This is a genomic window from Verrucomicrobiia bacterium, assembly GCA_019694135.1.
In the GTDB taxonomy this organism is placed as follows: Bacteria; Verrucomicrobiota; Verrucomicrobiia; order JADLBR01; family JAIBCM01; genus JAIBCM01.
In genome coordinates, this window is record JAIBCM010000004.1 from 1 (window position 1) to 55362 (window position 55362).

Annotated in this window: 69 protein-coding genes and 1 other RNA gene (1 of these 70 only partly in view); 58 read left to right on the forward strand and 12 right to left on the reverse strand. The window is 42.4% G+C overall.

The features are described 5' to 3' along the window. A partial coding sequence (locus tag K1X66_06535) for a proprotein convertase P-domain-containing protein (protein ID MBX7158024.1) occupies window positions 1–1036 on the reverse strand: 1036 nt, incomplete at its 3' end. A gap of 126 nt (window positions 1037–1162) precedes the next feature. Between K1X66_06535 and K1X66_06540 the strand changes: the two genes are divergently transcribed. The 6 genes from K1X66_06540 to K1X66_06565 all read left to right on the forward strand — a co-directional run bounded on the left by K1X66_06540 (window position 1163) and on the right by K1X66_06565 (window position 8245). Next, complete coding sequence (locus K1X66_06540) at window positions 1163–1312, forward strand: hypothetical protein (protein ID MBX7158025.1); 150 nt, start codon at window positions 1163–1165, stop codon at window positions 1310–1312. A 10-nt stretch (window positions 1313–1322) separates the two neighbouring features. After that, window positions 1323–4673 carry a maltose alpha-D-glucosyltransferase gene (gene treS, locus K1X66_06545; protein ID MBX7158026.1) on the forward strand — a complete coding sequence of 1117 codons (3351 nt, stop codon included), beginning with the start codon at window positions 1323–1325 and terminating at the stop codon, window positions 4671–4673. Between the two features lie 48 nt (window positions 4674–4721). Beyond that, the gene (locus K1X66_06550) at window positions 4722–6137 is read left to right on the forward strand and encodes a mechanosensitive ion channel family protein (GenBank protein ID MBX7158027.1); all 1416 of its coding nucleotides are present in this window, start codon (window positions 4722–4724) and stop codon (window positions 6135–6137) included. Between the two features lie 106 nt (window positions 6138–6243). Then, on the forward strand, window positions 6244–6720 hold the full coding sequence (locus K1X66_06555) for an SRPBCC domain-containing protein (protein MBX7158028.1): 477 nt from the start codon (window positions 6244–6246) through the stop codon (window positions 6718–6720). 6 nt (window positions 6721–6726) lie between these two features. After that, entirely contained in the window at window positions 6727–7149 is a 423-nt protein-coding gene (locus tag K1X66_06560; GenBank protein MBX7158029.1) for a GFA family protein, read from the forward strand. A gap of 10 nt (window positions 7150–7159) precedes the next feature. Continuing rightward, entirely contained in the window at window positions 7160–8245 is a 1086-nt protein-coding gene (locus K1X66_06565) for a nucleoside 2-deoxyribosyltransferase (protein ID MBX7158030.1), read from the forward strand. 8 nt (window positions 8246–8253) lie between these two features. Here K1X66_06565 and K1X66_06570 read toward each other — a convergent pair whose 3' ends face one another. From K1X66_06570 to K1X66_06580, 3 genes are all read right to left on the reverse strand, one after another. Continuing rightward, window positions 8254–9324, reverse strand: a complete 1071-nt coding sequence (locus K1X66_06570; GenBank protein MBX7158031.1) for a hypothetical protein — start codon at window positions 9322–9324, stop codon at window positions 8254–8256. A 165-nt stretch (window positions 9325–9489) separates the two neighbouring features. Continuing rightward, window positions 9490–9945 carry an SRPBCC family protein gene (locus K1X66_06575; protein ID MBX7158032.1) on the reverse strand — a complete coding sequence of 152 codons (456 nt, stop codon included), beginning with the start codon at window positions 9943–9945 and terminating at the stop codon, window positions 9490–9492. 52 nt (window positions 9946–9997) lie between these two features. Continuing rightward, entirely contained in the window at window positions 9998–10567 is a 570-nt protein-coding gene (locus K1X66_06580) for a hypothetical protein (protein ID MBX7158033.1), read from the reverse strand. A gap of 99 nt (window positions 10568–10666) precedes the next feature. On the opposite strand from K1X66_06580, the gene K1X66_06585 reads away from it, so the two are divergent. Next, a complete protein-coding gene (locus tag K1X66_06585; GenBank protein MBX7158034.1) occupies window positions 10667–11128 on the forward strand; it encodes a DUF5069 domain-containing protein in 462 nt (153 codons plus the stop codon). A 154-nt stretch (window positions 11129–11282) separates the two neighbouring features. Here K1X66_06585 and K1X66_06590 read toward each other — a convergent pair whose 3' ends face one another. After that, window positions 11283–11810, reverse strand: a complete 528-nt coding sequence (locus K1X66_06590) for an antibiotic biosynthesis monooxygenase (GenBank protein ID MBX7158035.1) — start codon at window positions 11808–11810, stop codon at window positions 11283–11285. Window positions 11811–12129: 319 nt separating this feature from the next. Here K1X66_06590 and K1X66_06595 point away from each other — a divergent pair, with 319 nt between their 5' ends. From K1X66_06595 to modB, 3 genes are read left to right on the forward strand one after another with little or no spacing between them, the layout of a single operon-like run. After that, window positions 12130–13161: a helix-turn-helix domain-containing protein gene (locus K1X66_06595; GenBank protein MBX7158036.1), complete on the forward strand. Its 1032-nt coding sequence runs from the start codon at window positions 12130–12132 to the stop codon at window positions 13159–13161. Window positions 13162–13166: 5 nt separating this feature from the next. Next, entirely contained in the window at window positions 13167–13928 is a 762-nt protein-coding gene (gene modA, locus K1X66_06600) for a molybdate ABC transporter substrate-binding protein (GenBank protein MBX7158037.1), read from the forward strand. Between the two features lie 2 nt (window positions 13929–13930). Continuing rightward, on the forward strand, window positions 13931–14605 hold the full coding sequence (modB, locus tag K1X66_06605) for a molybdate ABC transporter permease subunit (protein MBX7158038.1): 675 nt from the start codon (window positions 13931–13933) through the stop codon (window positions 14603–14605). A gap of 11 nt (window positions 14606–14616) precedes the next feature. Here the strand turns inward: modB and K1X66_06610 are convergent, their stop codons facing one another. Continuing rightward, the gene (locus tag K1X66_06610; GenBank protein MBX7158039.1) at window positions 14617–15483 is read right to left on the reverse strand and encodes a pirin family protein; all 867 of its coding nucleotides are present in this window, start codon (window positions 15481–15483) and stop codon (window positions 14617–14619) included. Window positions 15484–15645: 162 nt separating this feature from the next. Between K1X66_06610 and K1X66_06615 the strand changes: the two genes are divergently transcribed. Then, window positions 15646–16263 carry a DUF1579 domain-containing protein gene (locus K1X66_06615; GenBank protein ID MBX7158040.1) on the forward strand — a complete coding sequence of 206 codons (618 nt, stop codon included), beginning with the start codon at window positions 15646–15648 and terminating at the stop codon, window positions 16261–16263. Between the two features lie 127 nt (window positions 16264–16390). Continuing rightward, on the forward strand, window positions 16391–16837 hold the full coding sequence (locus tag K1X66_06620; protein MBX7158041.1) for a GNAT family N-acetyltransferase: 447 nt from the start codon (window positions 16391–16393) through the stop codon (window positions 16835–16837). 138 nt (window positions 16838–16975) lie between these two features. Here the strand turns inward: K1X66_06620 and K1X66_06625 are convergent, their stop codons facing one another. Further along, window positions 16976–18217, reverse strand: a complete 1242-nt coding sequence (locus tag K1X66_06625; GenBank protein ID MBX7158042.1) for an LL-diaminopimelate aminotransferase — start codon at window positions 18215–18217, stop codon at window positions 16976–16978. Window positions 18218–18299: 82 nt separating this feature from the next. Between K1X66_06625 and K1X66_06630 the strand changes: the two genes are divergently transcribed. The 45 genes from K1X66_06630 (at window position 18300) to K1X66_06850 (ending at window position 49395) form a co-directional block, all read left to right on the forward strand. Further along, on the forward strand, window positions 18300–18578 hold the full coding sequence (locus K1X66_06630; GenBank protein ID MBX7158043.1) for a hypothetical protein: 279 nt from the start codon (window positions 18300–18302) through the stop codon (window positions 18576–18578). A 107-nt stretch (window positions 18579–18685) separates the two neighbouring features. After that, window positions 18686–20887, forward strand: a complete 2202-nt coding sequence (locus K1X66_06635; GenBank protein ID MBX7158044.1) for a tetratricopeptide repeat protein — start codon at window positions 18686–18688, stop codon at window positions 20885–20887. Beyond that, entirely contained in the window at window positions 20884–21915 is a 1032-nt protein-coding gene (locus K1X66_06640) for a hypothetical protein (GenBank protein MBX7158045.1), read from the forward strand. Before K1X66_06635 ends, K1X66_06640 begins: the two co-directional genes overlap by 4 nt. 144 nt (window positions 21916–22059) lie before the next feature. Beyond that, a complete protein-coding gene (locus K1X66_06645) occupies window positions 22060–22545 on the forward strand; it encodes a hypothetical protein (protein ID MBX7158046.1) in 486 nt (161 codons plus the stop codon). Between the two features lie 3 nt (window positions 22546–22548). Next, entirely contained in the window at window positions 22549–23043 is a 495-nt protein-coding gene (locus K1X66_06650) for a DUF3592 domain-containing protein (protein ID MBX7158047.1), read from the forward strand. 18 nt (window positions 23044–23061) lie between these two features. Continuing rightward, window positions 23062–23679: a hypothetical protein gene (locus K1X66_06655; GenBank protein MBX7158048.1), complete on the forward strand. Its 618-nt coding sequence runs from the start codon at window positions 23062–23064 to the stop codon at window positions 23677–23679. Continuing rightward, a complete protein-coding gene (locus tag K1X66_06660; protein ID MBX7158049.1) occupies window positions 23676–24242 on the forward strand; it encodes a hypothetical protein in 567 nt (188 codons plus the stop codon). Before K1X66_06655 ends, K1X66_06660 begins: the two co-directional genes overlap by 4 nt. A gap of 6 nt (window positions 24243–24248) precedes the next feature. Beyond that, entirely contained in the window at window positions 24249–24704 is a 456-nt protein-coding gene (locus tag K1X66_06665; protein MBX7158050.1) for a hypothetical protein, read from the forward strand. 64 nt (window positions 24705–24768) lie between these two features. Beyond that, window positions 24769–25545, forward strand: coding sequence for a pantoate--beta-alanine ligase (panC, locus tag K1X66_06670; GenBank protein MBX7158051.1), 777 nt, complete (start codon window positions 24769–24771; stop codon window positions 25543–25545). A 28-nt stretch (window positions 25546–25573) separates the two neighbouring features. Beyond that, window positions 25574–27637, forward strand: coding sequence for a S8 family serine peptidase (locus tag K1X66_06675; protein ID MBX7158052.1), 2064 nt, complete (start codon window positions 25574–25576; stop codon window positions 27635–27637). 164 nt (window positions 27638–27801) lie between these two features. After that, entirely contained in the window at window positions 27802–28230 is a 429-nt protein-coding gene (gene rpsL / locus K1X66_06680) for a 30S ribosomal protein S12 (protein MBX7158053.1), read from the forward strand. An 11-nt stretch (window positions 28231–28241) separates the two neighbouring features. Beyond that, window positions 28242–28718 carry a 30S ribosomal protein S7 gene (gene rpsG, locus K1X66_06685; protein ID MBX7158054.1) on the forward strand — a complete coding sequence of 159 codons (477 nt, stop codon included), beginning with the start codon at window positions 28242–28244 and terminating at the stop codon, window positions 28716–28718. Window positions 28719–28723: 5 nt separating this feature from the next. Continuing rightward, entirely contained in the window at window positions 28724–30898 is a 2175-nt protein-coding gene (gene fusA, locus K1X66_06690; protein MBX7158055.1) for an elongation factor G, read from the forward strand. Window positions 30899–30902: 4 nt separating this feature from the next. After that, entirely contained in the window at window positions 30903–31211 is a 309-nt protein-coding gene (gene rpsJ / locus K1X66_06695) for a 30S ribosomal protein S10 (protein ID MBX7158056.1), read from the forward strand. 13 nt (window positions 31212–31224) lie between these two features. Further along, entirely contained in the window at window positions 31225–31875 is a 651-nt protein-coding gene (rplC, locus tag K1X66_06700; protein ID MBX7158057.1) for a 50S ribosomal protein L3, read from the forward strand. A 6-nt stretch (window positions 31876–31881) separates the two neighbouring features. After that, window positions 31882–32493, forward strand: coding sequence for a 50S ribosomal protein L4 (gene rplD, locus K1X66_06705; protein MBX7158058.1), 612 nt, complete (start codon window positions 31882–31884; stop codon window positions 32491–32493). Between the two features lie 11 nt (window positions 32494–32504). Further along, window positions 32505–32789: a 50S ribosomal protein L23 gene (gene rplW / locus K1X66_06710; protein ID MBX7158059.1), complete on the forward strand. Its 285-nt coding sequence runs from the start codon at window positions 32505–32507 to the stop codon at window positions 32787–32789. A gap of 12 nt (window positions 32790–32801) precedes the next feature. After that, a complete protein-coding gene (gene rplB, locus K1X66_06715; protein ID MBX7158060.1) occupies window positions 32802–33641 on the forward strand; it encodes a 50S ribosomal protein L2 in 840 nt (279 codons plus the stop codon). Window positions 33642–33643: 2 nt separating this feature from the next. Continuing rightward, complete coding sequence (gene rpsS, locus K1X66_06720) at window positions 33644–33925, forward strand: 30S ribosomal protein S19 (protein ID MBX7158061.1); 282 nt, start codon at window positions 33644–33646, stop codon at window positions 33923–33925. A gap of 6 nt (window positions 33926–33931) precedes the next feature. Continuing rightward, window positions 33932–34735 (forward strand): hypothetical protein, encoded by an 804-nt coding sequence (locus K1X66_06725; protein ID MBX7158062.1) that lies wholly within the window; start codon window positions 33932–33934, stop codon window positions 34733–34735. A 1-nt stretch (window position 34736) separates the two neighbouring features. Next, a complete protein-coding gene (rplV, locus tag K1X66_06730) occupies window positions 34737–35201 on the forward strand; it encodes a 50S ribosomal protein L22 (protein ID MBX7158063.1) in 465 nt (154 codons plus the stop codon). A 3-nt stretch (window positions 35202–35204) separates the two neighbouring features. Beyond that, window positions 35205–35849 (forward strand): 30S ribosomal protein S3, encoded by a 645-nt coding sequence (gene rpsC / locus K1X66_06735; protein MBX7158064.1) that lies wholly within the window; start codon window positions 35205–35207, stop codon window positions 35847–35849. A 12-nt stretch (window positions 35850–35861) separates the two neighbouring features. Then, a complete protein-coding gene (gene rplP / locus K1X66_06740) occupies window positions 35862–36281 on the forward strand; it encodes a 50S ribosomal protein L16 (protein ID MBX7158065.1) in 420 nt (139 codons plus the stop codon). An 18-nt stretch (window positions 36282–36299) separates the two neighbouring features. Beyond that, window positions 36300–36575 carry a 50S ribosomal protein L29 gene (gene rpmC, locus K1X66_06745; GenBank protein MBX7158066.1) on the forward strand — a complete coding sequence of 92 codons (276 nt, stop codon included), beginning with the start codon at window positions 36300–36302 and terminating at the stop codon, window positions 36573–36575. Next, window positions 36572–36847: a 30S ribosomal protein S17 gene (rpsQ, locus tag K1X66_06750; GenBank protein ID MBX7158067.1), complete on the forward strand. Its 276-nt coding sequence runs from the start codon at window positions 36572–36574 to the stop codon at window positions 36845–36847. Before rpmC ends, rpsQ begins: the two co-directional genes overlap by 4 nt. A 7-nt stretch (window positions 36848–36854) precedes the next feature. After that, the gene (rplN, locus tag K1X66_06755; GenBank protein ID MBX7158068.1) at window positions 36855–37220 is read left to right on the forward strand and encodes a 50S ribosomal protein L14; all 366 of its coding nucleotides are present in this window, start codon (window positions 36855–36857) and stop codon (window positions 37218–37220) included. A gap of 2 nt (window positions 37221–37222) precedes the next feature. Then, window positions 37223–37489, forward strand: a complete 267-nt coding sequence (gene rplX, locus K1X66_06760) for a 50S ribosomal protein L24 (protein MBX7158069.1) — start codon at window positions 37223–37225, stop codon at window positions 37487–37489. Between the two features lie 33 nt (window positions 37490–37522). After that, complete coding sequence (gene rplE / locus K1X66_06765; GenBank protein MBX7158070.1) at window positions 37523–38080, forward strand: 50S ribosomal protein L5; 558 nt, start codon at window positions 37523–37525, stop codon at window positions 38078–38080. Between the two features lies 1 nt (window position 38081). Then, window positions 38082–38267 carry a type Z 30S ribosomal protein S14 gene (locus K1X66_06770; protein ID MBX7158071.1) on the forward strand — a complete coding sequence of 62 codons (186 nt, stop codon included), beginning with the start codon at window positions 38082–38084 and terminating at the stop codon, window positions 38265–38267. Window positions 38268–38282: 15 nt separating this feature from the next. After that, window positions 38283–38675: a 30S ribosomal protein S8 gene (gene rpsH, locus K1X66_06775; GenBank protein MBX7158072.1), complete on the forward strand. Its 393-nt coding sequence runs from the start codon at window positions 38283–38285 to the stop codon at window positions 38673–38675. A 9-nt stretch (window positions 38676–38684) separates the two neighbouring features. After that, the gene (gene rplF / locus K1X66_06780) at window positions 38685–39251 is read left to right on the forward strand and encodes a 50S ribosomal protein L6 (GenBank protein ID MBX7158073.1); all 567 of its coding nucleotides are present in this window, start codon (window positions 38685–38687) and stop codon (window positions 39249–39251) included. A gap of 5 nt (window positions 39252–39256) precedes the next feature. Continuing rightward, window positions 39257–39622 (forward strand): 50S ribosomal protein L18, encoded by a 366-nt coding sequence (gene rplR / locus K1X66_06785; protein ID MBX7158074.1) that lies wholly within the window; start codon window positions 39257–39259, stop codon window positions 39620–39622. A gap of 4 nt (window positions 39623–39626) precedes the next feature. Then, window positions 39627–40235 (forward strand): 30S ribosomal protein S5, encoded by a 609-nt coding sequence (gene rpsE, locus K1X66_06790; protein MBX7158075.1) that lies wholly within the window; start codon window positions 39627–39629, stop codon window positions 40233–40235. A gap of 15 nt (window positions 40236–40250) precedes the next feature. Continuing rightward, complete coding sequence (gene rplO / locus K1X66_06795) at window positions 40251–40721, forward strand: 50S ribosomal protein L15 (GenBank protein MBX7158076.1); 471 nt, start codon at window positions 40251–40253, stop codon at window positions 40719–40721. Window positions 40722–40735: 14 nt separating this feature from the next. Further along, the gene (gene secY / locus K1X66_06800) at window positions 40736–42229 is read left to right on the forward strand and encodes a preprotein translocase subunit SecY (protein ID MBX7158077.1); all 1494 of its coding nucleotides are present in this window, start codon (window positions 40736–40738) and stop codon (window positions 42227–42229) included. Between the two features lie 39 nt (window positions 42230–42268). Then, window positions 42269–43039, forward strand: coding sequence for a type I methionyl aminopeptidase (gene map / locus K1X66_06805; GenBank protein ID MBX7158078.1), 771 nt, complete (start codon window positions 42269–42271; stop codon window positions 43037–43039). A gap of 11 nt (window positions 43040–43050) precedes the next feature. After that, window positions 43051–43227: a translation initiation factor IF-1 gene (locus tag K1X66_06810; GenBank protein ID MBX7158079.1), complete on the forward strand. Its 177-nt coding sequence runs from the start codon at window positions 43051–43053 to the stop codon at window positions 43225–43227. An 81-nt stretch (window positions 43228–43308) separates the two neighbouring features. Continuing rightward, a complete protein-coding gene (rpmJ, locus tag K1X66_06815; GenBank protein MBX7158080.1) occupies window positions 43309–43422 on the forward strand; it encodes a 50S ribosomal protein L36 in 114 nt (37 codons plus the stop codon). 8 nt (window positions 43423–43430) lie between these two features. Next, entirely contained in the window at window positions 43431–43826 is a 396-nt protein-coding gene (gene rpsM / locus K1X66_06820; GenBank protein MBX7158081.1) for a 30S ribosomal protein S13, read from the forward strand. Between the two features lie 11 nt (window positions 43827–43837). Beyond that, window positions 43838–44407, forward strand: a complete 570-nt coding sequence (rpsK, locus tag K1X66_06825; protein ID MBX7158082.1) for a 30S ribosomal protein S11 — start codon at window positions 43838–43840, stop codon at window positions 44405–44407. Between the two features lie 16 nt (window positions 44408–44423). Then, a complete protein-coding gene (gene rpsD / locus K1X66_06830; protein ID MBX7158083.1) occupies window positions 44424–45032 on the forward strand; it encodes a 30S ribosomal protein S4 in 609 nt (202 codons plus the stop codon). A gap of 150 nt (window positions 45033–45182) precedes the next feature. Next, window positions 45183–46208: a DNA-directed RNA polymerase subunit alpha gene (locus K1X66_06835; protein MBX7158084.1), complete on the forward strand. Its 1026-nt coding sequence runs from the start codon at window positions 45183–45185 to the stop codon at window positions 46206–46208. 5 nt (window positions 46209–46213) lie between these two features. Then, window positions 46214–46645, forward strand: coding sequence for a 50S ribosomal protein L17 (gene rplQ, locus K1X66_06840; protein MBX7158085.1), 432 nt, complete (start codon window positions 46214–46216; stop codon window positions 46643–46645). A gap of 97 nt (window positions 46646–46742) precedes the next feature. Further along, entirely contained in the window at window positions 46743–47963 is a 1221-nt protein-coding gene (locus tag K1X66_06845) for a urate hydroxylase PuuD (GenBank protein MBX7158086.1), read from the forward strand. A gap of 97 nt (window positions 47964–48060) precedes the next feature. After that, a complete protein-coding gene (locus K1X66_06850) occupies window positions 48061–49395 on the forward strand; it encodes a hypothetical protein (protein ID MBX7158087.1) in 1335 nt (444 codons plus the stop codon). An 88-nt stretch (window positions 49396–49483) separates the two neighbouring features. On the opposite strand, the gene ssrA is transcribed toward K1X66_06850, so the two are convergent. From ssrA to K1X66_06875, 5 genes are all read right to left on the reverse strand, one after another. After that, window positions 49484–49837, reverse strand: a transfer-messenger RNA (tmRNA) gene (ssrA, locus tag K1X66_06855). A 92-nt stretch (window positions 49838–49929) separates the two neighbouring features. Then, window positions 49930–50910 (reverse strand): OmpA family protein, encoded by a 981-nt coding sequence (locus tag K1X66_06860; GenBank protein ID MBX7158088.1) that lies wholly within the window; start codon window positions 50908–50910, stop codon window positions 49930–49932. Window positions 50911–50912: 2 nt separating this feature from the next. Continuing rightward, window positions 50913–53117: a tetratricopeptide repeat protein gene (locus tag K1X66_06865; protein MBX7158089.1), complete on the reverse strand. Its 2205-nt coding sequence runs from the start codon at window positions 53115–53117 to the stop codon at window positions 50913–50915. Window positions 53118–53194: 77 nt separating this feature from the next. Next, window positions 53195–53614 carry a biopolymer transporter ExbD gene (locus tag K1X66_06870; protein ID MBX7158090.1) on the reverse strand — a complete coding sequence of 140 codons (420 nt, stop codon included), beginning with the start codon at window positions 53612–53614 and terminating at the stop codon, window positions 53195–53197. Between the two features lie 18 nt (window positions 53615–53632). After that, window positions 53633–54364: a MotA/TolQ/ExbB proton channel family protein gene (locus K1X66_06875; GenBank protein MBX7158091.1), complete on the reverse strand. Its 732-nt coding sequence runs from the start codon at window positions 54362–54364 to the stop codon at window positions 53633–53635. A gap of 198 nt (window positions 54365–54562) precedes the next feature. Here K1X66_06875 and K1X66_06880 point away from each other — a divergent pair, with 198 nt between their 5' ends. Further along, window positions 54563–55362, forward strand: the 5' portion of a protein-coding gene (locus K1X66_06880; GenBank protein MBX7158092.1) for a hypothetical protein. The gene runs 694 nt beyond the window's last position; the window shows 800 of its 1494 coding nt (coding positions 1–800); the start codon lies at window positions 54563–54565; its stop codon lies off the right edge, out of view.

Here is a 55362-nt window from a genome sequence, read left to right on the forward strand (position 1 = left end):
CGTTAACATCATTCACACCAGCTGCGCAAGTGGTAATTTCGATCCACCAGTTGTCAAGGTTGCCAACATTGCCATTGAGGTTGTCATCGGTAACATTTAAGGTCCAGGTGCCATTAGGATTTTCGCCATTAAATGCGCCCAAGCAACCTTCCGGAACTAGCTCAGTTTTTACGACATTGTCTTGGAAAGGGGTTGTTAAATCAGCAACAGCTTCCGTTGCATTGTCATACCATAATGTTCCGTCAAAAACATTGGTAGAACCACCGGCACGATCCGTTACTAGTGTTGTTGTTGTTCCTTGAGGTGAAGTTAAAGTGACGTCTAAATCACCACAGGATGTATGAGGTGTTTTGGTAAAGATTTTGATTTCACTAATACGATAAGGCAATCCGGTTACGCTGACTGTGGGATTGATCGATGCGTTATCCGGAATCGGTGTTGACACACTGTTAGTATAAGTTTTAGTGACATAAGTTGGTTTGCCGACATAAGTGGCAATATCAAGCTGAGCAGCATTAAGTGTACCAATATCTCCACCCGCGTCATCGATAACTGTTAAAGTCCAGGTGCCATTCGGATTTTCACCATTAAAAGCAGACATAGCGCCTTCTGGTTGTAAGGTTGGTTGAGGCACTAAATCAACATAATTAGCATCTGAACTGTTGGTGGCAGCTTGATCATCCCACCAAGTGCCGTCGAATACATTATCATTCGCGCCACCATTATCCGTTGTTATGGCAACTCGAGTGCCTTGAGGGGACGTAAGGTAGATATCTAAATCGTCAGCAAAAGAGTTAGTAATAGAGGTTCTTAAATTGACATCCCAAACTTTTCCGACGGCGTTGGTAATATTAAAAGTTGCCGTGTTGGTGCTAAGATCGGGAATGGGCACTGGAGCATTCACACTTGATGTGTAATAGTTAGAAATGACATTAGCCGGTTCCGTTGGCACAATTTGAGCTTGAGTGGATAAAGTTAAGCCTGCCAAGCTCGCGAGGCATGCTAACCATAGTTTTTTATAATTTTGTTTTTTCATAAATTTGTCCTTAATTTTGTTTTTCTCCTTGGTTGGGTTAAATAAGAATGGTGATACTATGCTGAGTTTAATAAAATTCGCTATACGTCATTTGGCGTAGAAGAAGAAATAGCTTAGATTCCATTTATGATAAAATCAACCCCAAATAAAAAAGCTTTTCGAGAATATGAAAAACAACCTAAGAAGAAAAAAAATCAGATGCGACTTCAGCAAGAAGCAGAACACACACTAGGACCGAAGCGTTTAACAATCGAAAAGAAAGTGAAAAAGGTGTAGATTAATAAGGATGAATGACGCCAAACTGCAATCTCAATGGTATCAAGATGCGATTATTTACGAACTGAATCTCAAGACATTTGCCGATAGTGATGGAGATGGAATAGGGGATTTTGTTGGGCTGACGCAGAAATTGGATTATTTACAGAATTTGGGAGTAACAGCGTTGTGGTTGTTGCCTTTTTACCCCTCACCATTGCGTGATGATGGATATGATATTTCGGATTATTTTTCAGTTCATCCTAGTTATGGAACATTAAAAGATTTTAAAACTTTTTTAAAAGCAGCGCATCAACGCGGGTTGCGCGTGATTACCGAGTTGGTGCTGAATCATACTTCCGATCAGCATCGATGGTTTCAGGAATCGCGTCGTGCTGAGTTTGGAACACGTTGGCGCGATTTTTATGTTTGGAGCGATTCGCCGCATGTTTACTCCGAAGCGCGAATTATTTTTAAAGATTTTGAAGCTTCAAATTGGACGTGGGATCCTGTAGGTCGAGCTTATTACTGGCATCGTTTTTATTCGCATCAACCGGATTTAAATTTTCACAATCCTGCGGTGCGCGAAATGATGTTCAAGGTGATTGACTTTTGGTTGGAGATGGGAGTCGATGGATTGCGTTTGGATGCGGTGCCTTATTTGTTTGAACGAGAGGGAACCAATTGTGAAAATTTAGAAGAAACGCATAACTTTTTAAAAGATCTGCGTGCTCATGTGGATGCTAATTTTCCTGATCGCATGTTGCTGGCGGAAGCCAATCAATGGCCGGAAGACGCGGCAAAATATTTTGGTCAGGGTGACGAATGTCATATGGCATTTCATTTTCCTTTGATGCCACGTATTTACATGGCTTTGAATCGTGAGGATCGCTACCCCATTGTGGATATTTTAGATCAGACGCCAGCGATTCCTGCAACGACGCAATGGGCGCTGTTTTTGCGTAATCACGATGAATTAACGCTGGAGATGGTGACAGATGAAGAGCGTGATTATATGTATACCGTATTTGCTAAGGATCAACGCGCGCGCATTAACTTGGGCATTCGCCGTCGCTTGGCACCTTTGTTGGGCAATAATCGTCGCAAAATTGAGTTGTTGAGCATGCTGCTACTTTCGTTGCCTGGCACTCCGATTATTTATTATGGCGATGAAATTGGGATGGGAGACAATATTTATTTAGGTGATCGCAATGGAGTGCGAACGCCGATGCAATGGAATGCAGATAAAAACGCGGGCTTTTCCAAAACTAATCCACAACAACTTTTTTTGCCGGTCATTATTGATCCAGAATATCATTACGAAACAGTTAATGTGGAAGTTCAGGAAAAAAATCTTTCTTCCTTGTTATGGTGGACGCGGCGTTTAATTGCGATGCGTAAACATTTTAAATGTTTTGGTCGCGGCAGCATTCGTTTTTTAAATTTGGATAATAATAAAGTCTTAGCCTTTACTCGAACTTATGAGGAAGAAACGATTTTGGTTTTAATTAATCTTTCGCGTTTTTTGCAGGTTGCAGAATTGCATTTGGTTGAATATGCGGGACAAATTCCTGAGGAGGTTTTTAGTCATAATCGATTGCCGATGATTCGTGAAGCGCCTTTTGTTATTACTTTAGGGCCTTACGATTGTTTTTGGTTATTACTTTCTTCTGAAAAGAAAAAAGTAATCTCGCGTTCGGTGGAGCCTTTACTTTTAGAAGATCAAGCAGATTTCGAAAGTCCGATGTTTCAACAGAAACTGGAAACACAAATTTTATCTCATTATTTGCCTGTTTGTCGTTGGTTTGGCGGTAAAGCGAAAACTATTTTTAAAATTCTTATTCATGACCAAATTTCTTTCGAAATGTCCAGTGTGAAGGATTTGGCGACTCAATTTTTCATTGTTGAGATTCTTTATACCGAAGGGTTGCCTGAATTTTTTATTGTTCCTTTGCAAATTCATACTTTGGGTGAAAAAGAGGTTATTTCTCAAATTTCGCCCTTATCCTTATTGGCTCAATGGGAAGAGGGGGAATCTAAGGGTTATTTAATTGATGCGATGGCTAATGATAGTTTTCGCCATCAATTGTTAAGTTTTATTTTAAGTCGCAAGAAATTAGAAGGCGCTAAAGGTAAATTAGTTGGCAGTTCTTCTAAAAATATTGCAACAAAATATCGTCAGGAAAAACTTCCTCAAACTTCGCAGATGTTAGAATTGGACCAAAGCAATAGCGCCTTAATTTATGGAGATAAATTTTTTCTTAAGTTGTATCGCAAAACTCAGGAGGGCGTAAATCCTGATGTTGAAATTAATCGTTATCTTAGCGATTTAGGTTTTACCCATATTCCTCGTTATGTGGGAGCTTTAGATTATGTCACGGAAAAAGGAGAAAGTTATTCATTAGCTATTTTACAAGAGTTTGTAGCAAATGAGGGTAATGCCTGGAATTATGCCCAAGGAGCGTTGGGCCGTTTTTTTGAAAGGGTCTTGGCAGATCGTGAAAATCTTCCTTATCTTTCTGAACTTGCTCCAGAAGAGCCACTCCCTGAAAGGCTCTATGTTTTATTGGAAGGTGTTTTTTTACAGCACATGCGTCTGTTAGGACAGCGCACAGCTGAATTGCATCTTGCTTTAGGACGTGAAACAGAACAGTTGGAGTTTTCTCCTGAACCTTTTACTCAACTTTATCAGCGATCGCTTTACCAATCTTTGCACGCTTCTTTGAAACGCCAGCAGCGTTTGATTGAGAAACAGTTGTCTTTTTTGGAGCAACCTATGCGTTCCGAAGCAGAAAAATTTTTGTTGATGGGTGATAAAATTAGCGCAGACCAGCAAAGACTTTTACAGAATAAAATAATCGCAAAACGCATTCGTATTCATGGCGATTATCATTTGGGGCAAGTTTTATTTACGGGAAAAGATTTTATTATCATCGATTTTGAGGGTGAGCCTGTGCGCCCAATGGGTGAGCGGCGTATGAAACGCTCACCTCTATATGATGTGGCGGGGATGTTGCGTTCATTGGATTATGTGGCGTTTGGCACTTTTTTGCAATCGCGTCTGACTTTGCCCCAGGATCGCGATTTTCTTAAAGATTACGTGTTATTTTGGACGAATTATGTGAGTGCGGCTTTTTTGGAAAGTTATTTTAAGGTGATGGGAGATTCTTCTTTGTTGCCGCAAGATTCTGATATTTTAAAATTATTATTGCGATCGTTAATTTTAGAAAAAGCTCTTTACGAAGTGGGTTATGAGTTAAATCATCGTCCACTTTGGTTTAGTATTCCACTTTTGGGCATTGAGCGATTGATGCAGTCTCAAAGTATTGTTGAAAAATTGCCACAGATTTTGAAAAATGAATTCACGCGTCAGAATTTGTGAATTTAAGAGTTTGGCGCAAAATATAAAAATATTGTTGGTTTAAAAACTATGGAATCTTTTCTTATTGAGAGCGCTCATTATTTTTCGGAAAAGGCGACGAGTTGGGTTCAAAAACTGATCCAGCTTTCCCCTTTTTTCTCTTCAAGAAATTGGTTCGAAACTTTTTCGAATCAAACCATTGTGCTTTCACTTTTAAGTTTGATAGTTGCTGCGTTGGTTATTTTTTTGGCTCATAGCTTTTATCGATGGCGATTGAGAGTGAGTAAAACGACGTGGTTCCAAAAATTTTTTGTTGCAGTGATGAAGCCAGTGTTTTTAGGGGCCTGGATTTTGGGATTTTATTACGCTTTGGCACCCTTGCTATTAAGCGTGGAAACAGCCCATCCGACGCTTCATCTTTTGCCTTTTTTTGCAGGGTTAATGAGGTTAGCGAGTTTAGTGTTGTGTTACGGGTTAGTGGTGCGCTTGGTGAGGACGGGTCTTTTATTTCTCAAAGAGCGTGCGGATCAGACTCAAAATCAGGTCGATGATTTAGTGGTAGCCTTGTTCATGAAAGTGAAAAAGGGGGTGTTCGGAGTGATTGGATTTGCTTTAATTTTGCAATATTTCAATTTTTCAAATCGGGTTGAGTGGGCGCTTCAAAAGACACTTGCGATAGTATTCATTATCATAGTTGCATGGATTTTACATCAAACGGTTTTGGTTTTTAAATCTTACTTTTTAAAACGCTATCGTTTGGATGATGCGGATAATTTTAATGCGCGAAAAATTCATACGCAATTTCAGGTTTTAGAAAAAGTAGCTTTTGTTGCTATTACCATTTTTGCAGTGGCCTCGATTTTTATGTTGTTCGAGAATTTGCGACATTTGGGTTCCAGCATTTTAGCTTCGGCAGGTGTGGTGGGTATTATTGTGGGTTTTGCGGCGCAGCGAACTTTGGCGGATCTTTTTGCGGGATTCAAAATAGCGTTGACTCAGCCAATTCGATTGGACGACGCGGTAATTTTAGAGGGAGAGTTTGGTCGCATTGAAGAAATTACTTTAACTTATGTGGTCATTAAGGTTTGGGATCAGCGCCGGTTGATTGTGCCTTTGAGTTATTTTAATGAAAAAGTATTTCAAAACTGGACAAGAAAAAGCACCGATTTAATCGGGTCGGTAATGTTTTATTTGGATTATGGCGTTCCGGTTGCCGTATTAAGAGAACAGGCTAAAAAAATTGTTGAAAAAAATCCTTTATGGAATCGTGCCGTGTTTGCATTACAAGTGACGGATTTAAGAGAAAATACCATGGAAGTTCGAATTATTGCCAGTGCTAAGGATGCGCCTAGCGCGTTTGATTTGCGATGTCATATTCGTGAAGAAATAATTGATTTTGTTACGCAGAATTATCCTCAATGTTTGCCAAAAGCTCGATGGGAAGGCGCTTGGCATAAAGACGCAGTTCCTTTCGGAATTCGTTAAGACGACCTAGTCGATCATTTTCTTTAGCTCAATAGCTAGACAGAAATTCTCAGATCATCGCTTAAAAATGACTTGGAGAAAAATTCTTAATCCTTAAAAAGAAAGTATGAATTCAAACCTAACAAAAAATATTAAATTACAGGTTGAATGTTTTATTGAAGCGCCGCGTGAACGGGTATGGGAGGCGTGGACAGATCCCATGCAAGTCAAAGAATGGCTGGGGTTGGGTGTGGCTATTGAATCGGTAAAAATAGATCCTCGCGTTGGCGGCAGGTTTTGGGTTCAGATTAGAATGGCAGATGACGAATTCTTTACCATGTCTGGAACCTATCTGGAAGTAAAACCACCCGAACGACTGGTTTATACGTTGGATTGGGAGAAGGACAACAGTGGCAAAAAGTTTGGCGAACTGGAAGGTAATGAGTCACGCGTGACAGTAATATTTCACGCGCGCGCAGAAGAAACGCAACTCGTGGTGACACACGAAAATTTACTTTCCATGGAGAGCTACGATCGTCATAAGATCGGTTGGCCCATTTGGCTGGAGCAATTGACTAAATTTATCGAAAGGGAAAACCGATAACTCTTTATGAAAACACCTTTTACCGGCGGCTGCGCGTGTGGCGCGATTCGTTACGAAGTTTCGGCGGAACCGCTTATGATGGTGCAATGTCATTGCCGCGATTGTCAATATGTGACGGGTGGCACCGGGATTTATGTCGTGGTTGTGCCCGAAAAATCTTTTCGAATAACACAGGGTCAATTGCACTATCGTTACACCGAAAGCGTGGCCATGGGTCAGCACAAACGTGGTTTTTGTGAAAAATGTGGTTCACCCTTAACCGGCGCTCAAAATCGCGAAGGCACCACGGGCATGATCGGTGTTACCGCAGCGAGTTTGGACGATCCTAGCGAATTTAAATCCCAAATGAACGTCTGGGTTTCCGACGCCCAACCTTGGACTTACCTCGATCCTGCTTTGCCGAAGTTTGAACAATATCCGAGTTCTTAGCAGTTAAGTTATGAATTTCCTCCCTGATACTTCAGTTAGATTTTTATCTAAAAATCTTGGAGCACTAACACAACGCTGTTTAATATGTCGTCTTCCAGCATATTATGATTATACAGAACAACAAAAAGATTCAATCCATGGTTTGCTTTCTATATTTTGTTCGAGGTGTGGTCATTTTCGATTACACCGCTTCGCAAAAACAGCGACATGGAATAATGTTAGTTCACGACAAATTGCAAACGCTTCAGGATATATCCGCGATAATCAAGGTTATGTCATTAATTCGGAGGCTGATGTAGAATTTCTTAAGGATTTAAAAACTCCTAGTGTTGCAGAGAAAGCTCATAAATTATTGCGAGCTTTTTCTAAGATGTTTCCTATTGCTGGGACGGTAATAGAACTTCGAACATTTCAGCTAGATAAAAGGCTTAAACATTATCTTGATATGGCTGATGAAGGTTTACCGGCAAGAGCAACTGATGATAAAATTTCAATTAATATGTTTCCATTACTTAGTTTTGCGTGGGCTGAAAATGAGATGGAATTAAAATTTTTACTTATAGAGCATCTTTGCAAGAACGTGAATTTTTTAGTGGGTGAAGATAACTATGTTAAAACAGGCGATTTTAGACCATGTTGGATGATGATTGCTCCTAAAGGTTGGGAGTATTTAGAAAGTGTAGGTTTATCAGATAGCAAAACAGGGTTTGTGGCAATGTCGTTCGATAAGTCTATGAACAAAGTATGGCAGGATGCGCTTCGACCGGCAATAGAAGATGCCGGTTATTCACCATTAAGAATTGATAAACATGAACATAACAATAAAATTGATGACGAAATTATAGCCTCTATTAGAGGAGCACGATTTGTTATATCAGATTTTACCGAAGGGCGGGGTGGGGTTTATTTTGAAGCGGGTTTTGCAGCAGGTTTAAATAAGCCTGTTATTTGGACAGTGCGAGAAGATTGGCTTAATAAGCTTCATTTCGATACTAGACAATTCAATCATATTTCATGGAATCAAAATGATCTTCCTGCATTCAAAATAGCTTTAAAAAATCGAATTGAAGCGACTTTAGGCCGTGGGCCTATTTGAATCTAAACTTAATTAAGTTTTTCTTCTTTATTTTCTATGTGGCGAAAAGGCGATGGTATTGACTTTGCTGGTTCATTTTTAGCATTTTTTAGATATGCTGTTAAGCTTGTTTTTAATTTTTCACCCCAAAATGGATCGTGAAGATCGTATACAATAACCCGAAGATGCCTTAGATCAAAAGGAACATCTTCAAGGTTTCCTGTCAAAAATACGACTGGTTTTTTTGCAGCGTGTGCTAATCCAAGCTCATAAAAAACATTCGCATTTTTTCCTGTTAAATCAGCTAAAAGTATTTTCGATTTTTGAATTTGCTCCCAAATTTGTTCGATTACAGTTCCAGTTGAAAAAAGTTCATCTGCACGAAATGGCTCCATACCAGCTTCCTTAATAGCTGGCATAAAAAGATCTTTATAATATAAATCGAACCAATGACCGAAGGGCATCATTACAAAACAAGTATCCAGAAAAGTTCTTCCCTTGCTTGCGTCTTCAGTCATTATTGATTTTGATGGAATATGTGCTCCATTGCCTGTTGGTTTTGCTTCATCCGTTGGATCAGTTAAATCTCCTGCACGAAATGCTTTCAAAAAATCTAAATTTTTAGTAAAAGTTTCTATGAATACTTTTACTCTTTCGCGGGGAATTTTAAATTCACGAACTAACGTATTCTCAAAAAATTCATCTTCTGGTAGTTTTTTGCCTTTATAAAATTCTTCAACTTTTCGAAATTCTTCAACTTTTCGAAAAGCATTAAGAAGCGCTTTTTGTCTTTGTTGTGGTGACCCTGGTGCTATAACGTCATTTCCTATTTGCCCCATAGATACAGTTGCCGCAGCACCTGAACCTTCAACAAGCCCATATTGGTTGGCTGATTTAAGTAAATCTAAAAATCGCCAATCGTTTGATTTATTGAAGCCAACAGCTTTAGAAAGCATATCAGCTTTCATTGGATTGCCTGCGTTTTGTTGTTCAATGGCTTTAGGAATTTCGATTGCTTGTTCGAGCGTATTTTTTGGAAAAGTCCAGTTGGCTTTCGTTGATATTTTAGAAATACTACGACGTTTTGTTTGTTGAGCCATAACTGAAGGATTGTCATTATTAGAATTTTGAGTTTTAAGTCTACTCTTCATCACGTAAATTTTATAGCTTAACAATGAACATTTAAAGTTAAAATTATTCTCCTTATCTTTATTTTAAAATTTTTGTTAAAAATAAATTATTCCATACTAATTAGGCAAAAAGCTTTAAACCTGATCCGGAATTTCGGGTTCGACGAGTTGGGTGAGGAGGGTTAAGGATTCTTGCCAGCCGAGGTAGCAGGCTTCGGCGGGAATCATGGCCGGGATTCCTTCTTGTGTGATGTTGAGTTCGGTGCCGCAAAAGACTTCTTTTAAAGAGACGGTGGTAATCATTTCGCCAGGAAGGTTGGGATCGTCGAATTGGTCGGTGTAGCGAATCCGTTCGTTGGGTTTGAGTTCTAGGTAGGTTCCGCCGAAGGAGTGACTTTTTCCGGTGGAGAAGTTGGTAAAGTGCATTTTGTAAGAGCCGCCGACTTTGGCGTCCATGTGATGAATTTTTGCTGTGAATCCGTGAGGTGGCAGCCATTTGACCATGGCTTCAGGGTCGATGAAGGCGCGAAAGACGCGTTCAGGTTTAGCGCGGAGAACTCGGTGAAATCGAACCGTATTGGTTGTGCTCATAATTGATGTTGTTGCATTATAAACCCAAGAAACAAATTCGTCACTCCTTTAGTCAAGGCGCTTTAGCGCGCAGGGCTGAATCTATTTCAGCATAAAGTTGGCTTAAGCGACTTTTTCCTTTTTTCCCTTTTTCTCCCTTAGGTTGAACCGGCATGTGTTTTAGAAAATGGTAAACTTCAGGAGTGGCTTTTTCAATGGCGTGACGAATGATTGGATCGCTCATATTAGATTTGTTATCGGCGGCAGTTGTTTCAAGAGCGAGCGCGGCGTAGGCGAGAGGCCCAAGCACGTGTCTTGCCTGATCGACACTGGGCAGATCGGTGTGGGTGTAGGCAACGGCCGCCGTCAACATAGCGGCGCGCGCGGCATATTTTGCAGCGGGTTGATCCGCTTCTTTGCTGGCTGAGTGAGCCGCCCAGGCCAGGGTGCGAAGGGTCTTATCGCGTTTTCTGCCACGTCCAAAGGCGCGACCTCCTTCAATGGCTTCGCGAGGTCGCTTATCCGTCGGAAAGCGGTCTTCAAACACCGAAAGTGCTTGTTCGGCGCAGTCGGCAGCCCACAAAGCGATCGGTCGTAGTAATTCTTGTTCTTGTGTGGAATTTCCAAGAGAAGTTTTCTCCATTCCATTATTTTAATCCGAAATTGTTTATAAGAGCAATCTAGTTGAATCATTCATTGGAGTGCGTTTGCAGATAAGAGTTGAAGATGCTTTACTCGCGATATGGCACAATCTTATCCCACAATTATTTCTGGTCTTCGTAGCCCTTTTGATCAAATTCAAGGCATTGTTTATTTCGGGCGGATGTTAGATAAAATTCGGCTCATGGCTGCGGGGAAGTTGCCTGAGGGATGGCACGCGGCGCGAGGCGTGAATATGAAGGGAAGTTTTGATTGGCGTTGTTGCCAGTTTTTGCAGGTGGATTATGCCAAGTTGGAAGCGGAGACGCTCAAGGGCGATAAATCCGATGAGGAATTGCTCGAATGGGCGTTTACTCAAAGCCGAAAGCCGAGTGAAGAAGAAATTGAAGTCTGGAATGGGTTTATGACCAAGCGCGGTTGGCGCGATGCCGGCACGCAGCGATTGAATGAGCGACTTGCAGAAATCGGATTACCACCGGGCACGGTGCAGACGATGTTTGAGTTTATTGATCTTGATGAAGGTCGGTTGAAGCTGAATTCATGAAATTTGTTTATAGTTAAATAAAAGATCTGAATCGTAATGTTTAACTATTAAAGAAATCTGGATCCCCGGGTCAAGCCCGAGGATGACAGAAAATAGGACTTGGATTTCTGGAATCGAGCTAGAGGATGACACCATCTAAATCAAGTTGTTAGGTCTAAGAAGAGATTAACCAAGGACGAAAAAGGCGTGTGATAAGGGGCATGACGATCCAGGTGAGGCATAAGACCATGCCTAAAGAAAAAATAAGAGAGTGACTCAGGAATGATGACGTAAAAATATGGGCGCCTTGCAGAAAAGAGATGGCGAGACTTGTGGGATAAACGCCGATTAGAGTGATGATAGCCATTTTCCATCGAGGTGGTGGTTTTTGATTGGCGCGAAACCAAGCTTCCAGTCCGCAGAGTTTTCGCGACGTGGGTTCTCCTTCTGTCATGGGTTTCACGCGCGTTTCCCATTCTTGAAACAGGGGCGAGGCATAAAAATCGTCGCGCTCCGCTTCACTAGTAAACGTGCGAAGAATTCCATATTCGCGCGTGCTCGATCCGGGCGGTGGAATCAGCAGGTTGGCGCCCAAGACGCTTTTATGATTAAAAGAAGCTTGGAAAAATTCCCGAAGCGCTTGTTGAAATTCGGCTTCGTATTCTGGTTTGACGCGGCGCGTGATGGCTATGTGAATCGGCATGTTAAAAATTAAAATAACACGCTTTTTCTTAAAAGAAGAAATTATACAAAAACTTTGCTTGAGGGCGCTAAGGGTTAAAAATTTGTCGTATTTAATATAAAAATCTTTGACTGATATAATTATGTCATATAAAGACATAATTATGTCAGTCATTAAATCGGCTAAATCTATTTCCCGATCTTCCTCAAAATCTTCCTTCAAATCTTCTTCTAGGTCTTCTTCTAGATCTTCCTCCGAATATTCCTCGAGATATTCCTCGGGATTTGCCTCCACATCTTCTTCCAGATTTTCCTCGCGATCTTTTTCTCCTCAATCTTTTGTGGCGTTGCGGCGTGCGGTGAAGGGGTGGTCGCAAATGATGTTGTCGAATCGATCTGGCGTGCCGCGAACAACGATTAGCGCGATTGAAGGGGATAAGCTGGCGCCATCGGTTGCTACGGCCTTGGCTTTGGCGCGAGCATTGGAATGTTCTGTGGAAGAGCTATTTGGAGGGGTTGATCGGGAGACGAGCAGTTCTTTATCGCATTGGGCTTGGATGCCACGGGGCGAGTCGTCTCGTTATTGGGAGGCGGAGGTAAGTGGGCGCCGTTTGCTTTATCCAGTGGAAGGGCTTTTTTTGAATGCGATTTCACATGACGGGGTTTGGCAAAGTGGGGTGGAGCGAGGGACGAAAAATGTTTTGGCGGAGAATACGTTGGTCATGGCTTGTTGCGACCCTGCGGCGGGTTTGTTGGCTTCAGAGTATGCGCGAGTCAGTGGGTTTCGTTTGATTATTTTTTCGCGTGGGGGGAGTGAGGCGTTGGATTTGTTGAAGCGTGGTTTGGTGCATGTGGCGGGGTTGCATCGTTCGACTCAGGAGCAGCCGGATCGAAATGAGGAGACGGTTCGTGATAGACTTGGTGATAATTTTCAATTAGTGCGCGCGGTGCAGTGGCAAGAGGGATTGGTTTTGGGGGCCGAAAATCATGTGCGTTCGGCGCGCTCTGCAGTGAAGCAAGCGCGACGTTGGGCGTTGCGAGAGAAGGGATCGGCTGCGCGGGAGTGTTTAGATGAATTGTTTGACGGCAAATCTGTTTCGGGGCGAACGGTGCGCAGTCATTCTGCTGTGGTGGAAGCTGTGCGAGGAGGTTGGGCAGATGCGGGCGTGTGTGTGCAGTTAGGAGCTGAGGAGGCGGGGCTTAATTTTTTACCGGTTCGCATGGAGTTTTTGGATTTTTGTTTTGAGAATTCGTTAGCGCGTGATGCGCGCGTTTTGGCGTTAATTCGTCTTTTGAGAAGTCGCGATTATCGAGGCTTGATCAGTGAATTACCCGGTTACGATGCGCGGTTGACGGGGGAGTTTATCAATTGAAATATATGAAAAAACTGGTTTTCTTTTTGTTGTGTTTGACTGTGACGAATTTGCCGGCAGCAGAGATAAAAGTTGCGGCTGCTTCGGATCTAAAATTTGCTTTGGATGAATTGGTGGCCGAGTTTCAAGCCAAACATTCCGAGATTAAAGTGAGTGTGACATATGGGTCGTCTGGTAATTTTTTTGCGCAGTTACAAAATCAAGCGCCGTTTGATCTTTATTTTTCGGCTGACATAGCATATCCCAAAAAACTTGTTGCGGCCGGTTTAGCTTTGGAGAATCATGTTTTTTCTTACGCGGTGGGTCGATTGGTTGTGTGGGTGCCCAATCAATCTTCGATTGAGGTGAAAAAAATGGGCATGAAGTCATTACTTGAACCGGCTGTGAAAAAGGTGGCGATTGCCAATCCGAAACATGCTCCTTATGGGGTGGCGGCTAGGGCGGCGATGCAATCGTTAAAGGTTTACGATGCGGTGAAGATGAAATTGGTTTATGGTGAAAATATTGCGCAGACGGCGCAATTTATTCAGAGTGGCGCGGCTGATATTGGAGTCATTGCTTTATCTTTGGCGATTGTTCCACAAATGAGTGATAAAGGTCGTTATTGGGAGGTGCCACTGGAAGCTTATCCCAAAATGGAACAAGGGGGGATAATTTTAAATTGGACCACGGATGTGAATGCTAGCCGGACTTTTCGCGATTTTGTGTTGGGTGATCATGGGCGCGAAGTTTTGAAGCGCTACGGATTTTTCTTGTCGAAAAAATAGATATGGATTGGGCAGCAATTGGTTTAAGTGTGCGACTTTCTGCATGTAGCACTTTTATTTTGATGCTATTAGGTTTGCCTTTGGCTTACTGGTTAGTCAATACGCGGTGGCGCGGGAAATTTTTTATTGAAGCAATGGTGGCTTTGCCGATTGTGTTGCCGCCTACGGTTTTGGGATTTTATGTGTTGATGGCGATTGGGCCGATGAGTCCGCTGGGTCGATGGTATGAAGGGGTTTTTGGTAATCGATTGCCTTTTACTTTTCAAGGGTTGTTGGTGGCATCGGTTTTTTACAGTTTGCCGTTTGCGGTGCAACCTTTTGCGAGTGGCTTTGCAGGGGTGAATCGGCGGGTTTTGGAGTCGGCATGGTGTTTGGGCGCGGGGCCGTTTCATGCTTTTTTTCGAGTGGCGTTGCCTTTGGCGTGGCCCGGAGTTTTAGCGGGTATGGTGTTGAGTTTTGCGCATACGATGGGTGAGTTTGGTGTGGTGTTAATGATCGGTGGTAATATTCCTGGAGTGACACGCACGGTGTCGATTTCGATTTATGATGAGGTGCAATCGCTGAATTACGCAGCAGCGAATCAGACGTCATTACTTTTACTGATTTTTTCTTTTGTTGTTCTGGTGATGGTTTATGCGTTGCAGCGCCGGACGATTCACATTTGGCCTGCAGGTTGATTGGGAGAAGACTAATCCATTTTGCCCATGCGTCCGAATTGAAAATCTTCAAAAGCTTGTTGTATTTCGGCGCGGCTATTCATGACAAAAGGGCCGTGACCTACGATGGGTTCGTGGAATGGTTCGCCACTCATGATCAGGAGATGAGCATTGGCACTGGCTTTTAGAAAAATGCCGGTTCCTTGCGATTCGAAGATCGCTAAATCGCCTTCTTGTGCGATGGTTTTTTCGTTATTGATTTCGACTTGGCCATTTAATACGAAGAAGGCTGTGGTATGATCGTTAGAAATAGGAAATTCTGCAGAGTGATCGCCGCGAAGGATGATATCCCATAGATTGATCGGAGAAAAAGTTTTAGCAGGCCCTTTTTTTTCAGAAAATTCTCCGGCAATGATGCGAACTGTTCCAGCTTGGTTGGGAAGAGAAACTGTGGGGATTTGATCTTTCAATAAAGTTTGATAGCCGGGTTTGGTGTTTTTGTCTTTTGCTCGTAAGTTGACCCAGAGTTGGATCACTTGAAAAAGGCCGCCACTTTCTGTGAATGCTGGAGAATGAAACTCTTCGTGGATGATGCCACGACCTGCGGTCATCCATTGCACGTCGCCCGGACCGATTTTCCCACCGCCACCACTCGAATCGCGATGTTCGAGTTCGCCTTGATAAGTAATGGTGACTGTCTCAAATCCTTTATGCGGATGAGCACCCACGCCACGACGTTCGTGGCTTGGTGAGAATTGGTAAGGAGCAGCGTAATCAAGAAGTAAAAAGGGACTAAGTTCTTGACCAAGATCGTTGTAAGTGAACACGGATCGAACGGGGAATCCGTTGCCGACCCAATGTATGTCGGAGCTGTGATGAATGCGTCGCAATTTTTTCATGATAAAGTAGTTTACCCATTTTTCCTGAAGTTGTGAAGGTTTGTGATGACAACTTTTGTTTTGATAAAGGGTAAAAAATCTTGCGAGTTAATGTTTGTTGGCTAAACTTTTACTTATTGTTCAAATAATTCTATTATCAACCCAGAAAAACAAAGGAAAACTATGAAAAATACTAAGTTCTATGTTTGTTCTACTTTAATTGCGGCGACTTTATCTTTAGCACCTTTGGTCCAAGGCGAAAGTGAAACGAATGCGGCCAAGATGGATTCGAAAATGGAAGAGATGATGAAAAAGGCTGAGGAGATGGGCAAGCCAGGTGAAGGACATCAAGTTTTGGAACCTTTAATTGGCGATTGGGAAGTGGAGGCGAAATGTTGGATGAACCCTGGAGAGGCTCCCCAAATTTCAAAGGGCAGTGCAAAAGCGATGTGGATTATGGGTGGTCGTTTTGTGCAAGAAGATTTTGATGGAGAAATGATGGGAAAACCGTTTCATGGCATGAGTCTAGCGGGTTATGATAACATGAATCAAAAATATCAAAGTGTGTGGATTGATGATATGAGCACGGCGATTTTTACCAGTGAAGGAACTGCGGGAGAAGAGGGTAAAGTGCTCACATTTACCAGTACGATGGATTGTCCCATGACAGGAGAAAAAGATCTACCCGTAAAACAAGTCATTCGCATTATTAGCAACGATAAACATACTTTTGAAATGTATGATCTTCGTAAGACTGATAACAATAAGACGATGGAGTTAACTTATACTCGCAAACAATAAAGGTTCTAAAATTTAGCCAATGCGCGAATGCTTGATAGCATTCGCGTTTTTTTTTATTTTTTTCTTTTTAAAAATGATAGCCAACGATTGATTTTTTAAATCATTACTTTAAGTGATATAAGAAATCATGCTTAGTTTTAAATTAGCCAATCATTCTCATTTAGGAACGCTTTTGATTTTAACGCGTGAGTACTATCTTCATGACGGACACGAATTTTCTGAAAGCAAGGTGCAAGGGGCATTAAAAGAGATTTTTAACAATAGCACATTGGGTAAAGTGTGGATGATTGCCTGGAACGAGGAAATGGTGGGCTATTTGATTTTGACATTTGGATTTAGTGTTGAGTTTGGTGGAAGAGATGCGTATGTGGATGAGTTTTATATTCGGGAGGCTTATCGCAGTAAGGGATTGGGTAGAAAAGCGATTGAGTTTGTCGAGGAAACCGCAAAAAAATTAGGGGTTAAAGCCATTCATTTGGAAGTGAATCGCAACAATAAAAATGCGCAGGAAGTTTATCGTAAATTAGATTTTCAAGACCGAGATTATTATTTGATGACGCGGTTATTGGAATAAATTTTTTTGCCCGCGAATCACGCGAAAAGACGCGAATAAAGAAAGGGCTTATTAAATGAGACGTTTAACCAGTTACGAGTTGCTAGTCACCCCAGCCCGCATTGCTGCGCAAAGCGCTGCTGGCGAGGGTCACTAAAATTACCACTCCAAGGTTACATTTCCTAAGCGATTCAAAATTTCCTGTGTGACGCGTTTTTCATCGTTTTCAGTTGGAGCTTGAAAGGTAACACTCCATCGCACGTAAGCGCCGGCATCATCCCAGGGCACCGTAGAGATGCATTTTTCAGTGATGAGCCATTGTGAGAAATCTTCAGCTGTTGCAAAAGTGATTTTTCCTTGCGCTGAAGTTGCTGCTTTGGGTGCTTTCACATAAAGAAAGAAAGAGCCTTTGGGTTTACGCGCTTGAAAGCCGAGTTTTTGTAAGGTAGCAACGAGCAAGTCCATTCTTCGGGAATATTTTTTAGCAATTTCTTGAGTAATTTCCGGATGATCAAAAGCGTAAGCGGTGGCGTGTTGAACGGCTAAAAATTGACCGGAATCAGTGTTGTCTTTTACATCCCCGTAGGCGCGAACAAGTTTTTCGTTACCGGCTACGAAACCGCACCGCCAACCGGTCATGTTAAAGTTTTTGCTAGCGGAATGCAGTTCAATGCCCACTTCTTTTGCACCGGGCATGGATAAAAAGCTCAACGGTGTTCCTTCAAAAACTAAAGCAGCGTATGCAAAATCGTGAATGACGATAATTTTATTTTCTTGAGCAAATTCGATAACCTTTTTGAAAAATTCAGGAGTCGCGCTTGCGCCGGTCGGATTATTGGGATAGTTGATGACCAGAGTTTTTGCTCGCTTCAAAATATCAACAGGAATGGAATCAAGGTTGGGTAGGAAATGATTTTCTTCCGTAAGTTTTAAATTGTAAACTTCGCCGCCGTAATATTTAGCATGGGTGCCAAAGATGGGATAACCTGGCGTTGTCATGAGCGCAACATCGCCGGGGTTAATAAAGCAGGCTGGTAAAATAGAAAGCGCAGCTTTGCTACCGATGGAGTGAATGACTTCTTTTTCAGGATCGATCGTAGCGCCACAAACATTTTTAAGATAGCTCGCCGCGGCCTGTTTCAGTACTGCATCGCCATTATCGGCATAGCCACGATTTTCGGGTTTTAGCGCTTCGCCATGCAGGGTTTTTATCACTTCGGAAAAAGCCATTTCATCCGGTTCGCCAACCCCGAGATCGAGAAGTTCCACTTCAGGATGTTTCGCGCGCGCCGATGCTTTTGCGCGTTTGATTTTTTCAAATTTATAAATAGCGGTGCTTTTGCCGTAATTTTTTCCGCCAATGCGTTCTGCAAATAAGTCTTGAATATAACTGTCTTCCATTTAACAGGCTCTAGAGAAAATAGAGAAAATTTAAAATAAAAATTGACGTAAATTAAATGGTGATCTAGAAAATATTCAATTCATGACGAATCAAGCAAACAAACTTGGTGGTCTAATTACAAGAAAAGATTTTATCTTTTATTCTCTTAGTGGATTTCTTTTTACCTGTCTTCCTGCTTTTTTGAAACAGTCGTCGCGTTTGAAAGCAAAACAACATTTTTCAATTAAACCGATTTCGGGCGTTCATTATAAACCTTCTTTTCTGGCTTTTTGTAAGAGAGCTAAATTTTCTTCGGTTAAACAAGCCATTACCGCTGTTAAAAATGATAAAATTCCTTTTGAAATTAGTCATGAAACATAAGTAAACGACTTTTAACCTCTCCAAACCATTTCACTGAAGCTTTATTAGTCTTGAAATGGGCGAGAGGGTGCCCCCGGGAATAAAAACCCGGGGGATTTTTAAAAAAAATGAAAACGCATCCTTCCTTCCGAAAACGTCGAGGAAAGCTTTCTTATCCTAAAAATGAAATTAGCGTAACCTGGCAAGCCATTACTGCTTTGATTAAAAGTAATGAAATAGCGGAGGCGTTGGCAGAACTTGATTCCTTAGCTCAACAAAGCGCAACTCCTGAAGTTCGATCACAAATTTTGGCTTTGGTAGGCGATTGTGAATTTAAGCGTAGCAAATATGAAGCGGCTCAAAAGGTTTATGAGTCAGCATTTCAATTGGTTTCTGGAACTTATTATGAATGGTTGCGACCGGCTTTAGGAAAGATCAGAGCTTTTTTAGCGAATTATCAAGTCCAAGAAGCTTATGATTATTCTCAAAAAACACTTTCTTTAGCTCAAGAGAAAAGCGAGGCATTTCAGGCTTATGTCAGTCAACTTACGTTGACTTCCCAAACTATTACTGTTCCGCTTCGCCCAGTTAATCCAGCCAGTGTTGCTTATCGGATTGGCTGTTGTTTTCGTGAGAAAGGGGAAAATGAAAAAGCAAAGGAATTTTTCACAAGAGCAGTGGAAATTAATCCTAACCAGGCCATTCCATCTCAAATTCAATTAGCTGAAATTGAGTTGAGAAATCATCCTCAATCGGCTTTGGATTTGGCTCTGGTTGCTATTAAATCAGGTCAAGGCAAAGCCAAAACGATCGCTGCATGGCCCATTTTGATTCGTGCCTTGGTCAAATTAAATCAGCCCTTTACTGATTCTTATCTTAATATTTTAGCGCAAGCCACGCCCACGTTGCGATCACGCGCGATGCTGATGATTGTGCGAGAGTTGCGCCGTTTTCAGCGACGAGAATGGCAGGTTTTGGCTGATCGTTGGTTGCAAGAAGATGGGGCGCAAGATTCTAGTGTGGCGGCGGAGATGCAAGAAATGATTTTGTCCACAGAAAAACAAGCCGTGGATGTGACCGCGCAACGGGTTGAAAAAGCCAAAGCATTGTTGCAAACGCCAAATCTTTGTCCACGCGAATGGATCACAGCCGCGAAAACGATTGTCGAAACTTCTTGTCGCTTGAATTTGGCATTTGATCTGGAAGGTTTAATGGGGCAAGCCACAAATTTATTTGATCCGGAAAAAATGTCTATCATTCGACACAGCATCGCGCGCTCCTGTTTTTTGGGAGATCGGGCGGATTTAGCAAGGCCTTTATTGGAACAAAATTTAGCTACTGTTTCATCGCAACATTCGCTCTGGGGCAAGACCGTTTGGTCATTGGCTCAATTATCGGAAGCGGCAGAAGATTATTCGTTAGCGGCTTATTATTATTTCAAACTGGCTCAACAATCTTCCCAAGCACTTCGCTTTCGTCTCATGGCGCGTTTAAGTTGGTGCGAGTGTTTGATTGAAACGGGCGATTCTGTGGCGTTGCAAGCAGCTCAACCCGAAATTGAAAATTTACTGGCGCAAACCCAAGACTTTAGCTTGCTCATGGATTTTGCGAGAAAACTTCGTTTTGTGCGAGGTCCACTGCAAAATTTGGCCAAACCACTTTTCCTGAAAGGGGAGACGATGGCTAGAGAAACGTTTCAGAAAAGTTCTTCGCCAAACTATGCCGTGAAAATTTTGAATCATCTCACACGTCGGCAAGTGGATTTTAATCATTTTGACCAAACCCTTGCACTTTGGCATTCCTTAACACCAGAAAAGAAACAATGGCTTTGGAGCGATAAAATCGAATATTGGGATTATCTCTCTTACGTTTTTTCGGCTTATGTTGTAACCAAACAAGCCAAACTTGGAAAGGCTTTAGCTCAGAACTATCTCGAAAATCCCTCCACACCTGTTAATGGCATCGGATCTTTAGGAGTTTCTTATGGTCTTTATCAACTCAATCAAGGTAACCAGCAAGAAGCTTTTCTATGGTTTGAAAAAGTGGCCGTTTCGGGTTTTAGTGCAGGTCGGGCCGCCTATGCCCACTACTGGCTGGCTTTGCGAGCGTTCAAACAAAACAATTTGGCTGAAGCCAATCGGCAAAGTCAGCGATTGCTTGCGATTTTGCCGCCGCGTTTTGGCCAACTCAAAGAAAAAGCCCTAGGCGCCTGCGCGCTTTTAATCCAAAAACAACTCAATCGTGAAGCAGCTATTTTGGCCGCTCCGGATCAAGAAAAATATATTCGCGCTCAATGGCATCGGGTGACTTCCGATTTAGAACGCTTATGAAATTTCGTCTCTTATTCTTTTTGCTAATAAGTTTTTTACTCCCTTTCTTTCTTCTTGCGGAAAAGGGCGATGTCCCAATCACAGCCACCGACACCAGTAGCGATGCTGGCACGCGAGAAAGCACTAAAACTTTGAAAATGGTTTATAAAGGAGAATCTCGAACGGCTAAGCTCGAAATTGCAGATAGCGGTTACGAAGAAAATGAGCCTCACTGGTATGGAGATGGCGTTGATGGCTCGCCTGGATCTTTAATTGCCACCTTCGAAGGCAGCAGTAGCACAACCGCTATGATCCATAGCGACGACCCCCCACGCGATGGCGAGGTTAATATTGAACTGGTGCCGGAAGGGGAAAAGAAGCTGTCATTAGGGGCAGAAATCAAATCAGTAAAAGACATTATGGATCAAATGAATTTATATAGTATAGAGCGCTATAAGAAAAAAATTGTGGAATTAAGTGGAGATATAGAAATAAGTCGTAAAAAAGTTGATTACTATGATAATGGGGAAAAAATTGGTGACTTTGTTAAACTAGAAGGATGTATTACTTTTCATATTATAGGACAAAAAACAGGTGAATTACTTAAATGGCCTACTCCAATTCCGACGGTTTATTTTGTGATTGAAGCTGAGTTTGGTGGCTTGAACAGCGTCATTTGCCTGAATGGAGAATACGATGAGTCAAAAATGAATCCATGGCTTCATCCGGTTAACGCATCATTGCAAGCAAACACCTCCATTTCATTAGCGGTTGAATTTCAATTTGATCCCTTAAAAATAGTTCAATTAGATGCCGGAGTAAAAGGCTCAGCCTCTATGGAGGCAACAGGTAATTATTGGAGTGAGCCTTCTTCAAAAATAATTTGGGGACAAACAAAAGCCTCTATGCAAAATCTTTGTGGCGAAGTTTTTGCAAAGCTGAAAATTTTAGAGACTAAAGAGATAAAGTTCACTTTTTGGAATGATTGTATTGATGATTTCTATCCTCATTGGGATAGCGGTAAAATGATTGTGTATTCGTTTAATTAAATTGTGAACCGACAAGCAACTATTTTTGTTGTAGCTATCATTGTGATAGCAAGCTTCTTAATAAGAAGTTTGTATAAACCTTGCAATTTTGTCGCTGATAACAAAAAGTTTAAGATTACAATCAATGTTTATAAGCCGCCTATTGTGATAGAAAATACAGAAATCCAGAATCATGTAAAAATTCCTGATTGGTTAAAAACAGTTCAATTTTTTTTGGCTCCCACTAATATCACTTTTAAAGAATGGAGCAATTTAGTAACAGCAGAATATTTCAATTCAGCTCAGCTAAGTGAAGAAGACTATAAGCAACAAAAAAAACTGCCATTTAAAAAAAGAACTGATGAATTTTCGCGAAAAAGTTATTTTTATGCGATTCAAATTTCCTACCAACGCGAGAAGCTTTTGGCTGTCAGGGAGGCCTACGGTGCGTATAAAGAAATGCCTTCAACACCAGTTAGTTCTTTTACATTTTTTCGCTATCACGAAGGCAAGTGGTTGCTGCATCTTTATGATGTTCCAGGTGAAGAATGGTTTAAGCTTTTTCCCATTACATCACTAGAAAAGATGCAATCTTTATTAAAGGCGGGCTCAGGCCGTGTGGGCCCCAAAGGATATTTTGAGCCTAATTAATTTATGAAAATAAATTGGCCGCTTCTTTTAATAGGCCTCATTTTTTTATTAGTAGGCATTTCAATGGTTATTCAATCATTGATTTATTTTTTTCGTGGGCTAGCGAGTTTTCATTGGAATCAAATTCAAGGGAGAATAACTCGATCCAAAATTATCATTGAACAGCCTAGCGCTCGAAAAGCGCCAAGTTACCGATGGGATTTAGAGTATTCTTATGAAGTGAGTGGTAAAACTTATTTTGCTAAAAATTATCGTCAAAATCCAAATGTTATTTCTTCTATTAATTTCTATCAAAAATTGGTTGATGCGAACCCTGTTAATGCTTTGGTCCAAGTTTTTTACCACCCAAGTTATCCTCAAAAAGCGGTTTTAAAACCAGGATTGGATTGGCAATGGTTTGTTTATTTTATTTCGTCTTTTATTTGTGTTGCGTTGGGTATATTTTTATTAATGCAAACTGCTTCCCTGAAAAATGCTAGCTTTCAAATTAGCCTTTGATTTATCAAATTGCATCTCATGAAATTAATATTTTGGTTATTTTTTCTTTTCCATTATTTGTGTGTGTCAGCAACTAATGAGTTTTACACTATTGAAACACCTTCAAAAAAATTTGAAGTTCAACTCATTACTTATTCTCCACCGCTTCTTACCGAAAAAGGGGAGATTAAAGGGCAAACACCAGAATGGTATGGGACTTTTTTAAAAACTGACATTCGACGATCAGCATCGTATAAAGATTATTTATCTTCATTGTCTCAAGAGAGAATCAATTTTTTAAAGATTACCAAGGAAAAATATGAAAAAGGTAAAAAATATGCCTTGGAAAAAAAATCTCGTTTTACGGAAAATCAAAGTATTTTTTATGAGGTGAGATTTCGAGAAAAAAATGATATCACCAGCTTTGTAGCCTCGCTTGACGAAAAACTGGTAGAGCAGATGCCCACGAATTCTATTCAGTTGAATTATTCCATTTATGTAAAAAGAAATGGCCAATGGTTAGCTCACTTTGTGCCGCTTAAACATGATTTTTGGAAATTTCCTATATCCGATTTAGAACGATTGAAAAAAATAATTAAAACTGGAAAAGCGAAGGTTGCTTTTGATGGAAAATTCCAGGCAGTGGATAGCTTATGAACAAATTTTTCATAATTTTAATTCTTAGTTTATTGTTTTCAGGATGCTCAAAGGGGCCTTTCCAGACTATCAGCACACCTAAAATTGATAAGTTAACCGAATTGATTAAGCATCATCCCAATGAAGCATGGCACTACAAAGAACGAGCATATTGTTATGCCATTTTAGGTTTGAAGCAACAGGCTATTAAGGATGTTAATATCGCGTTAAAGTTAGCGCCAGAAAATGCACCTCTCCATAGTCAAATGGGTTGGGCACTCTTTAATGCTGGCGCTTTTAAACTTGCTCTTAAAACTTGGGAAAAAGCCGCAGAGTTATCCGACTTTCAAAATTTATATGATTATTATGCTTTGGCTATTGGGCATTGGGCAAATGGCGATGACTTGGAAGCTATGAAATTTTATGATGAAACCGCTAAGAAAGATTCAGACTTTGGAGAATGGCTAACTTTGGAGGAAAAAACGAAGCATTGGACTCGTAAAGAAAAAGAAGCCATCTATCGTATTTATGAAATGTGGCGAAAAAGTTATCGTTTAAAACCCTATTTACAAAAATTATCTTAACTTGCTATGAACCTGCCAATTGGTTTACTCGAAAATCCAATTTCGTGGATTATTATTTTTCTAATTGTTGTTGGACTTGTCATCTTGAGTGCGATCAACACACCGAAACGAGGTTGGAATGTCTTAGCAGAAAAATTTAGGGCGGGGATGAAACCGGATGGAGCAAAAATTACGCAAATTACGGGTGTGATGAATGGTCGGAAACTTTATCCTAAAGGATTGTTGGCCTTAATCTCCGAAGAAGGAATTTATTTAACCACAGGCTTTCCTTATGCTTGGACTCATCCGCCGCTTTTTATGAAGTGGTCTGAGATGACGGGTTACAAAGAAAATCGCGTGGGTGAAGTGGGCTTTAATCTTCAGGCGACGGTGTGTTATGCGGATAAAAAGTTGGAGTTGGAGTTGCCGATTAAGTTAAGTGATGAGTTTAAGGAAAAGGCCGGTATTCAACTCATGGCGTGAATGCATTTCTTTGATGGGTAAATCGAGGCTTGCCTATTAGTGGCTTTCGTAGTTCTTTATCCGGGTGAAATTAATTCGAAGCGCAAAAAAGATGCAACAACTGGCCGCTCGTGGCAAGCGCGATGGTAAGCGAATCGTGCTGGTGCCGACGATGGGGGCGTTGCATAAGGGGCATGTGAGTTTGATTCGGCGCGCGAGAAAGCTGGGGGATTGGGTGGTGGTGAGTATTTATGTGAATGCCACGCAGTTTGGACGGCGCGAAGATTTTTCGAAGTATCCTCGGACTTTGGCAAGGGATTTGGAGTTGTGTCGCGAGGAAAAGGTAGATTTTGTGTTTGCTCCAAAAAATTTGTATGAGAAGGATCATTCGACTTGGGTGGAAGAGAAAGTAATTTCTCAAGATCGGTGTGGACGAAGTCGGCCGAATTTGTTTCGTGGAGTGACGACGGTGGTGTCAAAATTATTTCATTTAGTTCAACCGGATGTAGCAGTTTTTGGTCAAAAGGATGCGCAACAGGGTGAGGTGGTGGCGCAAATGGTGCGAGATTTGAATTTTCCAATAAAAATTGTGATGGCGTCTACGTTTCGGGAAAAAGACGGTTTGGCGATGAGTTCTCGTAATCGTTATTTATCAGTTAAAGAAAGGAGAATCGCACCGCAATTGTTTCAGATTTTAAAGCAAGCAGCGAAGTTGAAAAGAGGGCGAAGAGAGGTTTTTGCGTATGAAGCTCTACGAAAGGCGGGGCTCCGAGTGGATTATGTTGAGGAAGTCAATCAAAGATTGTGTGCGGCAGTTTGGCTGGGCAAAACACGATTGATTGATAATGTTTCCGTTACGTGATAGATTATAGGAAGCGAATTTTTTGGGCATGAAATTAATTGTATTTTTTTGGGTCTTTGTATTTTTCGGATGGTGTTACGGGTTCGGGGAAATTTATTCGCTCAATCAAAATGGTCAAACCCATCATTATCTTTTAGCTGAAGATGAAGTTTATGCAGAGGCTGCAAGCTTTAAAAGTTCGCGTCTTTTATTGAGGCGTTTAGCGGAATATTGGCCTCAGGCTACGGTGCTTGAGGAATATGATGAGGCGGCGTTAATACGATTACCTTCGTATCAAAATGCTAAAGGTATGATGGATTGGCAAACGGTTCACAAATCGACTGGAATTGAATTTTTTCCTGTGCTTTATGCTCAAGATAAGAAAGGGGTGGTTCGAAATGAAAAGACACGATTTTTTGCTAGTGCCAAAGTGGTAGTGAGCCTTCGCTCTCGAAAAAAGGCCAAACGATTAGCAAGGCGTTTTGGTAAGGCTTCTTTATTATCCTCTAACGCTCAGGGAAATGAGTGGATTTTGAAATATCAAACGGTTTGGGAGGCTCTTAAACAGGTTGAGATCATGCAGAAAAAAGATGTGAAAGCGCAAGTGATGATGGCGCACATGGTGTCGAAGCGATTGATACTCAACGATGTTTTTTATGATGATCTTTGGCAATTGAAAGATCAAATTCCTTTGGCAACTATTCCGATGGATATGAATGTGGAACCAGCTTGGGATAGTGTGTCGGGAGTGGGTGTGGGAATTGCTATTGTGGACGATGGATTGGATATCAAACATCCTGATTTGAAGGCAAATATTCCGGCACGCAGGGAAAAGTTAAATGTAAATTTTAATCGTAGGAAGATTTCTTTTAATCCTAAACCCAAACGTCGTGATATTCATGGCACAGCATGTGCTGGCTTAGCAGCAGCGGTTGGAAATAACGCCAAAGGGGTCGCGGGGGTCGCTTATGATGCGACTTTAGTTGGCATTCGTTTGATTGCGAAACCTTTTACCGATGAACAAGCTGCTATGGCGATGACATGGCGTTCTGATCGGATTTTTATTTATTCTAGTAGTTGGGGGCCTTTTGATAGTGGACAGGATTTATTAGAGGCCGCTCCAGGTCCATTGTTGCAAGAAGCGCTTAAAAATGGTGTGCAATCGGGTCGCGTTGGACGAGGCAGTATTTATATTTGGGCTGGAGGAAATGGAAGAGATGTGGGAGATAATGCGAATTATGATGGTTATGCAAATTCGCGTTATGTGATTGCTGTAGGAGCTTATGATAAAAAGGGGGAGCAGTCCTATTACAGTGAATCGGGTGCTAACCTTGTGGTGGTAGCGCCTTCTAGTGGTGATGATTTTAATACTCAAGGTGTCTATACGACTTTGGCTAAAAAAAGGGGAAAACATCGTGCCTATACGCTTTTCACTGGCACTTCGGCCTCGGCGCCTCAAGTGGCTGGGGTCATTGCGTTGATGTTGCAAAAAAATCCCAATTTAGGATGGCGCGATGTGAAGGAAATTTTGATTCGCACAGCAAATCGTGATGGACTTATCGCAACCAATGAAATTTCTTTTGATGCCACAGCGGGCAACGAAAAATTTGCAACAAATGCAGCCGGTTTTATATTCAGTCATTCTTATGGGGCCGGCCGAGTGGATGCGGGGCAAGCGGTGGCTCTGGCTGCGATGTGGACGAATTTGGCAACGGAAACAAGTCAGCTTTTAACTTTTTCTAATTTAGATATCCCTTTTTCTCAAACTAATAATGTGGTGGCCCCTTTTGAGGTCAGTTCTAATGAAAACATGCGTGTGGAGACGGTGCTGTTCTCGATTGATGCCAGTGGAGTGATCAGGAGTAATTTAGTTTTGGAGCTGACTGCGCCTTCTGGTATGAAATCAGTTGTGCCTTATCGTTATCAAGATCAGAATATAGGTCTTACTAATTGGACATTTTCTTCGGTAAGGCATTGGGGGGAGTCGAGTCAAGGTACCTGGCAGTTGCGGGCGAGGAATTTAGGTCCGAATATTGTGACATTATCGCCGAATGAAACTGAGACGGCTATCGTTCATTCTGTTTCGCTACAGCTCTTTGGCACGAAAAAATAATTTTTTATAAAAAAATAGTTGCCATAAGCCAGCGTTTCATTATATTCGCCCATCCTTTCGTTTTCGAACGGGGCAAACCCATCTCAAGTGGTAGTGCTTATTAAACCGATTAAGGGATCGGTGTTGTCAACGCAAAGGGTAAAAATTTAAATGAGAAAAAGATTGTGCCTACGATTAATCAGTTAGTGCGAAAAGGCCGTGAGAAATTGACGGTGAAAAGTAAATCGCCTGCGCTTAAAGGCGCGCCGCAGCGACGTGGGGTTTGTGTGCAAGTGATGACTCGCACACCCAAAAAACCTAATTCGGCTTTGCGTAAGGTTGCAAAAGTTCGTTTGACTAATGGCCAAGAGGTGATTGCTTACATTCCTGGTGAAGGACATAACTTGCAAGAACACTCCATTGTTCTTGTGCGTGGTGGTCGTGTGAAAGATTTACCAGGTGTGCGTTACCATATCGTGCGTGGGACTTTGGATTCTTTAGGCGCTGTGGGGCCTAGCAATACGAATAAGTTAAATCGTATGGTTTCCCGAAGTAAGTATGGAGTGAAAAAACCTAAAGCAGGAGCCGCTGGAGCTGCTCCCGCGAAGAAATAGTTTTAAAAATTATGGCTCGTAGACGTGCAGCAACTAAAAGAGAAATGACACCGGACGCTCGTTACGGAAATGTCCTGGTTTCGCGTTTGATTAATACCGTGATGTCGCGCGGAAAGAAATCGCTGGCTGAAAAAATAGTTTACTCAGCGATTGATTCTACCAATGAGAATTCGCAAAACAGCGGTGATCCTTTAGAAGTTTTTAATAAAGCGATTGAAAATGTTCGTCCTCGTGTAGAAGTGAAAGCAAGACGCGTAGGTGGCGCTACTTATCAAGTGCCTACTGAAGTTCCTTATGATCGTGCGGTTTCCCTCGCTACACGATGGATTGTAACGTTTGCTGAAAAACGCAAGGGTTCACCCATGAAAAAAGCTTTAGCGCAAGAAATTAAAGAAGCGGCTTCTGGTCAAGGCGCTGCAGTTAAAAAGAAAGAAGATGTTCACAAAATGGCACAAGCTAATAAAGCTTTTGCTCATTTTAGATGGTAATCATTATGAGTGCGACTGCTGCCCCAACTCCTGCTGCTGGTAAAAACCCGAATTCGCCCAAGCGTCCTTATACCTTGGAGCGCACTCGCAATATCGGTATTTGTGCGCACATTGATGCGGGTAAAACAACCACAACAGAACGTGTTTTATTTTATACCGGTTCCATTCACAAGATTGGTGAAGTGCATGAAGGCACGACCGTAACCGATTGGATGGAGCAAGAGCGCGAGCGTGGCATTACCATTACTTCTGCGGCGACCACCTGTTTTTGGGCGCCTAAAAAAGAAGCGGACATGTTTAAAGCGTTTGAGGGAGTCAAGCATCGTATCAACATTATCGATACTCCGGGTCACGTCGATTTTACTGCTGAAGTAGAGCGTTCTCTGCGCGTTTTGGATGGTGCCGTTGCGGTTTTTTGTGGAGTTGCCGGTGTGCAGCCACAATCGGAAACGGTTTGGCGTCAGGCTACTAAATATAATGTGCCGCGCATTGCTTTTGTTAACAAAATGGATCGTGTGGGCGCGAATTTCGATAATGCGATCAACGACATGCGCACTAAATTAGGTGCCAATGCTTGGCCGATTTTAATTCCGCTGGGAGCAGAAGATCAGCTCAAAGGTCAGATTGACGTAATCAATGGTAAAGCCATTATTTATAATGATAGTGATAAAGTTGGATCCACTTACGAAGTTCAAGAATTGAGCGCAGAGCAAAAGCAGCTAGCAGATAAAGCTCGCCAGGATCTGATTAGTGCCTTGGCTGATGTAGACGATGAAATTGCAGAACTTTTCTTGGAAGAAAAAACACCTACTATTCAGCAAATCAAAGCCGCTTTAAGACGCGCAACTATTGCAAATAAACTTGTTCCCGTGGTTGGGGGTAGTGCTTTTAAAAATAAAGGAGTTCAGCTTTTGATTGATTCCGTAATCGAATATCTTCCTGGTCCTTTGGATATTCCTGCGGCGAAAGGGCAAGATCCCGATGATGAATCGCCCATCGATGCGCCCACGGATGATAGCGGTAATTTTTGTTCTCTAGCTTTTAAACTTTGGACCGATCCATTTGTTGGGAAATTAATTTTCTTCCGGGTTTATAGCGGGTCGATTAAAAAAGGAGATTCGATTTATAATCCTCGCACCAATAAACGTGAGCGGATTAGTCGTATTATTCAGATTCAGGCTGATAAACGTGAGGATATTGAAGAGGTGTTTGCGGGCGATATTGCTGCGACAGTTGGCATTAAAGATATCATGACCGGCGACACGCTTTGTGATGAAGATCATCCGATCCTATTGGAACCGCCTTCATTTCCTGAACCGGTTATTAGCATGGCTGTTGAGCCTAAAACAAAAGGGGATCGTGAGCGTATGGGTGAAGCGCTAGGACGTCTAGCGGCTGAAGATCCGACTTTTGTTGTTAATACGAACGAAGAAACAGGACAGACCATTATCGCAGGGATGGGTGAGTTGCATTTGGACATTATTCGTGATCGTTTGAAACGCGAATTCAATGTGGAAACCAATGCGGGTGCACCGCAGATTGCTTATCGCGAAACTATTCTTCAACACGCGGATGGTGAGGGTAAACTCATCAAACAATCCGGTGGTCGTGGTCAATATGGTCACGTGATTTTGGATGTTGAACCCTTGGAGCGCGGTAAAGGGTTGGTCATCGAAAACAAAGTGGTCGGTGGTAACATTCCCAAAGAATATATTCCTGCTTGTAAGAAAGGTGTGGAAGAAGCCACGTTAAACGGAGTTTTAGGTGGCTATCGCGTGATTGATATTAAAGTTCAAATTTTGGATGGAACTTATCACGAAGTCGATTCCAATGAACTCGCTTTTAAAATGGCAGCGATCTTTGCTTTGAAAGATGCCATGAAAAAAGCAAAACCTATCATGCTGGAGCCTATCATGAAAGTGGAAGTTGTAACGCCAGACGAGTTTCAGGGCGATATCATGGGCGATCTGAATCGTCGTCGTGGTAAAATCATGAATATTGAAAGCAAACAAAATGCTTCTTTAGTGCACGCTGAGGTGCCCTTATCAGAAATGTTTGGCTATTCCACAGCCATTCGCTCCATGTCGAAAGGAAGAGCTTCTTATTCCATGGAACCTTCACACTTTGAACAGGTTCCCGCCCAAATTGTAACCGCTATTTTAGACCAGAAAAAACAGTAATTTTATGAACGGCCAACGTATTCGTATTCGATTAAAAGGATTTGACCATCGCATCGTCGATAATTCGACTCGCGAAATTGTTGAAACTGCTAAACGCACCGGTGCTAAAGTTTCAGGGCCGATCCCGCTTCCTACCAAAACTGAGCGCTTCACAGTTAACCGTTCTCCGCACGTAGATAAAAAGAGCATGGATCAATTTGAAATTCGCACGCACAAACGCGTTTTAGATATTGTGGATCCTACATCAAAAACCATTGATGAATTAAAAAAATTAAATTTGCCTGCGGGCGTTGATATTACCATTAAGATTTAGCACGGAAGATAATATGAGCTTTGGATTAATTGGAAAAAAAATTGGTATGACTCGTTTTTACGATGAAAAAGGAGTCGTGCATCCTGTTACCGTGATTCATGTGGGTGAAAATGTTGTGACTCAAGTAAAAACCCAGGATAAAGACGGTTATGAAAGTGTGCAGTTAGGATATGGCGACAAAAAGGAAAATCGCACAGTTAAAGCCCAATTGGGTCATTTTAAAAAAGCTGGTGTAACTCCTAAATCTCGCCTTCGCGAGTTTCGTAGAGCAGCAGGTGATTTAACACTCGGCTCCAAAGTGGCTGCCACTCTTTTTCAAGTAGGGCAACGTGTGGATGTGATTGGTGTTTCCAAAGGAAAAGGTTTTGCGGGAGTTATCAAAAAACATAACATGAGCGGACAAAATGAAACGCATGGATCGATGATGCATCGTCGCACTGGAGCCATTGGTATGCGTTCCACGCCCGGTCGTATTTGGAAAAATGCTGGTATGCCAGGACATTTAGGATCCGAACGAAAAACGATTCAAAATTTAACGGTGCTTCAAGTTCGTGAACAAGACCAAGTGCTTTTAATCCAAGGAGCTGTGCCGGGTGCCAATGGAAGTTTCTTGATTGTTCGGGAAGCGGTAAAAAAATCAAAAACAAAAAATGTTAAGAAATAGTTTATCATGAGCGCAAAAGTTTTAACTCTAGATCAAGCCGCAAAAACAATGAAGGTTGAGTTCATTGCCAATGGTCGTGGAACGCAAGCTGTTCATGATACCGTTGTTGCCTTGCGCGCAAATCGTCGCGCAGGAACGCATAGCGTCAAAACAAAAGCAACGGTGCAAAAATCAGGTTCAAAACCTTGGCGTCAAAAAGGAACCGGTCGAGCCCGTGCAGGTTATGTGGCTTCACCTGTTTGGCGCGGTGGTGGTGTCGTATTTGGACCGCATCCTCGTGATTATTCGAAGAAAATTTCTAAAAAAACCAAAAAGCTTTCCTTGAAAAAAGCGTTGGGTGAACGAATTAAAAATGGCGATGTGAATGTAGTAGAGAATTTTGAATTGCCTAAACCCAAGACTAAAGAGTTGGTGGGCTGGTTATCACAAAATAAATTAAAAAATTCTGTGCTTTTGATTGAAGCCAAAGCCAATGCTAATTTACTTTTAGCTAGTCGGAATGTTCCTAAAGTGGAAACAGTTTTGGCTGCGGATGTTAATACAGAACAGCTACTGCGCTATAATAAAATTTTTATTAGCAACGAAGCGCTGACAACTTTAGGACAACGACTTCAATAGAGAGAAAAATTATGCGCGATCCTTTTGATATTATTAAAAAAATTCGAATTACGGAAAAAGGCACGGTGCTTTCCGATAAGCATAATCAATATCTTTTTCACGTAGACAGTCGTGCTACCAAACAAGAAATCAAGAAAGCGGTGGAAACTTTATTTGATAAAAAAGTTTCGCGTGTTAACACCTTGAATATCTTGGGTAAGAAGAAAAGAGAGCGACGAGCAGATTTTGGAAAGCGACCCGATTGGAAAAAAGCAGTGGTAACACTGAAAGAGGGAGAAAAAATTTCGTTAGTTTAATGAGGGAGAGTTATGGCAGTTAAAAATTATCGTCCTTTAACACCCAGCTTGCGTTTTACAGAACGTCCGATGTTTAGGGAAATTACCAAATCTAAACCGGAACGTTCCCTGACGGAAGCCAAGAAGCGATCTGGCGGTCGCAACGCTTATGGACGCATTACTCGACGTCATCAAGGTGGCGGTCATAAACAGCGTTATCGTTTAATTGATTTTAAACGCACGAAACGCGATATTGCAGCAACAGTTGAAGCGATTGAATACGATCCTAATCGTTCCGCTCGCATTGCCCTCATCAAATATGCTGATGGCGACAAAGCTTACATTCTCGCACCCGTAGGACTTTCCGTTGGTGATCAAGTTCAAGCAGGCGAAAATGCGGAACCTAAACCGGGCAACAGCTTGCCGTTGAAAAAAATCCCTCTTTCTTCGCCGATTCATAATATTGAACTCATGCCAGGTCGCGGCGCACAATTAGTTCGCAGCGCCGGTTCAGCTGCCACGCTCATGGCAGTGGATTCGGGCTACGCTCAGATTAAGTTACCTTCCACAGAAATCCGTAAGGTGCATGAAAATTGTTATGCGACTATTGGTCAGTTAGGTAACACCGATCATGAAAATTATACGATTGGTAAAGCAGGTCGTTCTCGTTGGTTAGGAATTCGTCCTACCGTTCGTGGTATGGTAATGAACCCGATCGATCACCCGAATGGTGGTGGACAAGGTAAAAGCAAAGGTGGCGGCGGACGTCAACATCTCGTTTCTCCTTGGGGGCAAGTCGCGCGTGGCTTGAAAACCCGAGCTTTGGCGAAACCGAGTAATAAATTTATTGTGCAACGTAGGAAGAAGAAATAAGTATGGGCAGATCATTAAAAAAAGGACCTTTTGTTGATGACCATCTTTTGGAAAAGGTGGAAAAGATGAATGGACAGAATCAAAAAAAACCAATAAAGACCTGGTCGCGTCGCTCTTTGATCGTTCCTGATTTTGTTGGACACACTTTTCTCGTTCATAATGGTAAAATTTTTAACTCTGTTTTCGTGACTGAAAACATGGTTGGACATCGTTTGGGAGAGTTTTCTCCGACTCGCACCTTTAAGCGACATGGTGCGCACACGGAGAAGGCCGCTGCCAAATAAAATGATTTGAAAAAATCCGTAACAACCTTGGGTTGCGCGGTGATGGTAGTCATAACCATCAGTTCTTTGAAGCCACTAAAAATGAGTGGTGAGGAAGTAAATGAGTCGTTAGATGCGACCAACTCCCTTTCGATCACTCAATCTGTGAACACAGAAACGATTCAACCATTGCAACAACAATTGGAAGAAAAAACTAAAGCATTAGAAGCGTTAGAAAAACTATTGTTTGCAGCTAACGCGGATGCGGAAGCAAGCCAGCGCGAGTTGGAATCAAGAAAACGTCGAGATGCGGCGTTAGGCTTGGAAGCCTTAACGGGAGATGAAAAACGTATGCAAGAACAACTTGTGACAACTCTCGGAAGTCTTTATCGTTCGGAACAAGAGCGAAAACAAGCATTTGAAGCTTTAGTGAAAATCATTACTCGTGCGGAAGATTTGCTACCCAAGATGAAGCTTGCGTCGCAAGATAAAAAAGCTTTCGAAAAAGAATTGGCGCAAGCTAAAAAAATTATTTCGAGTCGTGAAAAGCAAAAGCAGGGCGTATTAAACGCGGGTTTGCTCAATGCGGAAGTCATCGGTTATGAAACTAAACTCAATTTAATTGTGTTAAATGTGGGTTGGGCACAAGACGTGAAGCCGAGCATGACATTTGAAGTGTTGAAGGACGATAAAGTCATTGCGTTGTGTCGGATTGTTGATGTGCGAAAACGGTTAAGTGGCGGATTAATAGAAAAAAAATTTGAAAGCGAGATTGAGGTAGGCAACAAGGCTCGCGTGAAATTAGTAAAATTGCCTAAGTTAGAAAAATGATATGGAAGTTAGAGCCATTACCAAATATGTGAAGATTTCGCCCTTTAAGGCGCGCGAAGTCACGCGAGAGATCCAGGGTTTGCCGGCATCGGCAGCGTTGGATATTCTGAAATTTTCACCGAAAAAAGCTGCGCGATTGGTGGATAAGACGTTGAAATCGGCTATTGCTAATGCGGAAAATAATGCAGATTTGCGAGCAGCCTCACTCTTTGTGAAAGAAGCGGTGATTGGTGAAGGCCCGACTATGAAACGGTTTCAACCTAAAGCCCGTGGTAGCGCGGGGCCTATCCGTAAGCGCACGAGCCATATTCGGATTATTCTCACGGATGATCAACCGATAGTTAAAGAAAAAAACAAAGTGAAAACCAAAGCGGAAAAAGCCGAATCAAATGAAGCGGCAACCTCTGCGGAACCACAAAAAAAGAAAACAACGAAAGCTGCTAGCACAAAAAAGAAAAAGGAATAATGCATGGGACAGAAAGTTAACCCGATCGGATTTCGTATCGCCCTTAATAAAAATTGGCGATCGATGTGGTATGCCAACAAAAAAGATTATTTAAAATTTTTGCATGAAGATTTTGCTATTCGTGATTTTCTTAAAGGAAAGCTCGCAACGGCTGCGGTGGCCCGCACTATTATTGAACGAGCGACTAATCGCGTTCGTGTGAATATTTTTACGGCGCGCCCAGGAATTATTATTGGTCGCAAAGGCGCAGAATTGGACACGCTCAAAAAAGAAATTAGCGATTTGACCGAGGCCAACGAAGTTTCTGTAGAAATTAAAGAAATCAAAACGCCGGAATTGGAAGCGCAGCTCGTAGCGGAAAATATTGCTTTGCAGCTGGAGCGTCGTATTTCTTATCGTCGCGCGATGAAAAAAGCAGTTCAAACAGCAATGGATTTTGGCGCAGAAGGTATTAAAGTGCGTTGTGCGGGACGTTTAGGCGGTTCAGAAATTGCTCGAACCGAACAATATCGCGAAGGTAAGGTGCCTTTGCATACGTTGCGAGCCAATATTGATTACGGATTTGCTGAAGCCAACACGGTAGCAGGAAAAATTGGTGTAAAATGTTGGATTTGCAAAAAGGAGGAGGCGGCGCCGGCAGCTCGGTAAGCCTGAGGAATTATGGCATTATTACCTAAACGAGTTAAATATCGTAAAACTCAACGCGGAAGTCGTAAGGGTTTTGCTTCGCGTAATACGACATTAAGTTTTGGCGAGTTTGGTTTGCAAGCGTTGGAACGTTGCTGGATGACTAACACTCAGATTGAAGCGGCCCGCGTGGCATTAACCCGTAACATGAAACGAAAGGGAAAGTTATGGATTCGTCTTTTTCCTGATAAATCCGTGACTTCGCGTCCGCCAGAAACCCGAATGGGTAAAGGAAAAGGATCACCAGAATATTGGGTGGCGGTGGTGCGACCCGGAAATATGATTTTTGAGTTAGACGGTTTAACGGAGGGTGTAGCTCGGGAATCGTTGCGTTTAGCAGCGACCAAATTGCCGATTCGCACCCGTTTTATTGCAAGGCATAAGCATTCATAATAGAGTGAGGAATTTTTTATGAAAATCATGGAAGCACGCGCTTTAACTGAACAGGAATTGGTAATGAAAAAGCGTGAACTGCGTCAGGAATATTTTAATCTTCGGCTACAACAGGCTAGCGGACAACTGGAAAAACCCAGTCGTTTGCGTGATCTGCGTCGCGCCACAGCACGATTGGAGACCGCGCTGACGGAAAAGAAAAAAGGGCTTACTATTAAAAGTCGTCAACCGCAAAGCAAAGATAAGGCTGAAGGCAAAACAAAAAAGAAAACAAACACTAGGAGTAAAGCATGAGCTCAACACAAGTTACTGAAGCTCGTCCACAAACCGTTCGTAAAGAGCGGGCAGGTGTGGTCGTGTCCAATGCGATGGCGAAAACGATCGCCGTTAAAGTGGAACGTCGCGTGCCCCATCCTCGGTTTGGTAAGATTGTTGTCGTAGCAAAGAAATTTTATGCTCATGATGAGGAGCAAAAAGCAAAAGTTGGTGATCGTGTATTGATTCGCGAGACCCGTCCTATTAGTCGAACTAAGCGATGGGAGTTGGTTGAAATTTTAACGAAATAGGTGAGTTATGGTGCAAATTCGAAGTCGATTAGATGTAGCCGATAACACGGGAGCTCGTATGGCAACCATGATTGGCGTGTTAGGCAAAAAAACATTGATCGCCCAAATTGGCGATGTGGTTAAGGTCAACGTAAAAAAAGCTGCCCCGGATGGAACGGTGAAAAAATCTGAGGTGGTCAATGCGGTGATTGTGCGAACACGACACCCCATTCGTCGTTCCGATGGGAGTTATTTGCGTTTTGATTCCAATGCGATTGTGATTATTGATAAGGACAATAATCCTCGTGGCACTCGTATTTTCGGGCCAGTGGCTCGTGAGTTGCGAGAGAAAAATTTTATGAAAATTATTTCCTTAGCGCCGGAGGTTATCTAGTTATGGCTTCGCTTCATGTAAAAAGAGGAGATGAGGTAGTGGTGATCAGTGGTGCGGAACGTGGTAAACGCGGGAAGGTAATGGGCTTTGTTGCCAATAAAAGTCGTGTGCTAGTGGAAGGGGTTCGTTTGATCAAAAAAGCGGTCCGCAAAAATCAATCACAACCGGAAGGTGGAATTATTGAAAAAGAAGGTTCGCTTCCGATTTCTAATGTGATGCTAGCATCGCGTTACGATAGTAGCAAGCGAAGGAAAGCGAGTAAGAAGTAACCAATAGAAGAGAAGATTATGACGACAGAATCTATGCCGCAACTTTTGAAAGAGTATCGAGAGAAAGTGGCCCCAGCTTTAAAAGAAAAACTGGGAGTTAAAAATGTTCATCAGTTGCCTCGAATTGAAAAAGTCGTGGTCAATTGTTGTGTCGCTTCTGCCCCTGATATTAAAGTGGCTTTAGAAGAAGTTATGTATGAAATGGCTACCATTACAGGACAACGCCCTATTAAAACGCGGGCGAAAAAAAGCATTTCCAATTTTAAGTTGCGCGAAAACCAGGAAATTGGCGCAAAAGTGACTTTGCGCGGTCGCCGGATGTATGAATTTTTGGAGCGATTATTGCGTATTGCATTGCCAACGATTCGCGACTTTCGTGGAGTTTCGCCTAAATCATTTGACGGGAACGGCAATTATACGCTAGGAATTAAAGAGCAAACTATTTTTCCTGAAATTGAGTTGGAAAAAGTAAAACGCAATCTTGGTTTTGATATCACGATTGCTACGACAGCAAAAAATAATGAGGAAGCTCGTGAGTTGTTGGCATTAATGGGAATGCCGTTCTCGGGCCGAAAAGCAAGTAATAATTAGTATGGCAAAGACATGTTGGATTGAAAAGCAGAAGCGAAAGCCGAAATTTAAGGCGCGCGCTTATAATCGTTGCAAAGTGACGGGTCGCCGTCGTGCTTATATGCGTCGCTTTGGGTTAAGTCGTATTGAGTTTCGCGAACGCGCTTCTCGTGGTGAGTTGCCGGGTGTTACAAAGGCTAGTTGGTAAGGAGAAGATGATATTATGGTTACGGATCCTGTAGCAGATTTTTTAACGCAACTTCGCAATGCGGCGCGCGCAAATAAAAGTGAAGTGATTGCACCTTATTCGAATCTTAAAAATGATATTGCAAAAATTTTTAAGCAAGAAGGTTATCTTCAAGAAGTGGAAGTACTTAAAAAAGGTAATAAGGCAGATTTAAAAATCACTTTAAAAACATCATCACGTCGAGGACCGATCACGCAAATTATTCGCATTAGCAAGCCGGGTCGGCGTCGTTATGTGGGTTCGCAAGAAATTCCTAAAGTTTTAGGAGGTTTAGGTGTGGCGGTTGTTTCTACTTCGCGCGGGATTATGAGCGGTCATGAGGCCAGAAAACAAAAAGTGGGTGGCGAACTGCTTTGTTATATTGCTTAGGGAGAAATTATGTCACGAATTGGTAAAAAACCTATTTTAATTCCGGATAATGTGAAGATTTCCGTGTCGGGACGATCAGTGCAAGTGGAAGGGCCAAAAGGCAAGTTAAGTTATACGGCTCCCGAAGCGATTGCGATTCGCGTTGAGAATAAAACGATGTTGTTAGATCGCAGTGGGGATTCTTCTCGCGAAAAGGCGTTGCATGGGCTGTCGCGCAGTTTGATTGCTAATATGGTGCAAGGCACTCGAGATGGTTTCACTAAAAAATTAGAAATTCAAGGTGTGGGTTTTAAAGCTTCGGTGCAAGGAGATAAGCTTAACCTTAATTTAGGATTCTCTCATCCGATTCATTATCCGATTCCGACAGATATTAAAATTACCGTGACGGATGCTGCTGGGAAAAAGGTAAATGAAGGAACTTTTTTAACGATTGAAGGTGTCGATAAGCAGCTTGTTGGAGCGGTGGCTGCGGATATTCGTCGCTATTATCCACCCGAGCCTTACAAAGGTAAGGGTGTGCGCTATGTCGGCGAACATATTATTCGTAAGGAAGGTAAAACGGCTCAAAGTAAATAATGGTTATGGCAAAGCTCACTAAAACTGCAACTCGTCAACGGCTTCATGAGAGGCTTCGTAAAAAAGTTAAGGGCTCTGTGGAACGTCCTCGTTTGACCATTCATTTTTCTGGCTATCATATTTACGCTCAGATTGTGAATGATGAAGAAGGACGCACTTTAGCAGCGGTGGCGACTACGGAAAAAGAGTTAAAATCTAAGCCTGCAACTCGTGCCAATGCGGCGACGGCGGCAGAAGTTGGAAAATTAATTGCGCAACGTGCGAAAGAAAAAAAGATTGAGTCGGTTGTTTTTGATCGAGGCGGATTTAAATATCATGGAAAGGTGAAAGCGTTGGCCGATGGCGCGCGTGAAGGGGGCTTAAAGTTTTAAAAATATGACAGCAAAAGAAAAAGATCCTATTTTAGATTCAGAACCGGTTTCACCGAAAGCTTCTTTGGAGGAGGTTTTGAGCTCCAAAGAGGTGAGCTATCGCTCGCGAGGTGGTAGTGGTCGTAGTGAGCAAGATTCTGATACGGTTGAGAAAGTTGTTTTTGTCAATCGATGCGCCAAAGTGGTCAAAGGTGGCCGCCGTTTTAGTTTTAGTGCACTGGTTGTTGTGGGCGATCGAAAAAGCAAAGTGGGTATTGGTTTTGGAAAAGCTAAAGAGGTTGCTGATGCCATTCGTAAAGGTGGCGATTCTGCACGAAAAAATATGGTTTCTGTCGTGCTCAAGGATGCTACGATTTCTCATGAAGTTTTAGGAACGCATGGAGGGGGTAAAGTCTTATTACGACCCGCCTCTCCAGGAACGGGAATTATTGCCGGTGGCAGTGTACGCGCGGTGGTGGAAGCGGCAGGAGTGCGTGATGTGTTAACAAAATCTTTGGGATCCAAAAATCCTGCAAATGTGGTAAAAGCTACGTTGGACGCTTTATTGCAACTGCGAAGCGCGGAACAGATTCATCAAGCGCGTGATCGTAAGCCAGCGGCTAAAAAAGATTAATTAAGGAGTTAATTTATGAGATTGCACAATTTAAAACCTCGTCCGAATTCGCGGCATCGTCGTAAACGATTGGGTTGCGGAGAAAGTTCCGGTCACGGTAAAACCAGCGGCAAAGGACATAAAGGACAAAAAGCGCGTTCAGGTGGCAGCATTCGCTTAGGGTTTGAAGGAGGTCAGATGCCTTTGATTCGTCGCGTGCCCAAACGCGGTTTTAATCATAATGCCTTTAAGAATTTTTGTGCGCCAGTAAATGTGGAGTCTTTGAACGCTTTTGATGAAGGTGCTACGATTAATGAAAAAGTTTTGCGTGATTCAGGATTGGTAAATGGAAGTTGGAAGGGGATAAAAATTCTGGGATCGGGCGAGTTAAAGAAAAAATTAACGGTAGAAGCCACGGCTTTTAGTTTGTCGGCGAAGCGCAAAATCGAAGAAGCGGGAGGCAAAGCATTAACCGCTTCCTGCGCGAAACAAGCGGCTGCTAATTAACCTTTATTTTTCTCATGCTTTCCGCCTTTCGCAACAGTTTAAAAATTCCCGAATTGCGTCATCGTATTCTTTTTACTTTGGCATTGGTGGTGGTAGTGCGCGTGGGTGCGGCGATTCCTTGTCCTGGTATTAATGTCGCGTTATTACGGGAATATTTTCAGACGATTGTGAGTAATCAATCGGCTGGCACGATTGTAGGGTTGGTTAATATTTTTAGCGGAGGCGCTTTGGAAAATTGCGCTATTTTTTCTTTAGGCATTATGCCTTATATCAGTGCAAGTATTATGTTGCAATTGTTGACGGTGGTGATGCCGCGTTTGGGCAAATTAGCGCGCGAAGAGGGTGGTCGACAAAAATTGAATCAATACACGCGTTATTTGACATTGGTGCTATGTCTTCTTCAAGGTTATTTGCTTGCGTTGGGTTTTCAAAATCCAGGTAAAAATCCATTTTTGACCGGCATTACAGATGTGATTCAGAGGACGGGTATGGAATTGGTGCCAGATCCAGGTTGGAGATTTATTTTTTACGTTGTTTTAGTGAATATGACCGGTACAATGATTTTGACTTGGCTGGGAGAACAGATCACCGATCGTGGAATTGGGAATGGAATTTCCTTAATTATTGCTGTGGGAATTGTTGCGCGCTTGCCAGCTGCGTTGGCGCAAGGTTGGCAAAAATTTATTCCGACCGGTGCTAGCTCTGAGCAATTAAATCCTTTGCTGCTCGTTTTATTGTTGGCTTTTATGTTTGCGGTGATCGCAGGTGTAGTTGCGGTTACGGAAGCTGTTCGCAAAATTACGGTGCAATATGCTAAGCGTATGGTGGGTCGAAAAATGTATGGAGGACAAAGTTCTTATTTGCCTTTGAAAGTGAATTATTCCGGTGTGATGCCGATTATTTTTGCGCAGACTATTTTGATGTTTCCTAATTTTTTATTGAGTTTCGTTCCTGATCCGAGTCCAACTTTTCGTAATTTTATCATTAGCTTACAACAAGGCACGTTGCATTATGCTTTGTATGGTGGCATGATTCTTTTCTTTAGTTATTTTTGGGTGGCAACACAGTTTAATCCCATTCAAATTGCTGACGATTTGAAAAAGCACGGCGGTTTTATTCCCGGCATCAGACCTGGCCAACCGACGGCAGAATTTTTGGATTATACGATGACTCGATTAACCTTGGCGGGTGCCATTTTTTTAACTGTTTTGGCAGTTTTGCCACAAATGTTAAGTCGCATGATGGGAATTCCTTATTTGACCGCTTCATTTTTTGGTGGAACGAGTTTGTTGATTATCGTTGGGGTGATGCTCGATTCTATGCGACAAATTGAAACCTTTTTATTGCAACGTCATTACGATGGATTTCTGAAAAAAGGTCGCTTGAAGGGGCGTAGCGCTGTTCCCTTAGCCAGTGGCAGTTATGCTGCTTCTTCCGACGCTGTGATGTGGTTGTGGGTTGCCATTGGACTTTTAGTCATCATTTGGTTTGCCGCGTCTTTGGTGTAATAGACTTAAGTTGTGCTATATTAAGCTTGTTTTGTGTCTATGAGTAAAATTCCTATCAAAAATGCTCGAGAAATTGAAGCCATGCGATGTAGTGGAGCGATGGCGCGTGAGATTTTAGAGGAAATGGTGGCGTTGTGTGTGCCAGGTGTTACTACGTCGGACTTGGATCGGGCAGTAGCAGAAAAAATTCAGGAGCGAGGCGCGAAAAGTGCTTTTTTAGGATATCGCGGGTTTCCCGGAAATTGTTGTATTTCTTTGAATGAAGAAGTGGTGCATGGGATGGGCACGCAGCGTCGTGTGCAATATGGTGATTTGGTAAAATTGGATATTGGGATTATTTGGGAGGGTTGGATTGGGGACACGGCCACAACGGTAGTGGTTGGGGTAGTGGCGCCGGAGGTCCAACGTATGGTAGATGTGACGGAAGAGGCTTTGAATTTAGGCATTGCTCAGGCGATTTCTGGAAATTGTGTGGATGATATTTCTTGTGCAATCGAAAGTTATGTTACGCGTCATGGTTATTCTGTAGTGCGGGAGTTTGTCGGACATGGTGTGGGAAAAAAATTGCATGAGGAACCGCAAGTGCCCAACTATCGACAAGGTGGTCCAAAGATAAAATTAAAACCGGGTATGACATTGGCTATTGAGCCGATGGTTAATATGGGCAAGGCAGAAATTGTTGTGCGTTCGGATGGCTGGACGGCAGCCGCAGTGGATGGTAAACCGTCCGCTCATTTTGAGCACACGGTTTTGATTACAGAAAACAAACCGGAGATTTTAACATGTTCTTTCCGAACAGCTTCGAAGTAGTAGGAGAAATTATGGCGGTTTTGGGTAAGCAGATCTATCGGGTTCAATTGCCCAATCAGCATCAGCTTACTGCGCATGTGGAGAAATGTTGGCGATTGACAGTGCCTGATTTTAAGGTAGGAGATAGGGTGACTTTGAAAGTGTCGCCCTTTGATTTATCACAGGGAAAAATCGTAAAAATGGAGTAAATAAAAAAAGTTTAATTTAAGAGTTGCATCACTTCGCGTGTTTGCTAAAAGTCAAAGCTTTATTTGAAATGAATTTCTTCTATGCGTGTTAGAGCATCAGTTAAACGGTTGTGTGAACATTGTCGCGTGATTAAACGTCGAGGTGTTGTGCGTGTCATTTGTAAAAACCCTCGCCATAAACAGCGTCAAGGATAAAGAAAGTTATGCCAAGAATTTTAGGAGTCGAAATTCCCGGAGAAAAACGTGTTGAGGCGTCGTTGCCTTATTTGTATGGGATTGGACCGCAACGCACGAAATTAATTTTAGAACAGACCGGGATTGATCCCAATATCCGCGCTAAAGATTTAACCGACCAACAAATCAATCGCATTTTGGCTTGTATTGCTGAAAATAAAATGGTGATTGAGGGCGATCTTCGTCGTGAGGTGCAAGCGAATTTAAAACGCTTGCAGGCGATTAATTGTTATCGCGGAATTCGTCATCGTCGCGGATTGCCCGTGCGTGGGCAACGCACGAGCACCAATGCGAGAACTCGCAAAGGCCCTCGAAAGACTGTTGGTGTGCAACGCAACAAAGATGCAAAAGCAGGAAAAGTGTAGTGAAATAATATATGGCTGATTCCAATACAAAAGAGACTTCCGAAAAAGTGGAAAAGTCTGAGAAAAAAACGGACGCTAAGGTTTCGACCAAAAAAAGCGCTCCTAAAACAGCAGAAGTAAAAGGCAAATCAGAAACCAAAGAGGCGGCAACGGCTGCTGTCGATAATGCCGATATTAGTCTTGATCCGAATGCTGTAGAAAAACCTAAGATTGTTCGGGCGAAAGGTTTTAAAAATATTACGTCAGGATTTGCGCATATTTTGGCCACGTTCAATAATACGATTGTTAGTATTACCGATCCGCGTGGTAATGTGCTTGGTTGGTCTTCTGCAGGAAAATGCGGTTTTCGTGGTTCCAAAAAATCGACTGCTTATGTTGCTCAAGTCGTAGCTCAGGATGCCAGTCGTCAAGCGATGGGGCATGGTTTGAAAGAAGTGCAAGTGTTAGTAAAAGGCCCGGGCATGGGTCGTGAAGCGGCAATTCGAGCCTTGCAAGGGATCGGATTGGAAGTAACAAGTATTGTGGATGTGACACCGGTGCCGCATAATGGTTGCCGTCCTCGTAAACAACGTCGCGTCTAGGAAAGATAGAAAATTTATGGCTCGTTATACTGGTCCTCGTTCAAAAATTAGCCGTCGTTTTGGCGTGTCTTTATTTGGTCCTTCCAAAGCATTGGAAAGAAAAAATTATCCTCCTGGACAGCATGGTTCCAAGGGTCGCCGAAAACAGTCGGAATATGGCATTGCCGTTGGTGAAAAACAAAAATTGCGTTATACGTATGGTCTTTTAGAGCGGCAATTCCGTCGCTATTTTGAGATGGCCCGTAAGAAGCGAGGGATTACCGGCGAAATTTTATTACAATTTTTAGAATCGCGTTTAGACAATGTTGTTTATCGTTTAGGTTTTGCTTCAACACGACGTCAGGCTCGTCAAATGATTGGTCATGGTCATATTGCTGTAAATGGCAGAAAGGTGACCATTGCTTCTTTCACCGTTCGATCAGGTCAAGAGATTGAAGTTTGTAATACTCCGAAAGCTCGTCAAATGGCGGTGCGTAATTTGGAAGCGTCTCAATTAACTTCCGTGCCGAGTTGGTTAACTTTGAATAAAGATGCTTTTAAGGGAGTGATGGGACGAGTGCCAACTCGTGAAGAAATTCAACCATTAGCCGATGAACAGTTAGTGGTGGAATTATATTCTCGTTAAAAAATTTAATTATTTTTTTGCTAATTGAAGCGCGTCAATCAGCAAAGAGATAATGAAAAATGAAATAATAAAAAACGCGCAAAATATTTCGTTGGTCCATTTTGAGCTACGGCAACGCATGAGATGGGAAACCCGAAATAAGGAGAAATTATGCCAATTCGCTTAGGTCGTTTTGAAATGCCCAAACGTCTTGTTAAAGACGAGGCTACTGCCACAGAAACTTACGCTAAATTTATCGCGGAACCCTTTGAGACGGGTTATGGTCACACGGTGGGAAATAGTTTGCGTCGTGTATTGCTTTCCTCTTTGGAGGGAGTGGCCATTACTTCAGTGAAAATCGAAGGAGCGCTTCATGAGTTCGCTACGTTACCAGGTATCGTGGAAGATGCGACAGACATTATTTTAAATTTAAAGCAGATTAAATTTAAGACTGCTGATCGTGATCCGAAAACACTTTTATTGAATATTAATAAATCCGGAGAAGTGACTGCTGCGGATATTCGTTTAGAGCAGGGTGTGGAGGTGTTGAATCCGGAGCAACTCATCTGTACTTTGGATAAAAAACAAAAATTGGAAATGGAATTTGAAATCAAAACAGGTCGCGGTTTTGCGACTAGTGAAGAAAATAAAAAGTCGGAACAGGTTATTGGTGAAATTCCGATCGACTCACTTTTTTCGCCAGTTCGTCGCGTGAAATATGCTGTGGAGAATGCTCGAGTGGGGCAACGAACCGATTACGATAAGTTAATTCTAGAAATTTGGACTGATGGTCGCATTAATCCGTCTGATGCTTTATTACAAGCTTCGGCAATTTTACGTCATCATCTTGATATCTTTGTGGGTTACAGTGAGGAACCAGTTGAATTCGAGGAAACCAAACCCGAAAGTAGCCCAGTTGACAGTCGATTGAAGAAGCTACTGAACATGAGTGTAAATGAAATCGAACTTTCGGTACGTGCGGCAAATTGTCTTAACAATGCCAACATCACTACAGTAGGCAGTCTTGCAATGAAGAGCGAAGCGGAAATGTTGAAGTATCGTAATTTCGGCAAGAAATCGCTCAACGAAATTAAAGCTAAACTGGAAGAGTTGGGCTTGGGATTAGGTATGAAGTTTGAACCAGGTCTCATTAACGAGACTACGCGGTCTGAGATCAGCACTTCCAACGGACAATAAAAGTTATGAGACATCGAGCTAAAACTGTTAAATTAGGGCGCACCTCGCAACATCGCGATGCAATGTTGGCTAATCTCGTGGTGAGTTTAATTCAACACAAACGTATTCAAACCACTGTGGCAAAGGCCAAAGCGGCAAAACCTCTTGCAGAAAAAATGGTGACATTAGGTAAAAAAGGGGACTTGGCGGCTCGTCGTTTAGCCGCAGCTCGCTTAGGAAATCCTGCCGCGGTGCAAAAACTTTTTAAAACTTTGGCGCCGCTTTTTAAAGAGCGACAAGGTGGTTACACGCGCATCATTAAAATTGGAAATCGCACCTCTGATGCCGCACCGATGGCTTTATTGGAATGGACAGAAGCTGAAAAAGTTGTTGCTGCTACATCGGAACCAGCAAAAACTGGAAAAAAATCAGCGAAAAGCGAAGAAAAGAAAGATTAATTTTTTAGCTCTGTGAAGACAATCCTGAACACCTCTGGAGTTATCCTACAGGAAAAAAGTTGATTTGCGTGATGAGTCTTAATAAAGTCTTAATGCCTTGGAAATTCGAGAGCTTTTAGATTTAATTGTTCGTTGGGTCCATTTGATTGCTGGAATCATGTGGATTGGTAATTCCATGCTTTTTAATTGGCTGGATCGCAATCTTATTGTTCGTAAGGAAACGGAAGCCAGCAAAGTCGGTCTGGAAGGTGAACTATGGATGATCCATAGCGGGGGTTTCTATGAAGTTAAAAAAATGCCTGATTTGCCAGCGCAATTACCCGGTCCTTTGCATTGGTTTTGGTTGCAAGCCACGATTACATGGGTAAGCGGTTTTTGTTTGTTGATTTTAGTTTATTATATGGGTGGTGCAGCGGTGACGCTTGATCCCGCGGTTTCCAACATTACCCAAACCCAAGCAATTTTGATTGGAATAGGATTGTTAATCGGAGCCTGGTTTTTTTACGATCTGTTTTGGCGATCGCCCATTTCTAAAACGGGAAGTTGGCCGGTCGCCTTCTGTTTCGCTCTTTTAGTTGTCATTATTTACTATCTTACGCATACGTTTAGTGGTCGAGCGGCTTATTTGCATGTGGGGGCGATGTTGGGAACATTGATGATCGGCAACGTTTGGACTCACATCATTCCTTCACAACGTCAACTCGTCGCGGCAGTGAAACGTGGGGAGAAACCTGATAATGCCTTAGCGCTACGCGCGAAACAGCGTTCGATTCATAATAACTATATTACGTTTCCCGTTTTGTTTATCATGATTAGCAATCATTTTGCGTTTACTTACGGGCATAAATGGAATTGGATTATTCTTACCGTTATTATTTTAGGTGGCGCTGGTGTTCGCCATTTCATGAATATCCGATTTAATTTCAAAGGCTGGATTCCCGCATTAGTGATGGTGATCACCTTGACGATTATTGCTTTGTTATTGCTAACGTCACGCACGTTATGGGATTCCAGTCACAACGCATTTATTCCTAAAAAAAAGCTTTTGGGTGAACCGGTTACCTTTCTTCAAGCTGAACAAGTGATTCAACAACGTTGTGTGGCTTGTCACTCTTCGCATCCTACCGATCCTGACTATCCTGTAGCGCCTGTTGGCGTTCGATTAGATTCACCTGAGTTGATCAAAATGATGGCGCAACGCATTAAAGCACGGGCGGTTTTAACCCAAACCATGCCCTTGGCCAATCGTACTCATATTACTCCCGAAGAAAGAGAACTTCTGGGCCGTTGGATCGATCAAGGCGCGAAAGTAGAGTAATAATCTTTAGCCCGCGAATCACGCGAAAAACCCCTAAATTATTTGACTTATTATTGAAGTGGAGGAATATTAACCATTCAAGGGAGAAGGTTAATTTATGGCTAAGAAAAAGTGGTATAACGCATTATTGGACGCGGTTACACGCAATCCTTATAAAGCTCTCACGAGCCCAAAAATTTTAGAAGAAATAGGGAAGCGTATAGAAACAAATCAGTTAAGGCGTTTGGCTCGTATGAATGTTTTATATGATAGTAGTGGTCACACTCAAGCAGTGGCGAGAGGGAGATTTTTTGGCTTTGGTGATAGAGGAGAAATAGCTGAGTTGAGATATCAAAACAATACTAGTTATTATGATTGGCAATTTTCACGAAGATATGTGGATAATTTAAATCCTGTTAGCTGGCATTATTTTATTAATAACGCATGTAAAAAAACAGCTTTAGAACATTTAGAACACGCAAAAGGTCTGTTATCCAAGTTAGCAGATGCAAGGAAAGCTCTCACTGATTATCGAACTTCGGGAAGAAATTCTTTTAGAGACATGGATTTTGAAGGTGAAGGTTTTAAAAGGTTTGAAGGTAATTTGGGTCGGGCAAATAGTGAATTACAAAAATCTTTGGATGGATTATATGATAAAGCGGAAAGGGCTTATGGAGAAGCGATTGAAGTTCGTAAAGCTGCGGAAAGAATTGCCCAGCTGCCAAATGCACCTGATTCAGCACAAGACATATTAAAGGCGGCGCAAGAGGCAGAGAAGCTGGCCGAAAAACATTTAGGAGCGATAGATAATGCAAAGCGGGAAATCATTAATTTTGATATGAAAAATATTTCAAACCCTATGTTTACTCCTCATAATTTATTACCTGTTGAAGGCTATTTAAATAGGCTCTCGGATAAAATGGATGACATTCAAAAAACTGCTGATGACTTTAGTAGAAGTGTTGGAGCGAGTATGGATGAGGCGAAAAAGTTAGTAGGTGGTGGAGCAGCTTTAGCTGTGTTAGGGGGAACTTCTTATGATCCTAATGACGGGCATCCCTTAGGGGCGAAGGCCGTAGGAAAATCGATACTCCGTTCGGGACGTGAAGTGGCAGGCATGGCAGGAAAGGTTGTCGAAACAGCCGATTGCATAATGACCTTAGGAGGTTGTTATGCTATGGATTATGTTATGGAAAAAGCGGTAGTGCCTGTTGCGGAAAATGTAGTTGTTCCAGTCGCTAATCATACGGTTGTTCCGGTGGTAAAAGCAGGTATAGCGGTCGGCGGAAAAGCGGTAGAAGTCGCAACTCCTGTGGTCAATGAAGTGGCTGGTGCCGTCGATCAGCATGTGGTTAAGCCAGTTGCCACTAAGTTGGATAAAGCTTTTAATGAGCCTGCGAGAATTGCTGGTGAAGCTTCTAAAGCTTCATGGGGTATATCTGTGCCTTGGTAATTTTTAATCACAAAATTATTTCTAATTTTTATTAGCGTGTTTCACGTGTTTAGCGGGCGTTTTTTCTTCTTTAGCAGGCAAAAATTTAAATTGGAGGCGGCGGGAATCGAACCCGCGTCCTAGAACGATACTTTGAAAGCTTCTACAAGTTTAGTTCTCAGTAAAGATTCGAAACGAATTTGGTTGAGAACGCCCGATCCGTTTCTAGTCACCACATTGGTGCCGTTTCATAAGGTCGGTCACTCACCTTACCAAACCGCCCGGCTAATAGCGCAGTTATCCGTTAGCCGGAGTCCCGGTAACCACGTCGCGGAAATTAGGCCGCGAGAGCTAATTCGTTATTAGCACTTAATTTTTTGCCCAGGTTTTTAGCGAGGCCACCCAGGCGATCCTCGACTTGCCACCTTCATTGCGTCATCTTAGTCGAAACCTTGACGCCCCCTAGTGTTCTTTTTCTAAGTTAACCGGGAAGGAATGATTTGCAAGAAATAGTAGCAAGTAACTGGCCACTAGTAAATGGGTAGGTGCTTATTATTACTGATCACTAGTCACCGTCTTTAACCGAATCTCTACGCGTCGATTGAGTTGTTGTTCTTCGATAGTGCCTTGAGGATTGGCGATGGGTCTTTGTTCGCCATAGCCGATGACTTGGACAGGGGCGGCAAGGGGAGAGTTTTGTCGCAAGAAATCGTGAACGGCTTGAGCGCGTTGTTCAGAAAGGGTTTGGTTGTAAGCATCATCGCCAAAAGTGTCAGCATGGCCTTCGATGGAAATTTGGGCTTGAGGATATTTTTCAATGAGCGCAGCTACTTGTGATAAGATAGAAGCGGCGGTATCGCGAAGTTGATAAGAATCAAAGTCGAAGAGCACTTCGTTGGATAGTCGAATCACCACACCTTCCGGGCTAGCGAGTTGGTCACTAAGATCAGCGTTTAAAAGTTGTCCCACGTCACTAAAGCCAGGGGAATTGCCTAGACCTGCTCCGATGCCATTTCCTACGAGTTGGGCGTTTGCGGGTAAAGCTTCTTCGGCTTCGTGGCTAGGCAGTGTGGAAGGAAGATTAAAAACGGAGTCATTGGTTGAGGTTGTGGCAGTGATATTTTGTGACAAGGAAGGAACGGTGCGAGTTGCGAGATCGGAGGCGGGCAATTGGGATGGCATGGTTGGATTTTGATTAAAAGTAGCCGTTTCTTGCGAAGGCGCTGGCGGAGGCGGTGTGGAGACAGTTGGAGGAGGGGTGAAGGATTGAAAGCTGGACGAAGCGGATTTGGCGGCTTCGCTTAAGGCGATTTGTTGCGTAGGTTTGCTTTGAGGTTCTTGTGTTTGGATACGAAAAGGGCGAGCTGGCTTGAATTTAAGTTGAGCCAAAGCAAAGTTGCTTAACGTCCAGTGTTGAGCCAAATAATAACCTGCTAAATATAAGAGACAGGTCAAAGTGATGGCGATAGCAAGACGTCGACGTGTCAATCGGTAACCGAGCAATACTCCTTCAGTTTTGACAGTTTGATTTTTCATTTTTATTCACTCAGACGCTTTTGATAATCGGTTTCTAATCGTTTTGCTTCTTCTAGGTTGCCAGCTTGGCGATAGGCTTCGGCGGCTTGTTTTAATGCTAATAAAGTAAGGTTGGTGTCGTCGTAAAGCAAGGCTACGGATGAATAATATTTGGCAGCTTCGGCAAATTGTTTTTGTTTCATGAGCGTTTTGGCCAAAACCAGGCGCGCTTTCGCATTAAATTCGCCTTCTGGAAAGTTGCGCATGATATGCTCTGCTAGTTGGGAGGCTGTCGCAAGTTGGTGATCGCCTAAATTTGCTTGGGCTAGAGCTAGGAGTAATTCTGGGGATTGTGAGAAAGCGGTTTTTCGTAAGGGTTTCAATGTTTGAATAGCTTCGGAAAATTTTTTCTGTTCGAGTTGGGCAAAACCTAGATTAAGTTGAGCGCGTTGTTGAAGATCTGATGAGGTGTTTTGTTGAGCGCGTTGATAGAATGTTTCGGCTTTCGCCCAATCTTTTTTCTTTTGATAATATTCTGCCAGCCAAAAAAGCAATTCGGCTGGAGGCGACCATATTTGAGAGGGTAACGCATCGAGGTCTTGTAGGTAATCATTAACTTTTTCCGGTTGGTTTAAGTAATAGTTAGAGAGTAGTAATCGTTCTGTTGAAGGAGGGTAAAAGGCTTGAGAATTGTCTCGGACAGCGGATAAATCGGCGATAGCAACGGGATAATCTTTTTGTTCAAAGGCGTTTAATCCACGATAAAATTGGGCTGTGGGAGCATTGGTGGAATTTTGGTATTGATCGAGGAAGGCGCTAAGGGTTTGCAAACTTTCCACGAATTTTTTTTGTTGGTGAAGAAGAATTCCTTTTCTGAGAAGCGCTTTTTCTGCTTCGGGTGATTTTGGATAATGGGTTAGAAGGTTTTCTAATTGTATGAGGGCGGGTTCGAGTTGGCCCAATCGTTCTTGGGCTAAGGCGATTTGCCATCGGCTCTCGCTGGCATAGGGGCTTTGGGGAAATTGTTCTAAGAACGATTCGAAAGTTTTTATGGCTTGTTGATCTTGAGAAAGAAAAAGGTAAGACCAAGCTAATTGGTAACAAGCTAACTCTAGAAAGTTTTTGGGTTGATGTTGTTGAAGGATCGTTTCGAAAAGAGGAATCGCTTCAGGAATTTTTTTTTGGTCAAAGTAGAATTTTGCCAATAAATAGCGAATGGTATCACTTTCAGGGGTGTTAGGGTAGTTTTGTAAAAATGAGGCGGCTTCTTGCAGGAAGTTGGGTTTCGATTTTTCTGCTAAAATAAGAAGTTTTTCGTAATGGGCGGCTTGTCGATAGGAGTTTTTTAGGTTTTTATTTTTAGTTAAGAGAGTTTCGTAAGCTTGAAGCGCTAGGTCATTTTTTTGGCTGAAACGAAAGGAGTTGGCGAGGTAGTAAAGAATTTCGTCACGATTTTCTGCAGAAAATTTGTTGTGAAATGTGTTGTAGGTTGCGATGACTGCTTCGTAATCTTTTGAGTAATATTGGGCGCGAAGTAATCCTAGATTGGCAAGTTGCAGCCAATTTTCTGGAATTTCGAGGCGTCGCACGGTTTCAAATAAAGCGGTTGCTTCTTTCCATTGTTTTAAGGTGAGGGCGACTGAGCCCGCGCGCACGCCGGCTTCTCCGCGCATGGCGGGAGTGTCAGCTAGAGTTAGTGCCTCACGAAAATGGTCCAGAGCGTCGGCTAAATTGTTTTGTTTTTGTTCCCAGACGCCTAGCGCGAGATGGGCGTAAGCGAGGTAGGGGTTGTTAGTTTTTGTTTTAAGCAAATTTTTGAGTAAGGGAATGGCTTCGGAATCACGATTGAGTTTTTGTAGAGTTTGAATGGTTTGAAATTGAGCATTTAATCGCAAGCCGGTATTGGATGCGGTTTGAATGACTTCTTGCAAAAGGGGTAGAGATTTTTGTGGGGATTGTAGTTCCGCTTTGCGCAAGAGGGCATAGGGTCGGTAGGGGCTACGCGGGTAGCTGATTAACAGTTGATCAAATGTGGCAAGCGCTTCTGAGGTTTGATTGAGTTGGCGATAGGTATCGCCAAGTTTGTAGAGAATTTCATCGCGTCGAAAACTTTGAGGGAAGTTGGTTAAATAGTTTTTTATGGATTCAAGCGCGGCAGGATATTGTTTGCTGAGATAGAGGGCATTTAAGGTGGTGTAGATATTTTTTTCTTGAACGACTATAGCCACGGAGGACACAGAGTTAGTGAGTCCAACGCAGGAAAAAATGGAATAAGAAAAAAGGAAAAGGCAGCAGAAAAAAGTTTTCAAGGGGCTTTTTCGTCACTGGTGGCAAAGGCAATGTTCCAAATATTCGCAGCGCGACAGATGTCGAGAACGGTGATGACGTGTCGGTAGGGCACAGATTCATCAGCACGCAGAATGACAGCTTGTTCAGGAAATTCTTTGGAAATGCGTTGCAAGATTTCTGCGAGTTGGTCGGGTTTTAAAGTTCGACGATTTAAAATGATTTCTCCTTTGGGTGTGAGGTTAAGAATGATTTCGCCAGGGTGCGGTTTGCTGGCTTGGCCTTGTTTGGCGACAGGCACTTGGATGGAGAGCTCTTTTTCGTCGCGGGAAAAGTTCCAGGTCAGAATGAAAAAGATAATGAGAACTAACAAGATGTCGATAAGCGGGGTGATGTTGAATCCGGCGGCGTGAAGGGGAATGTTTTTGCGAAAGTTCATTACTTTATTTGCTAACCGCTAGCTATTGTTGGAGGTGTGTTCCATTTCAAGGCGGGCAAGAAATTGGGTGGTGTGGGATTCCAGTTCTGAAATCAGATATTGCACGCGACCTTTAAAGAAAGAGTAAAAAATCATGGCGGGAATGCCGACGACGAGTCCACCTGCGGTTGCAATGAGCGCTTCTGCGACGCCGTTGGCAAGTGTGGCCGGCCGAATAAGGTTGGGGTCGAGGCCGATGATGTTGAAGCTGGTAATCATGCCGGTGACGGTGCCAGCGAGTCCGACCATAGGTGCGATGATGCCGATATCAAAAAGGTAGGTAACTTGTTGATACATGCGTGAGGCTTGACGGCTACCTTCCGTTTCTGCCATTTCTCGCAAGAGTGCGAATCGAGCGTCAGGATTTTGCAGGTGAAACGTAAGAGTTTTTTGAACAATGCGCGCCATGATTTTAGGATCGGTGGTGCTATAGGCGTTAAGGCCGAGGAGATCTTTTTTTTGCAAGTGCGCATCGATAGTTTGAAGCAAGGCGGGTGTGACGATGGTTTTGGCTCGAAATGAAAGAAAACAATAGAGAATTAGGACAGTGGTGACTGCCGAGAGAAGAAGAAGGGGAACGATGGCCCAACCGCCTTTTTGTAGAACCGTCCAAAGTGTGGGAGAGGAGACGGCTGCTAGAGAGAGGGTTTGAGCTTGAAGAAAAGATGGGATGATAACAAAAATAAAACTGCTTAAAATTCTGAGTTGCATCAAGGCATTAGAACATAAATTAGGCTTAAAATTCAATGCCAAATCTTTAGGGTGAAGTACTAATTTAATTTTTTTTTATTTTTTTAAAAAAAATTTGCTTTTTCTAAAAAAGTGGTTTTTATTTATCCTTTAAACAAAATTATGAATAATTCAAAATTTTTTAGCCTTTTTTTAGGGTTTTTAATGTTATTTACTCACATGAATTCGGTTCATGCTTTTAAGTTAAGTCAGCCTTTTTCGGAATTTGGAAGTGTTGCGTGGCCTTATGATTTTGCCATGTCTGCGAAGGGCCAAGGCTCGGTTGTTTATATTGCGGACCCTGGAGCGTTGAATGTATTTGATCTTTATAAGGTATCGGTAAATGGTGGTTCCGTAGTTAATTTAAGTGAACCGCTGCATTTGGTAGAGACTGCAGGCAGGGTGTATGAATTTAAAATTAGTCCTGATCTTCAAAGGGTGGTTTTTAAGGCGACTTTAAAAGATGGGTTGCCCGGAGAGCTTTACAGTGTGGAAATTAATAATCCTCAACCTATTAAACTAAGTCAACCGTTTGCGCCTAATAATAGTGTGAGTATTGAACAGTTTGATATTAGTTCAGATTCGAAAAGAGTGATTTATCGCGTGAATCCTAACGGGGATTTAGCTTTGGAAGTTTTTAGTGTGCCGATTGAAGGAGGGCCGATTACTACATTGAATGATCCTTTGATTCCGGGTGCATGGAGTTATTGGTTTCAAATAGCGCCAAATGGGCAAAGCGTAGTTTTACAGGGAAATTATGAAAATGTTGGGATGCGAGAAATCTACCAAGTTTCTATCGATGGAGGAGCGAAAACAAAATTAAATTCGTTGCAAATGGCGGGTGATGTGATTGCATTTGAAATCAGTCCTAATTCTCAGCGCGCGGTTTATCTAGCAATCGTGAAACCAGGTCAACATGAAATTTTTAGTGTGCCTTTAAGCGGTGGAGCTTCAACGAAACTGAACGGTCCTTTAATGCA

Excerpts from the sequence above, each read along its gene's own strand:
- modA (MBX7158037.1), top strand. The coding sequence starts at position 13,167 with ATGAAAAAACTGGTTTTCTTTTTGTTGTGTTTGACTGTGACGAATTTG.
- K1X66_06560 (MBX7158029.1), top strand. The coding sequence starts at position 6,727 with ATGAAAACACCTTTTACCGGCGGCTGCGCGTGTGGCGCGATTCGTTAC.
- K1X66_06625 (MBX7158042.1), bottom strand. The coding sequence starts at position 18,217 with ATGGAAGACAGTTATATTCAAGACTTATTTGCAGAACGCATTGGCGGA.
- K1X66_06850 (MBX7158087.1), top strand. The coding sequence starts at position 48,061 with ATGGCTAAGAAAAAGTGGTATAACGCATTATTGGACGCGGTTACACGC.
- K1X66_06870 (MBX7158090.1), bottom strand. The coding sequence starts at position 53,614 with ATGAACTTTCGCAAAAACATTCCCCTTCACGCCGCCGGATTCAACATC.
- K1X66_06655 (MBX7158048.1), top strand. The coding sequence starts at position 23,062 with ATGAAATTAATATTTTGGTTATTTTTTCTTTTCCATTATTTGTGTGTG.
- K1X66_06640 (MBX7158045.1), top strand. The coding sequence starts at position 20,884 with ATGAAATTTCGTCTCTTATTCTTTTTGCTAATAAGTTTTTTACTCCCT.
- K1X66_06580 (MBX7158033.1), bottom strand. The coding sequence starts at position 10,567 with ATGGAGAAAACTTCTCTTGGAAATTCCACACAAGAACAAGAATTACTA.
- K1X66_06810 (MBX7158079.1), top strand. The coding sequence starts at position 43,051 with ATGGCGGTTTTGGGTAAGCAGATCTATCGGGTTCAATTGCCCAATCAG.
- K1X66_06555 (MBX7158028.1), top strand. The coding sequence starts at position 6,244 with ATGAATTCAAACCTAACAAAAAATATTAAATTACAGGTTGAATGTTTT.
- K1X66_06570 (MBX7158031.1), bottom strand. The coding sequence starts at position 9,324 with ATGGCTCAACAAACAAAACGTCGTAGTATTTCTAAAATATCAACGAAA.
- K1X66_06630 (MBX7158043.1), top strand. The coding sequence starts at position 18,300 with ATGACGAATCAAGCAAACAAACTTGGTGGTCTAATTACAAGAAAAGAT.
- K1X66_06770 (MBX7158071.1), top strand. The coding sequence starts at position 38,082 with ATGGCAAAGACATGTTGGATTGAAAAGCAGAAGCGAAAGCCGAAATTT.
- K1X66_06675 (MBX7158052.1), top strand. The coding sequence starts at position 25,574 with ATGAAATTAATTGTATTTTTTTGGGTCTTTGTATTTTTCGGATGGTGT.
- K1X66_06650 (MBX7158047.1), top strand. The coding sequence starts at position 22,549 with ATGAAAATAAATTGGCCGCTTCTTTTAATAGGCCTCATTTTTTTATTA.
- rpsM (MBX7158081.1), top strand. The coding sequence starts at position 43,431 with ATGCCAAGAATTTTAGGAGTCGAAATTCCCGGAGAAAAACGTGTTGAG.
- K1X66_06565 (MBX7158030.1), top strand. The coding sequence starts at position 7,160 with ATGAATTTCCTCCCTGATACTTCAGTTAGATTTTTATCTAAAAATCTT.
- rpsK (MBX7158082.1), top strand. The coding sequence starts at position 43,838 with ATGGCTGATTCCAATACAAAAGAGACTTCCGAAAAAGTGGAAAAGTCT.
- fusA (MBX7158055.1), top strand. The coding sequence starts at position 28,724 with ATGAGTGCGACTGCTGCCCCAACTCCTGCTGCTGGTAAAAACCCGAAT.
- K1X66_06635 (MBX7158044.1), top strand. The coding sequence starts at position 18,686 with ATGAAAACGCATCCTTCCTTCCGAAAACGTCGAGGAAAGCTTTCTTAT.
- rpsH (MBX7158072.1), top strand. The coding sequence starts at position 38,283 with ATGGTTACGGATCCTGTAGCAGATTTTTTAACGCAACTTCGCAATGCG.
- treS (MBX7158026.1), top strand. The coding sequence starts at position 1,323 with ATGAATGACGCCAAACTGCAATCTCAATGGTATCAAGATGCGATTATT.
- rplQ (MBX7158085.1), top strand. The coding sequence starts at position 46,214 with ATGAGACATCGAGCTAAAACTGTTAAATTAGGGCGCACCTCGCAACAT.
- rpsQ (MBX7158067.1), top strand. The coding sequence starts at position 36,572 with ATGAGCTCAACACAAGTTACTGAAGCTCGTCCACAAACCGTTCGTAAA.
- K1X66_06665 (MBX7158050.1), top strand. The coding sequence starts at position 24,249 with ATGAACCTGCCAATTGGTTTACTCGAAAATCCAATTTCGTGGATTATT.
- rplO (MBX7158076.1), top strand. The coding sequence starts at position 40,251 with ATGAGATTGCACAATTTAAAACCTCGTCCGAATTCGCGGCATCGTCGT.
- map (MBX7158078.1), top strand. The coding sequence starts at position 42,269 with ATGAGTAAAATTCCTATCAAAAATGCTCGAGAAATTGAAGCCATGCGA.
- rplN (MBX7158068.1), top strand. The coding sequence starts at position 36,855 with ATGGTGCAAATTCGAAGTCGATTAGATGTAGCCGATAACACGGGAGCT.
- K1X66_06550 (MBX7158027.1), top strand. The coding sequence starts at position 4,722 with ATGGAATCTTTTCTTATTGAGAGCGCTCATTATTTTTCGGAAAAGGCG.
- rpmC (MBX7158066.1), top strand. The coding sequence starts at position 36,300 with ATGAAAATCATGGAAGCACGCGCTTTAACTGAACAGGAATTGGTAATG.
- rplC (MBX7158057.1), top strand. The coding sequence starts at position 31,225 with ATGAGCTTTGGATTAATTGGAAAAAAAATTGGTATGACTCGTTTTTAC.
- rpsD (MBX7158083.1), top strand. The coding sequence starts at position 44,424 with ATGGCTCGTTATACTGGTCCTCGTTCAAAAATTAGCCGTCGTTTTGGC.
- rpsJ (MBX7158056.1), top strand. The coding sequence starts at position 30,903 with ATGAACGGCCAACGTATTCGTATTCGATTAAAAGGATTTGACCATCGC.
- rplV (MBX7158063.1), top strand. The coding sequence starts at position 34,737 with ATGGAAGTTAGAGCCATTACCAAATATGTGAAGATTTCGCCCTTTAAG.
- K1X66_06585 (MBX7158034.1), top strand. The coding sequence starts at position 10,667 with ATGGCACAATCTTATCCCACAATTATTTCTGGTCTTCGTAGCCCTTTT.
- rpmJ (MBX7158080.1), top strand. The coding sequence starts at position 43,309 with ATGCGTGTTAGAGCATCAGTTAAACGGTTGTGTGAACATTGTCGCGTG.
- K1X66_06860 (MBX7158088.1), bottom strand. The coding sequence starts at position 50,910 with ATGAAAAATCAAACTGTCAAAACTGAAGGAGTATTGCTCGGTTACCGA.
- rpsC (MBX7158064.1), top strand. The coding sequence starts at position 35,205 with ATGGGACAGAAAGTTAACCCGATCGGATTTCGTATCGCCCTTAATAAA.
- K1X66_06615 (MBX7158040.1), top strand. The coding sequence starts at position 15,646 with ATGAAAAATACTAAGTTCTATGTTTGTTCTACTTTAATTGCGGCGACT.
- K1X66_06575 (MBX7158032.1), bottom strand. The coding sequence starts at position 9,945 with ATGAGCACAACCAATACGGTTCGATTTCACCGAGTTCTCCGCGCTAAA.
- rpsE (MBX7158075.1), top strand. The coding sequence starts at position 39,627 with ATGACAGCAAAAGAAAAAGATCCTATTTTAGATTCAGAACCGGTTTCA.
- K1X66_06875 (MBX7158091.1), bottom strand. The coding sequence starts at position 54,364 with ATGCAACTCAGAATTTTAAGCAGTTTTATTTTTGTTATCATCCCATCT.
- rplF (MBX7158073.1), top strand. The coding sequence starts at position 38,685 with ATGTCACGAATTGGTAAAAAACCTATTTTAATTCCGGATAATGTGAAG.
- K1X66_06660 (MBX7158049.1), top strand. The coding sequence starts at position 23,676 with ATGAACAAATTTTTCATAATTTTAATTCTTAGTTTATTGTTTTCAGGA.
- rplD (MBX7158058.1), top strand. The coding sequence starts at position 31,882 with ATGAGCGCAAAAGTTTTAACTCTAGATCAAGCCGCAAAAACAATGAAG.
- K1X66_06610 (MBX7158039.1), bottom strand. The coding sequence starts at position 15,483 with ATGAAAAAATTGCGACGCATTCATCACAGCTCCGACATACATTGGGTC.
- secY (MBX7158077.1), top strand. The coding sequence starts at position 40,736 with ATGCTTTCCGCCTTTCGCAACAGTTTAAAAATTCCCGAATTGCGTCAT.
- rplW (MBX7158059.1), top strand. The coding sequence starts at position 32,505 with ATGCGCGATCCTTTTGATATTATTAAAAAAATTCGAATTACGGAAAAA.
- rplX (MBX7158069.1), top strand. The coding sequence starts at position 37,223 with ATGGCTTCGCTTCATGTAAAAAGAGGAGATGAGGTAGTGGTGATCAGT.
- K1X66_06835 (MBX7158084.1), top strand. The coding sequence starts at position 45,183 with ATGCCAATTCGCTTAGGTCGTTTTGAAATGCCCAAACGTCTTGTTAAA.
- K1X66_06620 (MBX7158041.1), top strand. The coding sequence starts at position 16,391 with ATGCTTAGTTTTAAATTAGCCAATCATTCTCATTTAGGAACGCTTTTG.
- rplE (MBX7158070.1), top strand. The coding sequence starts at position 37,523 with ATGCCGCAACTTTTGAAAGAGTATCGAGAGAAAGTGGCCCCAGCTTTA.
- rplB (MBX7158060.1), top strand. The coding sequence starts at position 32,802 with ATGGCAGTTAAAAATTATCGTCCTTTAACACCCAGCTTGCGTTTTACA.
- modB (MBX7158038.1), top strand. The coding sequence starts at position 13,931 with ATGGATTGGGCAGCAATTGGTTTAAGTGTGCGACTTTCTGCATGTAGC.
- rpsS (MBX7158061.1), top strand. The coding sequence starts at position 33,644 with ATGGGCAGATCATTAAAAAAAGGACCTTTTGTTGATGACCATCTTTTG.
- rplR (MBX7158074.1), top strand. The coding sequence starts at position 39,257 with ATGGCAAAGCTCACTAAAACTGCAACTCGTCAACGGCTTCATGAGAGG.
- rplP (MBX7158065.1), top strand. The coding sequence starts at position 35,862 with ATGGCATTATTACCTAAACGAGTTAAATATCGTAAAACTCAACGCGGA.
- K1X66_06540 (MBX7158025.1), top strand. The coding sequence starts at position 1,163 with ATGATAAAATCAACCCCAAATAAAAAAGCTTTTCGAGAATATGAAAAA.
- K1X66_06590 (MBX7158035.1), bottom strand. The coding sequence starts at position 11,810 with ATGCCGATTCACATAGCCATCACGCGCCGCGTCAAACCAGAATACGAA.
- rpsG (MBX7158054.1), top strand. The coding sequence starts at position 28,242 with ATGGCTCGTAGACGTGCAGCAACTAAAAGAGAAATGACACCGGACGCT.